Source organism: Amycolatopsis sp. M39 (assembly GCF_001651785.1).
Lineage (GTDB): Bacteria > Actinomycetota > Actinomycetes > Mycobacteriales > Pseudonocardiaceae > Amycolatopsis > Amycolatopsis rubida.
Genome location: NZ_LWSF01000007.1, coordinates 57672 through 100740, shown reverse-complemented (window position 1 = coordinate 100740; position 43069 = coordinate 57672). Strand labels below are relative to the sequence as shown.

Annotated in this window: 40 protein-coding genes, 2 tRNA genes and 2 pseudogenes (1 of these 44 running past the window's edge); 16 read left to right on the top strand and 28 right to left on the bottom strand. The window is 67.7% G+C overall.

Features of this window, described 5'->3' with window-relative positions; all coding sequences use genetic code 11:
• The first annotated feature begins 747 nt into the window (after positions 1 to 747).
• Positions 748 to 1671 carry a S1C family serine protease gene (locus A4R44_RS19815; RefSeq protein WP_067582982.1) on the top strand — a complete coding sequence of 308 codons (924 nt, stop codon included), beginning with the start codon at positions 748 to 750 and terminating at the stop codon, positions 1669 to 1671.
• Positions 1672 to 1789: 118 nt separating this feature from the next.
• Here the strand turns inward: A4R44_RS19815 and A4R44_RS19810 are convergent, their stop codons facing one another.
• Both A4R44_RS19810 and A4R44_RS19805 read right to left on the bottom strand, forming a co-directional pair.
• Positions 1790 to 2176 (bottom strand): DUF3224 domain-containing protein, encoded by a 387-nt coding sequence (locus A4R44_RS19810; RefSeq protein ID WP_067582637.1) that lies wholly within the window; start codon positions 2174 to 2176, stop codon positions 1790 to 1792.
• Positions 2177 to 2249: 73 nt separating this feature from the next.
• On the bottom strand, positions 2250 to 3788 hold the full coding sequence (locus A4R44_RS19805) for a helicase HerA-like domain-containing protein (protein WP_067582634.1): 1539 nt from the start codon (positions 3786 to 3788) through the stop codon (positions 2250 to 2252).
• 118 nt (positions 3789 to 3906) lie between these two features.
• On the opposite strand from A4R44_RS19805, the gene orn reads away from it, so the two are divergent.
• The 3 genes from orn (at position 3907) to A4R44_RS19790 (ending at position 5019) form a co-directional block, all read left to right on the top strand.
• On the top strand, positions 3907 to 4515 hold the full coding sequence (orn, locus tag A4R44_RS19800; protein WP_067582978.1) for an oligoribonuclease: 609 nt from the start codon (positions 3907 to 3909) through the stop codon (positions 4513 to 4515).
• A 75-nt stretch (positions 4516 to 4590) separates the two neighbouring features.
• Positions 4591 to 4663, top strand: a tRNA-His gene (locus A4R44_RS19795).
• 283 nt (positions 4664 to 4946) lie between these two features.
• Positions 4947 to 5019 (top strand) — tRNA-Lys (locus A4R44_RS19790).
• 194 nt (positions 5020 to 5213) lie between these two features.
• Here the strand turns inward: A4R44_RS19790 and A4R44_RS52450 are convergent.
• The 9 genes and pseudogenes from A4R44_RS52450 to A4R44_RS19750 all read right to left on the bottom strand — a co-directional run.
• Positions 5214 to 5759 (bottom strand): annotated as a pseudogene (locus A4R44_RS52450) (site-specific integrase); the annotation flags it as partial.
• Positions 5760 to 6725: 966 nt separating this feature from the next.
• On the bottom strand, positions 6726 to 6953 hold the full coding sequence (locus tag A4R44_RS19780) for a helix-turn-helix domain-containing protein (RefSeq protein ID WP_067582628.1): 228 nt from the start codon (positions 6951 to 6953) through the stop codon (positions 6726 to 6728).
• On the bottom strand, positions 6950 to 7183 hold the full coding sequence (locus tag A4R44_RS51755; RefSeq protein WP_255366141.1) for a DNA methyltransferase: 234 nt from the start codon (positions 7181 to 7183) through the stop codon (positions 6950 to 6952). The genes A4R44_RS19780 and A4R44_RS51755 overlap by 4 nt, the downstream gene beginning before the upstream one ends.
• Positions 7184 to 7251: 68 nt before the next feature.
• A complete protein-coding gene (locus tag A4R44_RS51750; RefSeq protein ID WP_255366140.1) occupies positions 7252 to 7893 on the bottom strand; it encodes a site-specific DNA-methyltransferase in 642 nt (213 codons plus the stop codon).
• Complete coding sequence (locus tag A4R44_RS19770; RefSeq protein WP_067582623.1) at positions 7890 to 8933, bottom strand: site-specific DNA-methyltransferase; 1044 nt, start codon at positions 8931 to 8933, stop codon at positions 7890 to 7892. The genes A4R44_RS51750 and A4R44_RS19770 overlap by 4 nt, the downstream gene beginning before the upstream one ends.
• A complete protein-coding gene (locus tag A4R44_RS19765; RefSeq protein ID WP_067582619.1) occupies positions 8930 to 9766 on the bottom strand; it encodes a hypothetical protein in 837 nt (278 codons plus the stop codon). Before A4R44_RS19765 ends, A4R44_RS19770 begins: the two co-directional genes overlap by 4 nt.
• 74 nt (positions 9767 to 9840) lie before the next feature.
• Positions 9841 to 11082 (bottom strand): site-specific DNA-methyltransferase, encoded by a 1242-nt coding sequence (locus tag A4R44_RS19760; protein ID WP_067582616.1) that lies wholly within the window; start codon positions 11080 to 11082, stop codon positions 9841 to 9843.
• A gap of 111 nt (positions 11083 to 11193) precedes the next feature.
• A complete protein-coding gene (locus A4R44_RS19755) occupies positions 11194 to 12117 on the bottom strand; it encodes a DNA methyltransferase (RefSeq protein WP_067582613.1) in 924 nt (307 codons plus the stop codon).
• Complete coding sequence (locus A4R44_RS19750; RefSeq protein ID WP_157904944.1) at positions 12110 to 13093, bottom strand: hypothetical protein; 984 nt, start codon at positions 13091 to 13093, stop codon at positions 12110 to 12112. The genes A4R44_RS19755 and A4R44_RS19750 overlap by 8 nt, the downstream gene beginning before the upstream one ends.
• A gap of 519 nt (positions 13094 to 13612) precedes the next feature.
• Between A4R44_RS19750 and A4R44_RS19745 the strand changes: the two genes are divergently transcribed.
• The 8 genes and pseudogenes from A4R44_RS19745 to A4R44_RS19710 all read left to right on the top strand — a co-directional run bounded on the left by A4R44_RS19745 (position 13613) and on the right by A4R44_RS19710 (position 25131).
• Entirely contained in the window at positions 13613 to 14635 is a 1023-nt protein-coding gene (locus tag A4R44_RS19745; protein WP_067582606.1) for a hypothetical protein, read from the top strand.
• 149 nt (positions 14636 to 14784) lie between these two features.
• Positions 14785 to 15135: a pilin gene (locus A4R44_RS49130; protein ID WP_369805913.1), complete on the top strand. Its 351-nt coding sequence runs from the start codon at positions 14785 to 14787 to the stop codon at positions 15133 to 15135.
• A 4-nt stretch (positions 15136 to 15139) separates the two neighbouring features.
• Positions 15140 to 17281 carry a hypothetical protein gene (locus tag A4R44_RS19735; RefSeq protein WP_067582603.1) on the top strand — a complete coding sequence of 714 codons (2142 nt, stop codon included), beginning with the start codon at positions 15140 to 15142 and terminating at the stop codon, positions 17279 to 17281.
• The gene (locus A4R44_RS19730) at positions 17278 to 18441 is read left to right on the top strand and encodes a PrgI family protein (RefSeq protein WP_067582599.1); all 1164 of its coding nucleotides are present in this window, start codon (positions 17278 to 17280) and stop codon (positions 18439 to 18441) included. Before A4R44_RS19735 ends, A4R44_RS19730 begins: the two co-directional genes overlap by 4 nt.
• Positions 18438 to 20348, top strand: coding sequence for a VirB4 family type IV secretion system protein (locus tag A4R44_RS19725; protein ID WP_067582595.1), 1911 nt, complete (start codon positions 18438 to 18440; stop codon positions 20346 to 20348). The genes A4R44_RS19730 and A4R44_RS19725 overlap by 4 nt, the downstream gene beginning before the upstream one ends.
• Before the next feature lie 235 nt (positions 20349 to 20583).
• Positions 20584 to 23069 (top strand): annotated as a pseudogene (locus tag A4R44_RS19720) (type IV secretory system conjugative DNA transfer family protein).
• 67 nt (positions 23070 to 23136) lie between these two features.
• Entirely contained in the window at positions 23137 to 24171 is a 1035-nt protein-coding gene (locus A4R44_RS19715; protein ID WP_067582592.1) for a replication-relaxation family protein, read from the top strand.
• A gap of 6 nt (positions 24172 to 24177) precedes the next feature.
• Entirely contained in the window at positions 24178 to 25131 is a 954-nt protein-coding gene (locus A4R44_RS19710) for a M23 family metallopeptidase (RefSeq protein ID WP_067582589.1), read from the top strand.
• 105 nt (positions 25132 to 25236) lie between these two features.
• Here A4R44_RS19710 and A4R44_RS19705 read toward each other — a convergent pair whose 3' ends face one another.
• From A4R44_RS19705 to A4R44_RS48105, 9 genes are all read right to left on the bottom strand, one after another.
• A complete protein-coding gene (locus A4R44_RS19705) occupies positions 25237 to 25512 on the bottom strand; it encodes a hypothetical protein (RefSeq protein ID WP_067582586.1) in 276 nt (91 codons plus the stop codon).
• Positions 25513 to 25993: 481 nt separating this feature from the next.
• Positions 25994 to 26578: a hypothetical protein gene (locus A4R44_RS48120; protein WP_157904943.1), complete on the bottom strand. Its 585-nt coding sequence runs from the start codon at positions 26576 to 26578 to the stop codon at positions 25994 to 25996.
• A gap of 80 nt (positions 26579 to 26658) precedes the next feature.
• A complete protein-coding gene (locus A4R44_RS19700; RefSeq protein WP_067582583.1) occupies positions 26659 to 27711 on the bottom strand; it encodes a DUF3560 domain-containing protein in 1053 nt (350 codons plus the stop codon).
• 71 nt (positions 27712 to 27782) lie between these two features.
• Positions 27783 to 28400: a hypothetical protein gene (locus A4R44_RS19695; RefSeq protein ID WP_067582579.1), complete on the bottom strand. Its 618-nt coding sequence runs from the start codon at positions 28398 to 28400 to the stop codon at positions 27783 to 27785.
• A 131-nt stretch (positions 28401 to 28531) separates the two neighbouring features.
• Positions 28532 to 29536: a DUF932 domain-containing protein gene (locus A4R44_RS19690; RefSeq protein WP_067582576.1), complete on the bottom strand. Its 1005-nt coding sequence runs from the start codon at positions 29534 to 29536 to the stop codon at positions 28532 to 28534.
• Between the two features lie 128 nt (positions 29537 to 29664).
• Positions 29665 to 30048 carry a hypothetical protein gene (locus A4R44_RS48115; protein WP_157904942.1) on the bottom strand — a complete coding sequence of 128 codons (384 nt, stop codon included), beginning with the start codon at positions 30046 to 30048 and terminating at the stop codon, positions 29665 to 29667.
• Positions 30026 to 30856, bottom strand: a complete 831-nt coding sequence (locus A4R44_RS19680; protein WP_067582570.1) for a hypothetical protein — start codon at positions 30854 to 30856, stop codon at positions 30026 to 30028. Before A4R44_RS19680 ends, A4R44_RS48115 begins: the two co-directional genes overlap by 23 nt.
• 35 nt (positions 30857 to 30891) lie before the next feature.
• On the bottom strand, positions 30892 to 31050 hold the full coding sequence (locus A4R44_RS48110; RefSeq protein ID WP_157904941.1) for a hypothetical protein: 159 nt from the start codon (positions 31048 to 31050) through the stop codon (positions 30892 to 30894).
• A gap of 1047 nt (positions 31051 to 32097) precedes the next feature.
• Positions 32098 to 32418 carry a hypothetical protein gene (locus A4R44_RS48105; RefSeq protein WP_157904940.1) on the bottom strand — a complete coding sequence of 107 codons (321 nt, stop codon included), beginning with the start codon at positions 32416 to 32418 and terminating at the stop codon, positions 32098 to 32100.
• Between the two features lie 239 nt (positions 32419 to 32657).
• Between A4R44_RS48105 and A4R44_RS19675 the strand changes: the two genes are divergently transcribed.
• Positions 32658 to 33068, top strand: coding sequence for a hypothetical protein (locus tag A4R44_RS19675; protein ID WP_067582567.1), 411 nt, complete (start codon positions 32658 to 32660; stop codon positions 33066 to 33068).
• Positions 33069 to 33104: 36 nt separating this feature from the next.
• Here the strand turns inward: A4R44_RS19675 and A4R44_RS19670 are convergent, their stop codons facing one another.
• The 7 genes from A4R44_RS19670 to A4R44_RS19655 form a co-directional block, all read right to left on the bottom strand.
• Positions 33105 to 36149: a BTAD domain-containing putative transcriptional regulator gene (locus A4R44_RS19670; protein ID WP_095213466.1), complete on the bottom strand. Its 3045-nt coding sequence runs from the start codon at positions 36147 to 36149 to the stop codon at positions 33105 to 33107.
• Between the two features lie 207 nt (positions 36150 to 36356).
• Positions 36357 to 36794 carry a hypothetical protein gene (locus A4R44_RS45920; RefSeq protein ID WP_198545363.1) on the bottom strand — a complete coding sequence of 146 codons (438 nt, stop codon included), beginning with the start codon at positions 36792 to 36794 and terminating at the stop codon, positions 36357 to 36359.
• 111 nt (positions 36795 to 36905) lie between these two features.
• Complete coding sequence (locus A4R44_RS19665; protein ID WP_067582561.1) at positions 36906 to 37853, bottom strand: hypothetical protein; 948 nt, start codon at positions 37851 to 37853, stop codon at positions 36906 to 36908.
• 48 nt (positions 37854 to 37901) lie between these two features.
• Complete coding sequence (locus A4R44_RS45915) at positions 37902 to 38414, bottom strand: hypothetical protein (RefSeq protein ID WP_095213465.1); 513 nt, start codon at positions 38412 to 38414, stop codon at positions 37902 to 37904.
• Positions 38414 to 38884 carry a TadE family protein gene (locus A4R44_RS45910; RefSeq protein ID WP_338080285.1) on the bottom strand — a complete coding sequence of 157 codons (471 nt, stop codon included), beginning with the start codon at positions 38882 to 38884 and terminating at the stop codon, positions 38414 to 38416. The genes A4R44_RS45915 and A4R44_RS45910 overlap by 1 nt, the downstream gene beginning before the upstream one ends.
• The gene (locus A4R44_RS19660) at positions 38881 to 39345 is read right to left on the bottom strand and encodes a TadE/TadG family type IV pilus assembly protein (protein ID WP_095213483.1); all 465 of its coding nucleotides are present in this window, start codon (positions 39343 to 39345) and stop codon (positions 38881 to 38883) included. Before A4R44_RS19660 ends, A4R44_RS45910 begins: the two co-directional genes overlap by 4 nt.
• 8 nt (positions 39346 to 39353) lie before the next feature.
• Positions 39354 to 39539 carry a hypothetical protein gene (locus A4R44_RS19655; RefSeq protein WP_067582555.1) on the bottom strand — a complete coding sequence of 62 codons (186 nt, stop codon included), beginning with the start codon at positions 39537 to 39539 and terminating at the stop codon, positions 39354 to 39356.
• A 200-nt stretch (positions 39540 to 39739) separates the two neighbouring features.
• Here A4R44_RS19655 and A4R44_RS19650 point away from each other — a divergent pair, with 200 nt between their 5' ends.
• Genes A4R44_RS19650 through A4R44_RS19640 form a run of 3 tightly spaced genes read left to right on the top strand, consistent with a single transcriptional unit; the run spans position 39740 to position 42862 of the window.
• A complete protein-coding gene (locus tag A4R44_RS19650) occupies positions 39740 to 40828 on the top strand; it encodes a tyrosine-type recombinase/integrase (protein ID WP_232791680.1) in 1089 nt (362 codons plus the stop codon).
• Between the two features lie 4 nt (positions 40829 to 40832).
• Positions 40833 to 41156 (top strand): helix-turn-helix transcriptional regulator, encoded by a 324-nt coding sequence (locus A4R44_RS19645; protein WP_067582552.1) that lies wholly within the window; start codon positions 40833 to 40835, stop codon positions 41154 to 41156.
• On the top strand, positions 41153 to 42862 hold the full coding sequence (locus A4R44_RS19640) for a hypothetical protein (protein ID WP_157904939.1): 1710 nt from the start codon (positions 41153 to 41155) through the stop codon (positions 42860 to 42862). The genes A4R44_RS19645 and A4R44_RS19640 overlap by 4 nt, the downstream gene beginning before the upstream one ends.
• 72 nt (positions 42863 to 42934) lie before the next feature.
• Here A4R44_RS19640 and A4R44_RS19635 read toward each other — a convergent pair whose 3' ends face one another.
• Positions 42935 to 43069 carry the 3' portion of a type II secretion system F family protein gene (locus tag A4R44_RS19635; protein WP_067582549.1) on the bottom strand. Its footprint extends 759 nt past the window's final position, so only the last 135 of its 894 coding nucleotides appear in the window; the start codon falls outside the window, past its right edge; it ends in the stop codon at positions 42935 to 42937.

Sequence of the window (43069 nt, the reverse complement as noted above, 5' to 3'; positions counted from 1 at the left end):
CACGGCACGGCACGGCACGGCACGGCACGGCACGGCACGGCACGGCACGGACGAGGATGCACTGCCTGAGAACGGCTGAGAATTCTCAGCTGATTCTTCTCAGGAAAGCCTGAGGGTTTTCCACAGGCTGCTCATAAGCACGGGCGCGAGTCTGGGTTCATGACCGAGAACGAGAGCCGGCCCGGCCCCGCTACAGCCGGTGGGCGCCAGCCGCACCAGAGCAGTGAGCAGTACGGCCCCGCTGGGGCCGGGTCGAGTCCGTTCGCCGCGGGGCAGGGGCATCCGCAGGGGGTCGGAGGCGGTCCTGTTGGGCAGGCCGGAGTGCGTGGCGGGCAGGAGACTGTCGCCAGCGCTCAGCAGGCAGGGCCGAGTAACGCGCAGCCGACCAGCGGTGCGCAGGCAACCGGACCGGGCGCGGCCCGAGTGCCCCAGACGGGTGCTGTCGCGCAGCCCGGGCCGAACACCGCGCCCCTGCCGAACCCGCACGCCGCGCAGGCCCAAACCGGCATTCCGCGCCGCCAACCGAACACTCCGCGCCACGAACCCGGCGCCCCGCATAACCCACCCGGCACCCCGCACCAGGAAACCGGCACGCCGCACTATCGACCCAGCACGCCGCAACACGAGACCGGTGCTCCGCAGCACCAGCCCAGCACCCCGCGCAACGAAACCTCCGCGCCGCAGCAGCCCGGCACCGCGCCCAACGAAGCCAACGCCCCACAGCAGCAGCCCAGCACCCCACAGCAGCTGCCCGGCACCGCGCACCATCAGCCCGGCAATCCGCACTACGGCCCAATGCCACAACCCGTGCAACCACCCGCGGCCCTGGCTGGTCCGCGGAAGCGGCCCGGTCGGCTGGCCGCACTCGTCGGGGCCACTGCACTGGCCGCCGCTCTCCTCGGCGGCGGTGCCGGTGCGGCGATCGTCGGGCTGACGAGCGGTTCCAGTGCGTCCTCGGGCACCGCGTCGTCGGCCGCCACGGGGCAGACCATCAGCAACACCACGGCCTCCGGGGACGTCAGCGGCGTCGCTGCGAAGGTGGTGCCCAGTGTCGTTCAGGTGAACGTCACGACCGGGCGGGGCACGGCGATCGGATCTGGCGTCATCCTCACCGCGGACGGCCGGATCCTCACCAACGCGCACGTCGTGCAGGGTGCGCAGACCGTCACCGTCACCACGTCGGACGGCAAGAAGTACCAGGCCGGGGTCGTCGGCTCGGACACCAAGAGCGACATCGCGGTGCTGCAGGCGCAGGGCGCGAGCGGGCTCACCGCGGCGACGCTCGGCGATTCGAGCAAGCTCGCCGTCGGGCAGCAGGTGATCGCGATCGGGTCGCCGGGCGGGCTGCAGAACACCGTCACCACCGGCATCGTCAGTGCGCTCAACCGGCCGCTGTCCGACGTCGGGGGCGGCGACGGCGATCAGCAGAACTCGCCCTTCGGGAGGCAAACCTCGAACGTCACGTCCGGGCCCAGCTACACCGCGATCCAGACCGACGCCTCGATCAACCAGGGCAACTCGGGCGGCGCGCTCGTCGACGGCCAGGGCCAGGTGATCGGCATCAACTCCGCGCTCTACAGCCCGGACTCCTCGGCGGGCAGCGTCGGAATCGGGTTCGCCATCCCGATCAACGACGCCAAGAAAATCGTCGACCAGATCGTCAACGGCTGACCGGAACTCCGGAGGCGGACCGTGGTCGGGGCGGCCCGCCTCCGCTCCTCACTCTCGGGACGGTGAGGAAACCTGGCCGCTCTCTCCGGGAATTCGGGGCCTGGAGAGAGCGGCTTCTTCACGCACCCGGCAGTTGGTAAACCAGCGTGAAGGTGTGCTTGCCCGCCTCATCCACGGCGATGTCGGCCGACCCGGAGATGCCCGCCAGCTCGTCCGTGCCCGAACCGGGCAGTAAGAGCAGCGACAGTCCCTCGTCTCCGGCCGTGTGCCGGAGAACGAAGCTGCCCTTCCGCCCGTCGACAGAGCCGTTGAAACGCTCGAAGGCGACATACGCGCGCGACGTCTCGTTCGACGCCGTCAGCATCTCGACCCGGCTGGTCCCCTCGACCGCACCGGTGAAGGTCTTCTCGATCAGCACTTGCGCGAACGTCGTGCCATCGGTCTCGTCCTGCGCCTGCGGCTCCCATTTGTCCAGCTCGAACGCGGCGACGGCGGTCCTCGTCATGCTGTTGCTCCTCTGCCGGAAACTCGATCCCGCACAGTCAACCGCCGATACCTGCCATCTCCTGTCAGGTATCTCAACGCCGCCGGTTGCCGAACAGCCCGCGCGAGAACTCCCGTCCGAGCGAACTCGCCGCCGAGCGCATGAACGACTTCACCGCCGGGTTGGTCAGCATCTGCGAGATCATCCCCGGCTCCTCCTTCTCCGGCTTGGGCGCGGCCGGTGCCTCGGGCTCTGCGGCCGGTGCCGAATCCGGGGCCGGCCCGGCTTTCGCCGCCAACTTCTCGTACGCCGACTCGCGGTCGATCGTCTCCCCGTACTTCGCGTTCAGCTCCGACGACGTGACCGCCGCACGGATCGCGTCCGCCCCGATCGACCCCATCTTCGACCGCGGCGCGCGCAGCCGTGTCCACGCGACCGGCGTCGGCGCGCCGCGTTCGGACAGCACGGTGACGATCGCCTCGCCGATCCCCAGCGACGTCAACGCCGTCTCGAGCTCGTAGTGCGGCGACTTCGGATACGTCTTTACCGTGCGCGCCAACGCTTTCTGGTCATCCGGCGTGAACGCGCGCAACGCGTGCTGCACCCGCGCGCCGAGCTGGGACAGCACGTTGTTCGGGATGTCGGTCGGCAGCTGCGTGCAGAAGAACACGCCGACGCCCTTCGAGCGGATGAGCTTCACCGTCTGCTCGATCCGCTCCAGGAACGCTTTCGACGCGTCGGAGAACAGCAGGTGCGCCTCGTCGAAGAAGAACACCAGCTTCGGCTGGTCGAGGTCGCCCTCCTCGGGCAGCTCCTCGAACAGCTCGGCCAGCAGCCACATCAGGAACGTCGAGAACAGCGCCGGCTTGGACTGCAGATTGTCCAGCTCCAGCAGAGTGATGACGCCCTTGCAGTCCTGCTGGCGCATCAGGTCGTGGACGTCCAGCTCGGGCTCGCCGAAGAACTCCTCGCCGCCCTGCGCCTCCAGATTGGACAGTGCGCGCAGGATGACGCCCGCCGTCGCCGCGGACACCCCGCCGATGCCCTTGAGGTCTTCCTTGCCCTCGTCGCTGGTCAGATGCGTGATCACCGACCGCAGGTCCTTGGTGTCCAGCAGGGCGAGACCGCGCTGGTCAGCCCAGTGGAAAATCAGGCCGAGCGTCGATTCCTGCGTCTCGTTGAGCCCCAGCACCTTCGACAGCAGCACCGGCCCGAAGCTGGTGATCGTCGCGCGCACCGGGATGCCGGTGCCGCTGGTGCCGAGCGGCAAGAACTGCACCGGACCCGCCTCGGGCACCCATTCGTCGCCCAGTTCCGCGGACCGTTTCGCGGTGCGATCGCTCGCCTCGCCGGGCGCGGACAGGCCGGACAGGTCGCCCTTGACGTCGGCCAGCACGACCGGAACCCCGGCCGCGGACAGCTGTTCGGAGATCAGCTGGAGCGTCTTGGTCTTGCCGGTGCCGGTCGCGCCCGCGACCAGGCCGTGCCGGTTCAGCGTCGCCAGCGGCAGCCGGACCGCGGCCGACGCTTCCGTCTTCCCGTCGATCACCACCGCGCCCAGCTCGACGGCCGCCCCGTCGCTCACGTATCCCTGCGCGATCTCCGCCGCTGGTCCCGACGCTTGCTCGGCCACTGGCCGCACCCCGTTCCGAGTCCGAAATCACACCTCGTTGCACTGGCTGACCGAGCGTAACGCGCCGGAAGCCCAGGTGACGCCGCTGATATCCCCGTGTCGGGTTAGGGTGGTGCGGGTGAACGACCATCTTGTCTGGATCGACTGCGAGATGACGGGGCTCGACCTCGGCAAGGACGCGTTGATCGAAATAGCCGCGCTGGTGACCGACGCCGACCTGAACGTGCTGGGCGAGGGCGTCGACATCGTCATCCACGCCGACGACGCCGAACTCGACGGCATGCCGCAGGTCGTCCACGACATGCACGCCAAGTCCGGCCTCACCGAAGAAGTCCGCGCCTCGACGACCACGCTCGCCGAGGCCGAGCAGCGCGTGCTGGAGTACATCCGCGAATGGGTGCCGGACCCGGCCAGCGCGCCGCTCGCCGGCAACTCGATCGCCACCGACCGCGGCTTCATCGCCCGCGACATGCCGGAGCTCGACAACCACCTGCACTACCGGATGGTCGACGTGTCGTCGGTGAAGGAACTCGTCCGCCGCTGGTACCCGCGGATCTACTACGCCAAGCCGGAGAAAGGCCTGGCCCACCGCGCGCTCGCGGACATCAGGGAGTCCGTCGGCGAACTCGAGTACTACCGCGCGATCGCCTTCGTCCCCCAGCCCGGCCCGACGAGCGACGAGGCCAAAGCCGCCGCCGCCGAAGTGCTGGAACGCCACCGAGGGTGACCCCCTGAAAAGCGCTCGCGGGCACCCGCTAGGATTGCTTCCAGCAAGGTGATCGCGAGATCTTTTTGCCAGATGGTGGCTATAGCTCAGCTGGTAGAGCACCTGGTTGTGGTCCAGGAGGTCGCGGGTTCGAGCCCCGTTAGCCACCCGCGCACCCCGGCTTCACCGAGATATTTTTCGGAGAGGCCGGGGTTTTGTCATTTCCGGGGTACTGTTGCCAGTGTCGGTGTCACGCAGGTCACTGGGCTCTCTCTCCTGGCCCACCCGCTGCCGCGTCGGTTGCCCCTGACCGGGTTCACGGTGGGTCACCGCCGCTGACCTGGGCTGTTGTCCCGGCGAGCCGGAAAGGGGACCCCCTTGAAACGGGGCCTGAACGCCCTGCTAATCTTTTCCACGTCGCCGAGGGAAACCACGGCGACGGGAAGCACCAAGCGCCATTAGCTCAATTGGCAGAGCAGCTGGCTCTTAACCAGCGGGTTCGGGGTTCGAGTCCCTGATGGCGCACCCTCACTCCCCAGGTTATCGGAAACGTTAACCTGGGGTTTTTGGTTTTCTGGAGGGATTTCTTCCGGTTCCGGACTGTCCATTGTGGTCGTTGGCGAGCCCGAGGCAAGCCCGAGACTTCGCGCCGACTTCCGGGGGATGATCGCCGCCGTCGCTTCCGCCGCCGCGAACGCCACTTGCGGCAGGACGGTCGTGTAGGTGTTGGACGTGATGGTGATCGAAGAATGCCGCAGCATCCGCTGCACCACCTTCATCTCCACCCCTGCAGCGAGCGCCAGTGTCGCCGCGCCGTGGCGCAGATCGTGCAACCGGATCGGCGGCAACCCCGCCAGACGGCACAGCTCGTAGAACACGTCGGTCACAGACGCGGGATGCAAAGGACTGCCGTCCCACTGGGTGAAGGCCAGATCGTGCTCTTTCCACTGAGATCCGAGGCGCTCCCGGTCCGCGTCCTGCACGGCCAGATGCTGCGCCAGCACCAGGGCGGTGTCCTGGTCGATCGCGACCGCGTTCACCGACTCGTCCGTCTTCGGCGGAGTCTCGCCGGTCTCCCAGCCCCACTGCACGATCTGGTTCGACACCCGCACCTCACCGGCCGCGAGACGGATCTCCGACCGCTGCAGTCCGCACGCCTCTCCCCGCCGCAACCCGATATGCGCGATCAGATGAAACAACGGATACAGCGGATGGTTGACCGCGACGTCGAGGAAACGGCCCGTCTGCTCCGGGGTCCACACCATCACCGGGCACGGGATCTTCCCCGTCCGCCGCCACTGCAGCACCCGCTCCGTCGTCCACACCAACGGCGTCCACCGTGCCTTCGCGGGAAGCTCCACCAACGACGCCACGTTCACCACCAGCAAGCCTTCCTTGGCCGGGCGGTTCAGGCACGTCTTCAACGTCCCGTTGATCCGGTGGATCGACGTGGGCCCGACCGGACGCTGCCACTTCACCGCCGCGACCTTCCTAGGGTCCCCGCTCTCTCGGTAGACCGCGATCAGCTCGTTGTGCTCCTCGATCGCGTCGTACATCGCGTCCAGATGCCGCACCCGCAGCTTCCGCCGCCGCACCTGCCCCAGATGCGGACCCAGATACAACCGCACATGCGACTCATACGACCGATACGTGTTGCGCGAAACCTTCCCATGCTTCACCGCCAGGAACCCCGCGAACTCCTCGGCCATCAACGGGTCGTCGGTCACATCCGCGCCCGCCCGGACAAGGCGTCGCATCTCGTCGATGTCCGGGAACTTCTCGCGATTGGCGAACGCCACGGCGATCACGTCGCCGATGTCGCGCCGCAACTCGACGTCGTCCTCGTCCGCGATCGCCAGCAACCCGCGCACCTGTTCCAGCTGGTTCTCCGCTGCGGTGGCCGAGTCGAATCCGCGGCGTCGTCGCGGACGTCGCTGCCCCGCCGCGTCCGGCGGAAGCTCGACGCGGAAACCCCATTGGCCGTGTTTGTAGTTCTTCAGCTTCGGACACGCGCTGCCCACCGGCTTCCGGTTCTCGTCCCGGCAATTGCACGTCCGGTACACCGACCCCTCGGTCACCGCACACCATCCCCTCGTCGCAAGGTCTCCTGTGGAACCAGCGGATCCGATCGCTGGGGAAGACATGCTCGCGCCGCGACCACCGCTCGGGGAAGCCCGAGACTCCAGCGGATCACCCGATCCGGCGAACCAGGCCGAATTCCAGCGAACCCGCTACCCCGTCCGCGTTTCCAGCCCGAGCACCCGCAACAGCCCCGCGGTCGGGACCCGATACCCGCCGCCCACGCGCACAACCGGGCACGGGAAACCGCCCTCGCGCGCCAGCGCGTACGCCGTCGTCCGGCCGATCCGCAACGCCCGCGCCGCCGTCATCAAATCCACCACCGCCGGCAACGACGCTACCTCCGCCACCGTCATCGGCGTCGGCTCCTGCGCGGTCACGACGCCGCCGCTTCCGCGAGCCGCCGCCGCGCCAGACCAGCGCACACCGGATCCAGATCCACGCCGACGAACGAACACCCGTGCTCCAAGGCCGCGACGCCCGTCGTTCCGGTGCCGCAGAACGGATCCAGCACCACTCCCCCGCGCGGACACCCCAGACGCACGCAACGCCGCGCGATCTCCAACGTGCCCGCCGCCGGATGCCCGATGCCCGAACGACCGGTCGGCACCCGCCACACATCCGACCTGACCTCGCCGGCATCAGACTCCGGCGCGAACCAATGCTCTGGTGACCGGGTCAGCAGNCCGTCTCGTAGCGCTGGGAGAGTCGGTCCCGCGTGCTCTCCGGCCGCGCGTTCGGCTTTTCCCACACCACCGCGTTCCGCAGCAGCCACCCCTGCTCCTGCAACGCCAACGCCACGCGCCACGGCACCCCCACCAGATCCTTGCGGCGAAACGCCGACTGCGGCGGCCGATGCACCCCGTACCGGCTCGCCATCCGCGCCGCCGCCGTCCGCGCCACGGAACCCCGCGCGACGTAGTTCCCCCACGAACCGCCGAAGCAATCCCCCAGATTCAGCCACGCCGTCCCGTCCGGCCGCAGCACCCTCGACACCCGGTCGAACACCTCGACCAGATTCGTCACATAGAGATCCACAGTGGGCTCCGCCCCGAACTGACCCGCGACACGGTAGTCCCGCAGGCCCCAATACGGCGGCGACGTCACCACGCAATCCACCGAACCGCGCGGCATCCCCGCCACCACCTCCGCCGCATCCCCCACACACACCTGCACCGAACCGCTCATCGCTCGCGCTGCCGCCAGCCCACGACTGCCCGCCTGCCCTGTGCGGCGAGAGGACTTGGCGTTCTCGGCCGGTGAGCCCTGAACAACGCCGTCCCCACGCTGACCGGCGACCGCGATGTCGTCGTCCGTCATCGCGTCCCTCCCTCGTCGTGGCCGGCGTCGGTGATGCGCCGGAGTGCGAGCTCGCGGTAGGCGGGGTTGGTGTCAATGCCGGTGAAACGCCGGCCGAGCGCGCGAGCGGCTACGCCGGTGGTGCCGCTTCCGCTGAACGGGTCGAGAACGTGACCGCCAGGCGGGCATCCGGCCGCGATGCAGCGCCGCGGGATCTCCACCGGAGACGGTGCGGGATGCCCGGCGCGGGTGCGGTCGGGCGGGATGGTCCACACATTGCCGGGGTTGCGAACGCGTTGCCCGTCGGCGGGAGTGCGGGGCCAGGTTCCGCGCGCGGTGTTCGGCTTGCCGCCGCCGGGGTAGGTGCGGCGGGACAGGGCGCGGTCGCCGGTGTAGGGCTGCCGGATCGCGTCGAGGTCGAAGTAGTAGTCCGGCTGCGTGACGAACAGGAAGAGCATCTCGTACCGGGTCGCGAGCCGATCGGAGATCGGGGTGGGCGTGGCGTGGGGTTTGTTCCAGACGATCGCCGACCGCAAGATCCACCCGTCGTCCTGCAGCGCTAACGCCAGCCGCCACGGCATGCCAAGCAGATTCTTGTGCGGCACGTCCGCTCGCGGCCGGTAATGCGGCTGCCCCGTCTGGCCGGGAGCGCTGCACCAGTAGCCGTCGGAATTGGTCGAGTAGCTGTCGCCCACGTTGATCCACACCGTGGCCCGCGGGGCGAGGACCCTGCGGGCGGCGGCGAACACCGCGCGCAGGGTTTCGATGTAGTCGTCCGCGGTCGGTTCGAGCCCGATCTGTAGGTGCCCGCTCCGGGCCCCGCAGTCTCGGCAGCGCCACCGCCCGGCACCCGCATCGCGGAGGCTGGCGGGCCGGTGGCGGCAGCCGGGCCGGCCGCCGGTCCAGGTGTCGGGTGCGTAGTCGCGCAGCCTCCAGTAGGGCGGGCTGGTGACCAGACAGTCCACCGAATCCTCGGGAAGGTTCCGGATCCCGGCTTCCGCGTCGGCAGTCACCAGCGTGATACCGCTCTCTCCCTGGACATTGGCTGCGATCGTGGTCATGCGGCCCTCTCGGCGTCCTCGACGGAGGTAGCGGGTTCGGCTGGAGCGCCGGAGCGGCACGACCACGGGGAACAGCCATCAGGGTCGTCCTCGACGACAGTGAGGTGCCCTCGTTCTCGCGGGATGAGGTCGACTTCGCCCAGCGGTTGCAGAGAGCGGTGTATGAAGAATTCGCCGCGCAAGGGATTTCCCCGGGCGGTCGCGTGTGGACTGCCGTGCCGGATCGCGGTATCGAAGTCGAGAAGGTCTTGCCAGGCGTCGGGATCGTTGTCGCGTAGCCACCGCAGCCGGGTGTTGCCGGAGAACGGGCATCCGACGCAGGCGCTTTTGACGGTGTCGCCGAAGCCACGCTCGGACAGATACCCTGCACAGTCGTCACGGCTCATCCCCAGATCCAGCAAGGGAAACACATTACGCAGGTAGCGCACGTCGGCGTCCTTGGCGCGGTGGACCTCATCAACGCTGATACCGATTGCCTGTTCGGCGAACACCCCGCGCGGCACGCGGGCCGGGTGTGGGTAGCCGAGCAGCTCACGAGCAGCGGCCTTCAATGGTTTGATTTTGTACTCCCCTGTGCATTGCCGTCGCGCCATGCCTTTGGTGCCGTCCGGGTTACGGACGTGCAGCGGCATCGTCGCGAACCGCGAGTTCGGGTCTAGAGCGTCGTGGCGAATGTTTCCGGCAGACACTGAACGCACCGGAATGCCCGCAGCGTCAGCAATCCGGGTCAGTTTCGCCAGTTGCGTGTACACCGCGCGCGGTTCCCAACCGGTGTCAGCGAACAGGGCGACGTCAAACCGAGGAATCACACCCTCGCAGGCCAACAGCAACACTGCCGTACTCTGCACTCCGGCACCTAGTGAGAGCAGCCGCAGAGCTGGCCGGGACGATAAAGTAGAAACCGCGTTCATGCCGCTGCGCTCCCGTCTGCCGGGCTGCTCGTCAGGCCGAGACGGCGCAAGCCGATATCGTGGAACTCCGGGTTGAGATCGATGCCTAGGTAGGAACGGCCGAGCTGGCGCGCGGCCAGACCGGTGGTCGCGGCACCGCTGAACGGGTCGAGCACCACACCGCCGACGGGGCATCCGGCGGCGATACATCGCAGCGGGATGTCGACCGGGAACGCGGCGAAGTGCGCCTCGCGCAAGGGACGGGTGGTGATCGACCAGACGTCCCCGGGATTCTTGCCTCGTGCATGCGCGGCGGTGTGCCGAGCCCCAGTCGGGCGCATCGCATCCCCGTGCGCTTTCCCGGCGAACGGATCGGCATTCCGATACTTGCCGTAGATGTTGTGTCCGCGGCGGCGCGCGGTCGCGCCGATCCCGCCGTGGCGGCCTTTGTTCGCGCCGCCGATCACGCTGCCCGCCCTGAGGGCTTCCGGGTGTGCGAGTGGTTCGCGGATCTGGTCGAGGTCGAAGAAATACTTCTGCTGTTTGGTCAGCAGGAACAGCATCTCGTACCGGTTGGAGACCCGGTCGCGCACGGATTCGGGCATGGCGTTGGGTTTGTGCCACACGATCGCATTGCGCAGAATCCAGCCGTCGGCCTGCAACGCGAACGCCACGCGCCACGGCATGCCGACCAGGTTCTTCCGCGGCAGCGACCGTGTGCGCGCCACCCCGGCCTGGCGCACCGATTCCCGCAGCGGTGCCGCTGCGCTGCGGCCGGACAGGGTGCTCGTCCGCATCGGATCACCGGTGCGGCCGGGCGGCTCGGCGGAGTACGAGTCGCCCAGATTCAGCCACACCGTGCCGGTGTCGGACAGGACGCGGTGCAGCTGCCTGAAGACCTGCCGCAGCCGGTCAACGTAGTCCTGCGGGGTCGCCTCCAGGCCGTGCTGGTCGTCCTCGCGGATAGCGCCGCAGCGGCGGCATCGCTGGGGCTCGCCGCAGCGATGTGCCGCCGATGCGGAATAGGCGAGACCGGGATGTTTGGACTGGGGAATGTTGCCGCCGCGTCCGGCCGCGGCCAGGTGCGTGCAGCCGGGATCTCCGCCGACCCAGGTCCCGGTCCCGTAGTCGCGCAGCCCCCAGTACGGCGGACTCGTGACCACACAGTCCACCGACTTCTCCCCCATGCCGGCGAGGGTCGCGGTGGCGTCGCCGGTGTAGAGCGTGACCGTCTCGTCGCGGTAGTAGGCGGTGTCCATGAGATTCGCTCCTTCGGCACAGTGGGTTGAGGTCGCGAGCCGCGGCAAGACGGCTCCTGTCGCTGCACACAAGCGGGCACTGACGGGGGTGCTGGGTGACGCGGGGAGCACTCAGGCGGCGATCGAATCGGGCCGTGCTCCGTGCCCGGGGCGGCGGCGTGGTTGCGGCGGTGCGGGCAGCGCGGGGAGGGACTGGTTCAGGGCCGGATCGGTGGCGTCGGGATCGGTCCGGAGCACCAGCGCGGTGTGGTGTGCCAGCAACGCGACCGGATGCCCGAGAACGCGTTCGGCGCGGGCGGCGGCGCGGCGCTGGGCCAGCGACGCGCGGGTGTACGTGCGGCCTCGTCGCACCGTCGCGGTCAGGGCCACGCACCGCGCGACCGGTGCCAGCCCGGCCGCGGTGGCGACCGCCGCGATCCGGCCGGGAACGTCGAGCAAGTCATGCCGCACGGGGTGGCGCCGTGGGGCACTGGTGACGACCACGTGCCCGCCCGGACGCAGCAGCGGCCGGTACTGCGCAAGCAGTCCATGCAACCGCTCCAGCGCCCCGTCGAAGTCGCCGGCCGGACTGGTCCGCAGGGTCGTCAGGAGGAGATCGATCCGCCCGGTCAGCCCGGCCGTGGCCGCGGCGACAGCGGTGCCGGGGCGTCGGTCGAGGATGAGGACCATGCCGTCGACGAACACCCCGCGCGCCTTCGTGGCGGTCACGTTGGCGCGCGCCAAGCGCCACCAGGGACGCTGCCCGGTCAGGCCGATCGCGTGCCGCCCGGCCCGCAGCGCTTCGACGACCGTGGTGCCCGCTCCACAGTCGGGATCGAGCACGACATCACCCGGCCGGGTCAGCGCCGCGACGGCGTAGCGGGCGATCGCCGGAGCCATCAGGGCAGGGTCGGCGGCGGTGGCGTCGTGGTAGCCGCCCTCGGCCAGCTGGGCCGCCAGGCTGTCGGTCCCGGTCGGCCACACCGACGCCACGACCGGGCCTTCGGACCGCTCCCCCGCCAGGCGGGGGAGCTGCGTGCCGATGCGCTTAGACATCCGAGGTCTCCTTCCCGTCGAGGGCACCGTCATCCGCCGCGTCCGGTGCCATCCGCCCGAGCAGAACGAGGTCGTGGTGCACCGTGCGCAGCGGCGGCACTGCGGCGTCGACCGCGCGCGGCGAGAAGTCCGGCGCAGGTACCGCGGTGCCCGTCCGGCCGGCGGTTGTGAGGCAGTCCGGTGTGTCCGGCACGGGCGCGGCGAGCACGGCGATGTGATCGAGACACCGCAACCCCTGACTACCCAGGGTGTTCAGCGCAGTCGCGTGCGGGTCACGCAGGCAACCGTCACGGATATCGCTGTGCGTGACTGCCGCGAGGAGACCGCGCGGGGTGAGCAGGGCACCCCAGTCGGTGCGCGCGAGCCAGTCGGTGGCGTGCGGATCGAGCGCGGTGATGATCAGGTCGAACCCACCGCGCGGTCGGTCTCCGTCGCGATGCCGAGGACGCGCGGAGTCGGGGTGCGGATCGAGTGCCGGGTGCAGCCTGAACCGACCGAGTCGGGGTCGCGACCCAGACTCGGCTCCGGCACGGCGGGACGAGTCGGTGTGCTCGGCCGGGTAGTCGGGGGCGGGTGCCGCGGTCGCGGTGTCGGCGCCGCGGCCGAGTCGGGTGACGGTCCAGACCGCCTCGGCGAGACCTGCGTAGCCCTCGGCGCCGCGGGTGCCGCTGGCCGCGTGCCGAAGAGCGTGCGGGGATGGTGGCGGGGCGAGGAGAAGGACGCGGTCGCCGGGGCGGGTGTAGGTCGTCATGAGGGTGACGATCGTGCGTCCGAGCCAGCCGGGAAGCCGCGCGGTGCCGGGCAGCATCTCCGCGTCGGCGAACGACCAGAACGTCGCCGGACGTGGACGCCGGGCAGTCGCGGTAGCAGGTGTGGTCCGTGGCGTGCGGTGCCGGCCGCGGCGGAGGCTCGCCGTGTCGCGATGCGGCAAGCGGCGGTGACGGCGTCCGGACTCGGGATGCGGTGTTGAAGTCATCGGCGGCCTTCCTCGCAATGTGATCGGCGTGGTCTGCCAAGTCACCCCAAGAGGCGGGTTTTGAGGCCGTTTTTCGACACCGCGCGCCCAAGTTTTCACAAACTCAGAATCCCTGCACCGCATGTATCGAGAAGTGATTCCGAATACGTAGACACTTTCCCGGAGTCCGGAAATATTCGAGCAAAACGCCATGCTTGCCACCTTCCGTCGAATCACCTCGACGCGGGTCAAGAAGAATTTTCGCCCGATGAAAAGCGGGCCCGGCTGAGTAGCCGCGGACCGACTCGGCCAACCCGCAACTTGCTGCTAAGGATCACTTAAAATGCCAGGTCAATGGCTACTAAGGCGCTCGTGGGCACCGCCGGGGTGTGGTGCCCCGAATCGGGCTCCTGAATCCTTCGAGGCTTCAACTTTAGTAGTCGAATTCGCTTACTAAGAAGATCATCCTTGTTCTTTTCTTGTCGACGCCCTGGCGTCCTGGCGGGGTTGATTCACCCAACTCTGGTCAGGAGCGCATCGATGACGAACGACGAGATTGTGCCTGCGCCTATTCGGCCCGATCGTGAGGGGCACGACTGGTTGCCGTTGGACACCGCGCGCGACGCCTTCGGGTGGCTGGTCACCGGCCCGAGGCCGATGGCCGTGCACGGGGCCCGGTTCGCCGGGTTGCCGCGGCGTCCGGTGCCGCTGGACGAGTTGCGGGACCGGGTGATGAGCAAGCAGTGCCCGCCCCGCACGCGCGACGACGTGTGGGCGCACCTGGTGCTGCGTTCCCGCGTGCACGGGGGTGCCTGGACGGTGGCGTGTGTCGGGATGGCGCTGCCGTCGCTGGCGTCGAGTGCGCGGTGGCTGGCGGCGCGGTATCGCGGCGATCGCGCGGACGCGCACGCGGCTGTTCTCGCCGGGTTTGTCCACGCGCTGTCGACGGTCGATCTGGCTGACCCGGCCATCGCGGTGCGGCTGCATTTCGCCGCGCGCCGCGCCGGGCAGGAGGCATTGGAGGAGTCGCTCGACGCTCCGATGCCGGCGGGCTCGGGCTATCGCTCGGCGGTGCCGCGCCCGCCGTACGGGCACCCCGACTTGGTGCTCGCGCGGGCGGTCGGCGAGCAGATTCTCACCCCCGCCGAAGCGGAACTGATCTCGGCGACCCGGCTTGGCGAGACCTCGATGACCGACTGGGCGCAACGCCACGGCACCGCGCTGAAGACCGCGTTCAAGGCCCGTGATCGGGCCGAAGACCGACTCGTCGCGTGGCTGCGCGATCAGCTCGCCGACACCGACTCCGAAGACCCCGTCGCCGACGCAGCTGTTGCCGCTCTGGTCGACGGCGCGCCGGACGTGCCCGCCGAGGAACAGCCGCACTCATCACGTGCCGTGAGCGGTCGTCTGCGCAACGGCCGACCAGCTGCTTCCAGGAAATCGTCACGGGCGGTGTCGAAAAACGACCCGAAATCCGGCCTCTTGGGGCGCGGGGAGATCCCACCCGGCTCTCCGCGTACCGCCGAGCAGGAGCCGACTTCGGAGGTGCGCCGATGCGCGTGACACCCCATCCCCAGACACAGCACACCACCGCGCCGCGCGCGTCGGCGTCGAGCGCATCCGATCAGCACCGACCCCGCACGAGCGTCGTCAGTCCCGCGCGGCCGACGGCAGACACGGTTGGCGCGCGTCCACGTCATCGGATCTCTCAGGTGCGCCCGGTGCGCCGCGCGGTGACGCGCTCGCTGGTCTTCGCGGTACTCGGCGTGGTCCTGTTCAGCTCGCTCGCCGCGGATGCGGCGGAGGCCTCGACACAGGTTCTCGCGATCGCGAGCAGCGTCGGGGAGGTCTTCGACAACATCCGCAATTGGCTGCTCGGCATTCTCGCCGGGCTGGCGACGGTGTTCCTCACCGTCGGCGGCGTCCGGTACCTGATGGCCGGGAATGACCCCGGGGAAGTGGAGAAGGCCAAGCAGTCGTTCAAGAGCGCCGGGTGGGGCTACGGGCTGGCTGCGCTGGCGCCGCTCGTGGTGGAAATCCTGCGCGGGATTGTCGGGGCCTGAGGCCATGACCGCGACCCGACACCCCCGCGTGCCCGAGCCCGATCGCGGCGAGCCCGGCACCGGCGCGCGCCCGGCGGACCCGGTGCGCCGGGAGCGGGTCCTGCTCGCCCCGCAGCGCGCCGGCCGGGGTTCCCGGCGGCGGCTGGTCTGGCTGCTGGCTCTGGGCCTGACTGTGGTTCTCGGCGGTGCGCTGGCTGTCAGTGCGTGGGCCTCGACCGGCGCGCCACAGAAGCCCGGTGTGCGGCAAGCGGCGCTGGCGCAGCCCGCGCCGCAGCAACCGCCGCCGTTGCCGGTGCCGCCCGATCCGCGTAACTCGTGTGCCCCGAACTCGCCGGACCCGGCGTGTCACTTTCCGACCGGTTCGCCGCGCCCGTCGGTCCCGGCGACGCCGTTGCCTCCGGTCACCGAGCTGCCGCCGCCGACGAGTTGCTTCCCCGGCCAGATCGGCTGCACACCCGGCGGCCCGGCCACCGCGCCGAGCACGGCTGCGAACCCGCCGTGCACGGGCGAGGACTGCATCCCGCAACCCACCCCGCCGCCGGGCACGAGCCCGCAGCCGGGCGGTCCCAGTACGGGAAACGGCGATCCGGACTGCGGGCTGACCAACATCACCGGCTGCATCGCCAAGGCGATCAACGGCGTGTTCAAGGATCTGGTCACCGCCGCGCTGTCGCCGATCCTGGACTTGCTCGGCCACACCGTGCTGACCACGCCGACGCTGGATCAGCTGCCGGGCGTCGGCGAGCTGTGGGACAACTCGTGGCAGATCGTGCTGGTCTGCTACGGGATGCTGATCCTGATCGCCGGGATCGTGGTGATGTCCCACGAGACGGTGCAGAGCCGGTACTCGATCAAAGAGATCGGCCCGCGGATCCCGATCGGGTTCCTCGCCTCCGCGCTGTCATTGTTCTTCGCCGAGAAGCTCATCCGGCTGGCCAACGCGCTGTCCGCCGCAGTCCTCGGCGACGGGGTCAACCCGCCCTCGCTCGGATCCACGCTCAAAGACACGGTCGATGGCGCGGTCTCCGGCGGGTTCTTCATGATCCTGCTGGCGCTGGTGCTCGTGGTCGTCGGGATCGCCCTGCTGGCCGTCTACGCCGTCCGCGTGGTCATCACGCTGATCCTGATCGTCACCGGTCCGCTGCTGTTGATGTGCCACTGCCTGCCGCACACCGACGGCATCGCCCGGTGGTGGTGGAAAGCTCTCGGAGCGACGCTGGCGATCCAGGTCGCGCAGTCCCTCGTGCTGATCACCGCCGTGCGGACCTTCCTGGCCGGCGGAGTGCGTCTGTTCGGCTCGACGCTGTCCGCGCTCGGCATGGTGATCGCCGCGATCGCCTTGTTCTACATCCTGTTCAAAATCCCGTTCTGGTTCCTCTCGGCCGCCAGGATCGGCAACGGCCGCTCTCTCCTCGGAAGCCTCCTCAAGACCTACATCGCAGCGAAAACATTCGGGATGGTCGCCGGGAAGTCCGGTCGCTTCGGCAAAGCCCGCACGGCCGCAGGTGGCGGCAAGGGGAACAGGGGCGGCGGTGGCCGGGGCGGTGCTGCTGCCGATCCTCCGCCGCCCTCTCAGCCGCGGAGCCTGCGGACACCGGAGGCGGTCAACAAGCGGATGCAGGCGGCCTACGACGCAGAGCGCGCCCGTGCTGCCCAGCAGCCGCGCCCGCCCTCGCAGCGACCGGAGTTTCTGCAGCCCGGTCCGCAGGGGACCACCCACGACCCGGCCGTCACCCCGGCCAGCCAAGGACCCGCCATGCCCGAATTCAGTTCCGCACCCACACCCGCGACTGCGGTCCCGCCGCCCGCCGGTCGGCGCCGCAAGCAGGCCCCGGCGGCACCCCGGTTCCAAGCTCCCCGTGCGCCGCACCGAGCCGGCGGCGCCGCGCCCCCGGCTCGACCGGTCGCGGTTCCTCCGCACTTGCGGTTCCAGCCGCCGACGCCGGACCCGCCCCACGTCTCCCGGCCGGCCACGCCCGCGACGGCACCGCCCGCCGCACCGGTGTTCCGGACCGCGCGCCCGCAGCCGCGCCTCGGCGACGCCCGACCGCGCACGCCGTCCGCGCCGCCGGTGACGTTCCGGGCGCCGACCACGCCGCCGAAGTCCGCGCCGAAAGCCCCGCCCCGTGGAGGTGAGAAGTCATGACCCAGCCCGTGCGCATACCCTCCGACGTCGATCGCGAGGACCGCGTCCTGGCCAACCTCACCGCCCGGCAGCTGGCGATCCTCGCCGTGACCGGGATCGTGCTCTACGGAGCCTGGACGCTGACCCGCGGTGTGGTGCCGCTGCCGGTCTTCCTGATCGTCGCAATCCCGATCGGGGTCACTGCGGCGGTTCTGGCGCTGGGTCAGCGCGACGGCATGAGCCTGGACCGGCTCGTGCTCGCGGCCCTTCGCCAGCGGCTGCAACCGCGCCGCCGCGTGGCTGCTCCCGAAGGGGTGCGGCCCGCACCCGAGTGGCTGACCAGCAGCATCACCGCGACCGATGCCACCGGTGCTGCAAGCACGTCGGAGGTGTCTCCGGCGGCGCTGCGGCTGCCTGCGGAAGGAGTCACCGAGGCCGGTGTCGTCGACCTCGGCCCCGACGGGGTCGCGATGGCCGCGGTGGCCAGCACCGTCAACTTCGCGCTCCGCACGCCCGGCGAGCAGGAAGCGCTGGTCGCCAGCTTCGGCCGGTATCTGCACTCGATCTCCGCGCCGGTGCAAGTGCTCATCCGGGCCGAACGGCTGGACCTGAGCCGCCAGATCAGCGACCTGCGCGACGCCGCCCCCGGCTTGCCGCATCCGATGCTCGAAGCCGCCGCGCGGGAACACGCGACTTACCTCGACCAGTTGCGCCGCTCCGCCGATCTGCTGCGCCGCCAGGTGCTGCTGGTGCTGCGAGAGCCGATCCGCGCCACGGGGCCGACCGACGGGCTCGGCGGCCCGTCCCCGCTCGCCGCGCTGCGGGCACGACGCGCCCGCAGCCGGGACGGCGAGATCACCGAGACCGCACGGCGCTCGGCGGAAACCCGGCTCGTGCGGAGGCTGGGCGAAGCCACCGAACTGCTCTCCCCAGCCGGGATCACGACCACGCCCCTGGACGCCGGGCAGGCCACCGCCGTGCTGGCCACCGCATGCAACCCGGACAGCCTGATCCCGCCCTTGGCGGGTCTGGCCGGCGCGGACGAGGTGATCACCACCGCCGCCCCGGACCGGGACGACGAGCAATCCATCCATCACCGAAGCACGGCCGGCCGGGGCGGGCGCGACAGCGCGCCGCAGGAGTCGACGGCCCTGGACGAATGGGAGGGCGGGGACCTATGAGCAGGAAGTTCGGCCGTGCTCGAGGCCGCAGGACGCCGCACACGAACGCACCGTCGGGAAGGGCCAGCGCGTTCACGCCGGATTCGCTGTCGGTCGCGCCCCGGCACCTGGAGATCGGCGGCGAATGGGTCTCCTCCTTCGCGATCACCGGATATCCGCGCGAGGTGCACGCGGGGTGGCTGCAGCCGCTGCTGTCCTACCCCGGCCGCGTCGACATGTCGCTGCACATCGAGCCGATCGACCCGGTCACCGCCGCCCACCGGCTCAAGCGCCAACTGTCCAAATTGGAATCCGGGCGGCGACACACCTCGGACAAGGGACGGTTGCTGGACCCGATGGTCGAGGCCGCCACCGAAGACGCCTACGACCTGTCCGCCCGCGTCGCACGCGGCGAAGGCAAGCTGTACCGGCTCGGGCTGTATCTGACCGTGCACGCCACCAGCGAAACCGATCTCGCCGAGCAGGTCGCCGCAGTGCGGGCGCTCGCCGCGTCGCTGCTGATGAACGCGCAGCCGACCACCTACCGGTCACTGCAAGGCTGGGTGTCCACCCTGCTGCTGGCCCTCGACCTCATCGGCATGCGCCGCACCTTCGACACCAGCGCGCTGGCCGCCGCGTTTCCCTTCACCAGCCCCGATCTTCCGCCCGCCGACCCGACCAGCGTCGCCGCACCGGCCGGAGTCCTGTACGGGTTCAACGTCGGCAGCCAGGGCTTGGTGCACTGGGACCGTTTCTCCGCGGACAACTACAACGCGGTGGTGCTCGGGCGCTCCGGCGCGGGCAAGTCCTACCTGGTGAAGCTGGAAACCCTGCGCAGCCTCTACCGCGGGGTCGAGGTCGCGATCATCGACCCGGAGGACGAGTACCGACGACTCGGCGAGGCCATCGGCGGCACCTACATCCACCTCGGCGACACCGACGTCCGCATCAACCCGTTCGACCTGCCGATCGCCATCCGGCCGGACGGGCGCCGCACCGCCCCCAAGGACGCCCTGACCCGCCGAGCGCTGTTCGGCCACACCGTCATCGGAGTGCTGCTCGGCACCGAACTGTCCGCACAGCAACGAGCCGTGCTCGACCGGGCGATCATGGCCACCTACCAGCAAGCCGGGATCACCAGCGACCCGCGGACCTGGGGCAGGCAGGCGCCGCTGCTGGCCGATCTCGCCGCGGCCCTCGCCGGCACCCCGGACCCGGTCGCGGCCGACCTGGGTGCCCGGCTGCACCCGTTCGTCGAGGGCGCGTTCTCCACGATGTTCTCCGGGCCGACCACTACCCGTGCCGAGGGCCACCTGACCGTGTTCAGCCTGCGCGACCTGCCCGACGAACTCCGGCCGATCGGCACCCTGTTGACACTGGACACGGTGTGGCGGCGGGTGTCCAACCCGGCCATCCGGCGGCCGAGGCTGATCACGGTCGACGAAGCGTGGCTGCTCATGCAGGACCCTGCCGGGGCGCGTTTTCTGCACCGGATGGCCAAAGCAGCCCGGAAACACTGGGCGGGCTTGACGATCGCGACCCAAGACGTCGGCGACGTCCTCGGGACAGACCTGGGCAAGGCGATCATCGCGAACGCGGCGACGCAGATCCTGCTACGTCAAGCCCCGCAAGCGATCGACGAGATCGTGGCGACCTTCAACCTGTCCGAAGGCGAGAAACAGTTCCTGATTTCCGCGGACAAGGGACAAGGCCTGCTCTCGACCGGGACGCAGAGAGTCGCGTTCCAGTCGCTGGCTTCGCCGCAGGAAAACGCGCTCATCACAACAGATCCGGCCGAGTTGGCGCAGTACGCGGAACACGAATCCAACACGGACGACGGTGCGTTTGTGGACCTCGGCTTTCACGACACTGAGCTGGCTCTCGCCGCAGACGCAGGCGGCCACGTCGACCTCGACAACGCCGCATAATCCGCCTCGCCGCTGCGGATCGCTCAAGCGCACAGGCGGGCGGCGGCTGTCGCAGTGGCAGGCCGAGATCGGCACCGAACGGGCCCACAAGCGGCACCGCCGCCTACGAATCGTGCCCAACGGCCCGTCCGCTCCTGCCCCGATGCCGCGAGACCAACCGAGCGCGGACAACGCCGCGCGATACGCGGCCTGAACCCGCGCCTCTGCGACTTTTCCTTGCAAGAAAGGATTTCTGATGTCATCCACTCAGTCCGTGGTCGCTTCGGCGGGGATGCTTGCGTCACCGTTGCAGGACTACCTGCGCGATCCCGGTGCCGCAGTGTATGCGGTCGTCGCGGCACTGCGGGAATTCGCGCTGTCCTGGGGGCTGCTCGTCGGGCTGGCCGTTGCGCTTGCGGTGGCTGGCGTGGTGGTCGGGCGACGGTGGTGGGCGCGCCGGTGCCATGACCGGATGGCCGCCGACGCCCGGGTGGTCACGGTGCTGGCTCCGCCGACGGTCGATCCGGACGGCGCGGCGGCCTTGTACTCCAATCTGGTCGGGCTGTTGCGGTCTNGCACGGCCAGCCGCACATCGTGTGGGAGTACGTGTTTTCCCATGCCGGGGTCGCCCTGCGGCTGTGGCTGCCGGGCGTGGTGCCGCCGGGCATGGCCGAGCGCGCCGTCGAGGCTGCCTGGCCCGGCGCGCACACCCGGACCGCCCCGGCCAAGCCGCCGATCCCCTTGGCCAATCCGCCGGGCAAAGCGGTCGAGGCCGTGGGCGGCGAACTGCGCCTGGCCCGCAGCGAGGCATTGCCCATCCGGTCGGACTTCCCCGCTGATCCGGTCCGGGCCTTGCTGGGCGCTCCGACCGGCATGGCCACTCATGAACGGGCCGTGGTGCAGATCCTCGCGCGCCCGGTCACCGGCGCTCGTGTCCGCACAGCCCGGCGAGCCGCCCGCCGGGTCCGCACGGGCAGCTCGGTCCGGCTGGCCGGGCGCCTCCTGGACCTGATCACCCCGCACACCGGATCGCGCAAGCCCGCCACGACCGCGAAGCGGCCGGTCGTCGATCACCAGACCTCGCTGGAAACCTCGGCGCAGGACCGGGTCATCGTGGCCAAGCAGCGCAGCTCCCAGTACGAGACCCGCATCCGGTACGCCGTGGCCACCCTGGTCGACGAGCACGCGACCGGCGCGGAGCGGGTTCCGGTGCGGGAGCACCTGCGCGGACGCGGGCATGCCATCGCCAGCGCGTTCGCGGCTTACAGCGAACACAACTACTACCGTCGCGTCCGGCTCGCCAACCCCGTCCAGGCGGTGGCCGAACGGCGCCTCACCTCCGGTGATCTGCTCTCGGTCTCGGAGCTGGCCGCGCTCGCGCACGTCCCGACCGACGAGGCCGTGCCCGGGTTGCAGCGCGCCGGAGCGAAGGCGGTCCCGCCGCCACCGGGAATCGCCACCGAGGGCCCGGGAGTGAAACCGATCGGGATCACCGACTCCGGCCACTCCCGTCCGGTGGGGCTGCGCGTCGCCGACGCGCGCCATCATCTGCACATCCTGGGTGCAACCGGGTCAGGCAAGTCCGAGCTGATGGCGCGGATGATCCTCGACGACGCCGACGCCGGCCGCGGACTGGTCGTGATCGATCCCAAGGGAGACCTGGTGGCCGACACCCTGATGCGGCTGCCCTCGCGGCTCGGGGAGAAGGTCGTGCTCTTCGACGCCGACAGCCGCTCCCGCCCGCCCGTGCTCAACCCGCTCGAAGGCGACGACACCGCCCGTACGGTGGACAACCTGGTGTCGATCTTCTCCCACGTCTACGCCTCCAGCTGGGGGCCGCGGACCGAGGACATCTTGCGTTCGGGGCTGCTGACCCTGCGCGAGCTGCCCGGCACGCCCACGCTGACCGATCTGCCGAAACTGCTGACGGTGCCCGCTTTCCGGCAGCGTGCGCTCGAACAGATCTCCGACGATGTCCTGACCGGCTTCTGGCACTGGTACGACGATCTGTCCGACGCCAGCCGGGCGCAGGTCGTCGCGCCGCTGATGAACAAGCTCCGCGGCCTGCTGCTGCGCCCGTTCGTGCGGGCATCCCTCGCCGGCGGCGAATCCACCGTGGACATGGACGCGGTGCTCGACGGCGGCATCTGCCTGGTGCGCCTGGGCAAAGACGCGCTCGGGATGGACACCGCACGGCTGATCGGCTCGATCGTGGTGGCCCGCACATGGCAGGCCGCCACCCGGCGCGCCCGGATGCCGCAGCGCGACCGGCACGATGCCTCGCTCTACATCGACGAGTGCCACAACTTTTTGAATTTGGCGTACCCGATGGAGGACATGCTCGCCGAAGCCCGGGGCTACCGGATGTCGATGACGCTCGCGCACCAGTACCTGCGGCAACTGCCGCGCGAACTGGAGGAAGGCATCAGCGCCAACGCCCGCTCGAAGATCATTTTCTCGGCGTCGCCCGAAGACGCCCGTCACTTGGCCCGGCACACCGCGCCCCGGCTCTCCGAACACGACCTCGCCAATCTCGGCCGGTTCCACATCGCCGCGCGGCTGGTGCAAGACAGCGAGGAAGCTCCCCCGTTCACCGCGGTCACCCAGAAGCTCCCGCCCGCGATTCCCGGCCGGGCCAAGAAGATCCGCCGGCTCGCGCTCGTGAACACCGAGCCTCGAAACACGCCCGAGCCGGCCGAGCACGTCCAGCCGGTGGCATTCGATCCTCGCCGCGCGGCCTGACCCCTCAGCTTTTTCCGTTTGCCCGCAGGGCGTTCCCGCGACCTGCACGTCCGGAGGTGCACTCACGATGGTCAGCAATCCCACCCCGCAACGACAATTGCGGGCACATCGGCCGGAACGGCCCGTCGCGCGGGTGCTCAACACGGCCGAGCACCACGCATGGCTGGCCCGGCACCTCACTGACCGCGACCGATGGCTGTGCCGGATGCTGTTCGAGCACCACGTGCTCACCAGCACCCAGATCATCGATATCGCCTTCGCCGGGCGCCGCGGGGCGAACCTGCGCCTGCGCAACCTCTACCAGTGGGGCGTGCTGCACCGGTTCCAGCCGCACCGCGACCGCGGCTCGCACCCGATGCACTACGTCCTCGACACCGCCGGAGCCGTCGCGATCGCCCGCGAGGACGGCATCGACCCCAAGGAACTGGGCTACAGCCGTGAACGCGAGATCGGCCGCGCGTTCTCGCTGCAACTGGCACACACCGTGGGCTGCAACGGGCTGTTCACCACCCTGATCCGCCGAGCACGCCAGCCCGGCGCCGCGGGTGCGCTCGCGGCCTGGTGGTCGGCCGCCCGGTGCGGCCGGCACTGGGGCGACATCGTCACCCCGGACGGCTACGGCCGCTGGCGCGAGGCCGGCAGGGACGTCGAGTGGTTCATCGAGTTCGACTTCGGCACCGAGCAACTGTCCCGGCTGGCGGGCAAACTCGCCCGCTACGAACGGCTGGCCGAGGTCACGGGCATCACCACACCCGTGCTGGTGTGGCTGCCCAGCGCCAGGCGCGAAGTCAATGCACGCAGCGCGATGGCCGAGGCGCTGCGGGGTCTCGACCGGCCTGCACGCGTACCCGTGGCGACCAGCAGCGGCGAGGCCGCGGCTGACCCGCTCGACATGGCCGCGCCGCGCTGGCGACGGCTCGACGAGTCCGGCACCGCCGGTCGAGTGGCGCTGGCGGGCCTGCCCGCCCTCTGGCCGGGCCTGCGCGCCCCGGCTCCCGGCGGTGGGCAGCGTCCGGCGGCCGCGACGCCCGCCGCCACGCGTGCGGAGGTGGCACCGCCCTCACCGATGCCCCCGCCCAACCCCGCGCCTCCGTGGAGGTGATGCGTCATGGGCAAGGTGGCCGCCGCCGGCGCCGGGCTCGTCGTCGTGATCATGCTCTTCATCGGCGGTGGCGCCATCGCTGTGGTTCAAGCCGTGTTCGGCAGTTCAAGCAGCGCTGGCGGGGGCATGAACTGTGCCCCCGCCGGAGCGAGCGCCACCTCCGCCGCGGGGTACGGACCGCAGGAGATGGGCAACGCGGCGACGATCGTCGCTGTCGGCAAACGGATGAACGTGCCCGAGCAGGGCTGGGTCGTCGCGGTCGCCGCGGCGCTCACCGAGTCGCGGCTGCAGAACCTGAACTACGGCGATCGCGACAGCGTCGGACTGTTCCAGCAGCGCCCCTCGCAAGGCTGGGGAACGGTCGCGCAGATCATGGACCCCGCCTACAGCAGCGAGCAGTTCTACCGGCATCTGCTGGCGCTGCCGAACTGGCAGAACATGCCGGTCACCGTTGCCGCCCAGACCGTGCAGCGATCGGGCTTTCCCGACCGCTACGCGAAATTCGAGCCAACAGCGCGCCAGATCGTCGGGGCAATCCAAGGTGCCACCTGCACGACCAATGCGACGACCGGCGGCTGGACGACCCCCACGAGCGGCACCTGCACCTCCAGATTCGGGTACCGCGGCAACGAATTCCACAAAGGACTCGACATCGCCGCTCCCATCGGCACGCCGATCCTGGCAGCCAACTCCGGCACGGTGATCAGCTCAGGACCGGCGTCCGGCTACGGGCTGTGGGTCCGCATCCAGCACGCGGACGGAATCGTGACGATCTACGGCCACAACGACCACAACCTAGTCCGCGAAGGACAACTCGTTCAGGCCGGCCAGCCCATCGCCGCGGTCGGAAACCGCGGAGCCGCCACCGGAGCACACCTGCACCTGCAGATCGAGGCCAACGGGCAGCCCGTCGACCCCGTCGAGTTCTACCGGCAACGAGGAGGCCAGCTCTGCCGATAGGTGCGCACCGTCGCGCCGCCCGGGAAGAGCCTGCGTGACATTCCCGGAGCGTTTCCGGCGCATGGCCCTGGTTCTCCAGATGATCGTCCAGACGCGTGAGCCCGGCTACTCGTCTGCCGGGGTGCCTTTGAGGTGGTTGTAGAGGTTCGCGCGGCTGAGGCCGACCTCCTTGGAGATTCTGGTCTTCGGCACACCGGCCTTGTCCGCTTCACGGATATCGGCGAGCCGCTCTGTTCGTTCGGCCTTCCGCTGCTGGAGCAGGATTTCCCGCATCTCCTGCAGGGAGCTTTCCACCTCGCGGATGCTCTCCAGGGCGGTTTCGATCGCTTCGATGCGCTGTCGGCGGGCGCGCAGCTGCGCGATGTGCTCGTCCTTGTCCATCTGCGACTCTCTCTCGCGTGGCCAGGGTTGGCCGATCCTCTAGGCTGGCCATTTGCTTGCTGCCGTGTCTCCCTAGACACCTTAGCTAGACAGCGCACGGTCACCAGAGGCGCGTCGACCAGCAGATCCTGGCCACGACATCCGCTGCTGACCCGGTCCAACGGCGGCGAGTCATCGGAGCCGGTGGGTGGTGGTGACCTCGTCGGCACAGATAGCGGTGGCAATCCCCGGCACGCAGCAGTTCGCTGGCCCCGGCAGACTTCGCCGAGGTGACCCACTCCCGGGACCGCTTGGGCACGGCGGCCGACCTCGACGATCACAGGCACCTCGCGCTGAGCGGCGGCCAGGCGTTGACTTGCGTACCGACGGTACGGCGAGTACACCGCCAGAGTTGGCGATCTCCCGCAATTGCGGGCCGCTGTGATGAACGGCCCGCCGCACGCACCGACCACTGCGAGCCAGGCCAGGACTTCCACAGTCTTCATGCCTTGCTGCTTGTCGCACTATCTCCATCTATGACCAGTTCGTCACGGGCAAGCCGGAGGAAATCGCTGCGGAACCGGCTTATTCTCTCCATCGCTTCCTTGGGCGTAAGACTTCCGGCCGACTCTCCAGTCCTGGGGCCGTTGACGTCGACGCCATGCATCATCGCAGGAAGCAGCCACATGTCAGACATTCCTTCCGAGAAGAATCGGTGCATGCCCGCGGAACAAATCAATTGAACCTCGGCCGCTTTTTCCCGAATGTCATAGAAATTTCCCAAATACTCCGGAGTGGCATTTTTAGTCGGTTCCTTGCCGCTCGCGTCGCGAAGGCGGTCAAGCAGCGAATGAGCCCGGTTCAAGGCTTGAAGCAGTTGGCCAAAGATCAATACTTTCGTATCGCGGTCGAGCTTGGCAGACTCACGCTTGTTCTCCCGCTCCCACCGCACGTCTTCGCGTTCCAGTTCCCGGTGCCAGCGCCGATCTTCGCGCCAGGCGTTGACGAGTTGGCCCGCGATCACCCCAACGAGCCCGAGCACGCCAACAACGATCGGCACCCATACCGAGACTTGTCCGCTTTGCATGTCTCGCAACGTATCGCGCTGCCCAGGTGGTCGCGTTTCACCCCATCACCCCAGGTACCTCCGATTCCGGAATGTGCGCATCAGTTGATCCGGTCGGTGCCTGGCGCCTCGTACGCCTCGACGACCTCCGGCGGCATCTGCTCGGTAGTGCGGTGGCCGCGCAGCTTGTGCCAGGCAACGGTCCAGGTGGCCTCTTTCTCTCCGGGCCGTGGCGGCGGGAAGACCGGGTTCGGCACGGTCACCGACTTCTTGTTGACCCGCCGTACCCGCATCCACATGCTGTTGTAGAGCACCCAGTCGCCCTTGCTCACGGTGTCCGGCCCCAGCGTGGACGCCTTGCCCTCAGCCTGGAGCTGGGCGTAGACGCCCTTCCAGTAGTCGACCTGCTCGGTGAGGGTGGTGATTTCACGCCGCAGGTAGACCGCGCGCTCCTCGCCGGGGTGCCGGATTCCCCAGAGGTGCCGCGGCTGGCCGTGCTCGTCGGCCTCGGTCACCCAGCCCGGTTCGCCGTCGAGTTCGCGCTGAAGACGCCGACGGTCGGCTTCCTGCTTCTCGATCCGGTTGGCCACAGTAACCGGGTTGTGGCGGGCGCCCATGTGGTGCGACGCGGTCTCGGCGCGTCGCGCCAGCTCGTCGGCGTACTCGCCCTGCTTGATGGATTTGCCGAGCTGGTTCCAGGCGCGCTCGCGACGGTTGCGGTCGGCCTTGTAGCTGTAGTGGTCGACCAGCAGCGGCTGGCCCATCGGGATGTTGTGGAAAACGTAGTCGGCTTTCGCCCGCGTGGCGTCGGCCGTGGCCTGGTGCTTCCCCGAGCGCTCGGTGAGCCGGTCGGCCCGGTCGTCCATCCGGTCGGCGAGATCGGTTTCCTGCTGTTCGACGCTGGGCATCGTGTCGTCGATGTCGCGCTCGACGGTGTAGCCCGCCTCGGTGAGCACGCTCTCGATCTCGGCGACGGCGTACGGCTTGGACTGGCGATGCCGAGAGGATCGCAGCAGCCACGCCGTGGCGTAGCGGGACCAGGTCCACGACGGATGAGCCCTCAGCGCCACGTGTGCAGGACTGTTGCGAGTGGTTCCCTCGACGGTGGTGCCGGATTCGTAGTCGTGGTGGATTGTCAGAGTTCCCAAGGCCATGGCGATACTCCTCCTTCGCTTCAGTCCGCAGGTAGTGCGGGCCGCGTTGTTCGGCCCGAAATCCGGGCGGGTCAGTGGTCCTGGTCCCAATCCGGCGTTCGCGGGAATGTCGCCAGGAACGCAGCGACGCGAGCGGCCTCGCCCGGAGCGACCGAGAAGGCGAAGGCCACGTGTCCGCTTTTGCGGGGCACCGTGGCGGTGCCGGCCAGAGGGCCCTGGTAGCGCACGATGGCTTCCTGCGGGTCGTGGCCGAGCGGGCTGGGTCCGGGCGTGTGGACGGTCGCGCCCAGCGGGTCGGCGATGGCGTGCGCGAGGCGGTCGCGCACGGCGGCCTGGTCATCGAGTCGTTGTTTCAGTTCACGGGTTTCCGCGAGGGTGGCCCGGTAGCCGGGCAGCAGCAGCCGGGCAGTCTCGGCGGCGACGGTTTCCGGTGTCTTGGCCGGGGACACCGTGATCTCGTGTGATGGCACCGGGTTTCCGTGGCGGTGCCGGATAGTCGCCAGTCGGGCCGGGAGGCTGGCGGACAGCCTGAGCCGTGGTGTCTTCTCCCAGTCGGAGTACCACACGTGAAGCTCTTCACCGTCTGGGCCGATGAGGTACCGGTCGCGGTGCCCGTGGTGGCCCGGTTCGACGGTCCATGTCCCGTCGAGCGCTTCCGCCATCGCTACCGCGAATGCCTGCATGTCCATGGGTTGGTTTCCTTCCTGTGTCGCGGTTTGTGTGCGCCGGAATTGGTTCGGGCGTCGGTTGTGGCCATTTCGCGGCCACGGCACCCGCGCGGCGCATGGCCGCGCGGGCACCGAAGCGGCGACGGTCCTTGTCAGACCGAGGCCAGCACTTTGCCGAGCGTCGTCACGGTGTCCTGGTCGAGCGCGTCGGCTTTTCCGTCCACTGCGCGGGACATGTTGCGTTCGGCGCGGGAGGCGTTGCGCACGATCGCTTCGTGGTGGGTGTAGGTGTTGATGGCCTGCACCACTCCCCACGCGGTGCCGCGCCACGGGCTGACCCGGTTGTCGCTGTCCCATAAGCGAGTCAGGGCGGTCCGTTCGTTCGTCGCGGTGGTGCGGGCGCGTCCCTTCTCTTCGGGCATCGGGGTGTGTGCGTCCAGGAAGGCGCGCCATGCCTGGTCGGTCACGGTCGTTTCGCACAGGGCCTTGACCTCGGCGGCGAATTCCTCGGCCACGGTGTGGACCATCGCGAGCGCGTCGCGGGCCTCCACGATGCGGAACTTGCCGTTCTTGGAGTGCTTGACCTTGAACTGTTGGCCGTACTCGCGCAGGCCGGCAGCCATGGTGTTGTCGCACACGACGTTGGTCACGGTGCGCTTGTAGGTGGTGGCAAGGCTGCCGTCGTGGCTGGTGCAGGCGACCAGGTTCGGCCGGAACTCCACGCCTTCCGGGGTGGTGATGTTCTCGGGCACTTCCACGCTCACCCAGGCCTGTCGGCGGTCGCGCAGCAGGCCCGCGGAACCGATCGACAGACCGTCATCCAGGATCGTGCCGACCTTGTCCAGCAGCCATTCCTGGTACTGGTGCACGGTGTAGCCGTCGGCGAAGATCCCGAGGACGTCACCGGTATCCGATGCGGTGATGGCTTGCTTGTTGGGCACGCGGCGAAGGCCGAACTTGCCCGCCACAAGCACCGGTTCCGGTTCGGCAGCCCAGTGGAACAAGCGCCGCTGCACATCGGCGACAGGGATGGCACCGGGGTAGTGGTTCGGCTCGCCGCCTTGCGCCGATGCCCGGTAGTGCCACGCGTGGCCGCGCTTGTCGGTGAACCCGATCAGAACATTGTTGTTGAGCCATTCGCTGGTTTCTTTGGACATGACAAACCCACTTTCGTTATCGGAGGTGCTACGGAAACCGTTGTGCGGTCACGGCGTCCGCGCGCGAACGCGCGCGGCACCGAAACGCCACAACAAGGTGCGACTAGTAGCCGGAGTGAGAGTCGCAGCTATTCTTCCGTCCGGCGCAGCGCGGCACGTCGCGAAAGCCACCGTTCAGCATCGCTGAAATCGCGGTGCCATTGCTCGGTTTCGTCGGGCTCGACCGAGCAGAACGCCAACCCGTGCCACAATCCGCGCCACCGGGGGATCACGCGCACGTGTCCATGCTCGGTCGCGTAGGCGAATACGGTTTCGTCGCCGGGCCGCTCATTCCTTTGCGGGCCCGATTCGGCGAGATAGCGCACGGCCAGGCTCACTAGTAGTTCATGGTGGGTGCCCATGGTGGATAGTGCTTGGTACGTGCGCTGGACTCCGTACTGGTCGGCGCAGTCGCGAAAGATCGCGTATTGTCGGTCCTGCTCGCTTCCGCTAACCGGATTGTTGGTATCCACGGTGTATCTCCTCTGCTTTATGCCTCTTACGGGCCGCGTTCGTTACGCCACGTTTTTGCCGTACGGGTAGACAACCGGGGTAACAGTGTTCGCAGCCGCGCAATGTTTCGCGCACGTCCGACATGGTTACAGTGTGATTGCCGTGCCGGTATCCGTCGACCATGACCGAAACGCATTCACAGTCGTCTTCTGCGTAGTATTCGGCACAGTCGTAATGCAGCGGCTCATCACAAGCGCTTTCGAGCCACTTGTCGCACTCGGCGCATTGCCGGTACCCCAGCTCGGACATGATGTGGTCGATATCCCAGCTGTGGCAGTCGGTGCACAAGGTTTGCCCGTCATCGCTCAGCGCCGAAACGACGTCCGCCGCGACTTCCGGGGGCACGTCGTAGCAGTCGACCAGCACGCGCGCGGCGTTCTCGGATTCCCGCTCTGACAAGTCTTCGTCGTCGAGCAGCGGGTATCCGGCGAGAGCGGCACCGATACGGTCGGCGGCCTCACGTGCGGCGGAATCGCCGTAGTCGTAGGCAAGAAGGCCGTTCCACTCGGCCGCTTTGCCGGGTGCCGCTTCCTCCATGAGCCGCACCGCCGCGTGCCCGTTGGACACGTCCGCCAGGTGGGCGCACTGGTGCCCGGTGAGGTAATCGCCGGGAATTGGCAGCGGATCACCGCCCGATCCGAGCACGAACCCGAAGCCGGACCAGTCATTATCTCGGGCGCAGTCTTCACCGTCCCATGTCCCGTAACGAAAGTTCTGCCTGTAGAACAGGTGTGCATCTTCGGAAAACGAAATTTCAGGGTTGTTCATTATTGACACTCCCAGCGGGTGCGGATTAGTGCGAGTCACAGACCGCAAGCGGCAATGAAACGGTCTCGGTCGAATCGGGTGTTTACCGATTTGAAGTACGTGCACAAGGCGTCGGCGAGCGCTTTTCGTTCGTCGTCGGTCGCAACTTCCCGACGCACGGAATCGGCAATTTCTTTGAAGTCTTTACGCGTCATGACAGGTCCTCCAATGGTGTTGTAGTTGCATGTTGTTTGGCGGTTCAGGCCAGTTGCGAACTGGTACGGGCCGAAATTTGGACACGTCGGGTGCGATTGATGCAAAGGGGATCATCTTCTATGTCCGTGCGATGCGTAACCGCAAGCGATAGCGCCCGGTCGACCGGTAGCGCATTCCCTGAACCTCCCTAAAGGGAAGCCGTTATGTCTAGTGCACAACGCAGGGAACCATGCCCGTAAGACATAGCGTGCTACGAACGGCAAAAAGCGCGACGCGCTTGAGAGAGTGACGTTCAATGTCGGCAACCGCTTTACACAATCCGGACGCCCACACGTTGTGACGTTTTTCGGTGCTAGACCACCATGTAGTTATCTTGGGGACACACCTCTGGCAGGCATGCCTTTTATGCGCGCTACTCCGCTCTATAGCAAGGGATTCACATAACGGGGCTGCAAGCGCAGTTACTACGCATCCCAGACTAGAAATGCGCATTTGGCTACGCGTCGTTCCCCACTACTGCCCTGCACGGTTTCGCTGCTGTCCGCGCGACCCAAGCCGCTGCCCGCGCTATGCGGGTCTTATAGTTCGTAACGACCAAACCTTTAAGGAAAAGAAAGGAAGGAGATCGCTCGCGGGACGCCGTGTCCCGGTCCTCACGCCCTTCTCTGTCTCACCCCTTCCGGCCTGTCTCGGTTACATGTCTAGGTTGACACACTGCCTAGACACTTTCAACCCTCAGTCGGGTTCCGTTATCTCGCCGTTACCTTCGGCGTCGACCCCCTGCGCAGGGCCGGTCGGGCCCTTGAGCTGGGAAGACGCAGAGGAAGAGAACGACCCGCACAGCGGCAGCCAGCGCCCGCGCCCGCGACCCGCACAGCTTGGATTCAGTGCGAATTTCTCTTTGGATATCTTGCAGTTTTCGAATCACGTCACTTGCGGCCACGCCGTTTATGTGGTTGTCAACATCTATGAGTCAGGTTTCTGCATCGTTAGACTTTCTCTTGCGCGCAAGGAAAATGCGGAAAGAGCCATGCGACCACTTAGGATCAAAAAAGAAGAATGGAGGGAAAGCTGTGACGAAGGAGAATGAAGAAGAAGCCGGCCACAGCAGAACGAAACTTGCGGACGGAAGGCAGCGCGAGCATCAGGCGGCCAACACACCACCCAAGCCGACTGTTCACGTGCCTGCCGGCACCGAAGTCGGAGGATGCCGAGGAAGCGGGTTGCCCGGCGTTGGCCTGCAACAAGGCCGTGGCGCACCCCTTCTTCTCTAGCGGGACTCCGGAAAGGAAGGCGGAGGGGAAGGTCGAGAAGAAGGTGGACGGGCGCGGCCATCCGTCCGACACCCCACGGTCCGCGTTGTTCACTCACAAGAGTTACGCGGTATTACCTAGTGGGAGCGCGTAGAAACCCGCTGCACGGTCTGCCGAGATCGGCGTACCGTAGACAACCCTGACGATGTCGATCATGGGAGGCGGATACGGCGTCGATGACAAGTTTACGCTGATTCGTCGACGTTCAAAACCGTGATCCTGTATGCAGTCACGAGAAACGGCAGTCGTGCGCCTTCGAGGAGGGCGTGTGCCCAGGCGATAGGGAGTGCGATATGGAGATGGGAGATGAAAAATCTCTGCAGCGACTGTGGGATCTCCGCAATCTCTTGAACGGAGAGTGGATTCCCGACGTTTTGGTAGCTCTGTCCTCTGGGCCCCTGCGCCGCGGCGAGCTGCTGGAGAAGATCAGATCGACGCGCGTACGCAATGGCTGGTCGGACAGCGACACGAGGAATCTTGCGGACACCGTCATGCAGCGGACGCTGCTGCGGTTGGAGATGTCTGAGATGGTCGACCACACTCGCGATGAGCGTGTGTTTCCGCCGGTGTCCTTGTACCAGCTCAGTACGGCCGCTGAAGAACTTTTCGCGACTCTGGAAGGGCCGGCGATCTGGGCGGAAGAACATGGCGATCTGATCAAACGTGTGCAGCAACGCCGCCGTGGTGCCGAGGACGCCGATTAGCCCTGCCTGGACGCGGGAGGGTGCTGGGGCCGTCGCTCAGCTCGCTTCGCGGCCTCGTAGCTGGCTGTTGCGAGGCTGGCGCAGGAAATCGGCCAGCCCGACGGTGTCTCGGGCAGGTCGCTGGTCCAGCGTTGCTAGCGAGTTGGTCAGGAGACTCAGCGTGCGCGGGATGCTGTCGTACTGGCCGAGCCGGGCTTGGATCCGCATGAGATCTCGGTAGATGGCCTCGTTGTACGGATCAAGGCTGCGGGCTTGTTCGAGCAATGCGAGTGTTTGCTCGGGGTCGCCGTCGCCGATTGTGCGGATCAAGGAGCTGAATGCGTCGAGGACGTCCCGACGTAGTGCTTCGCGTGGTCCGTCGATCCAGTCTGCGGAGATGTTGTCAGCGAGGTCGCCTCGGTACAGTTCGGCCACGCGTCGCAGGGCGGCTTCCGCGTCGAGCGCGGTGGCTGCGTGGCGACTTATGGTGAGCGCGTCGAGCACCTGCCAAAGGTCCACCGTGACCACGGAGTGGTCGAGCGCGTAGTGCCCGTCGTCGTTGACGGTGATGTTGGCGATCTCGTTCCCCGTCGCGGTACGCAGTCCGCGGCGTAGCTGGGAAAGGGTTGCGTGGAAAGAGTTGTAGGGGCGGTGCCCTGGTGCGTTCGGCCAGAGCGCCGCGGTGAGCACTTCGCGACGGCTGCCCTCGGGGTGCAGCGCGAGGTAGACGAGGATCTCGCGCTGGCGCGGCGCAAGAGACTCGATGAGATCTGTGGGATGGGGTTCAGCGCGCATCAAGTGCAGTCGGCCGAGCACCTGCAGATGCAGCGGCGTGTCCTCGCGGACGGTGAGCTGAGCGGAGGCGGGGACGGGTGTTTGGGGCATCGGTTGATCGGTCACTGGCTCGTCGCTGATCCGGGAGGTTGCGGACTTGCCGTCCGTCGACGCTTCGGCTGATGGCGCTGCGCCCTGGGCGTGCGGCGTCGGTCGAGGATCGCCGTTGGGCGGAAGGCCAGCGGTTTCCCGCTTGGTGGTGGAGTCCGGGAAAGGAATGTCGATCACGACACGCGCCGGTGGAGACGCTGACTGTGCTGATGTTACGGGGGCGGGTTCGTGCGATCCGGCGGTGATGAACTCGAAGTTCGTGCGGTGTATCCGGCAGTCCGCACTGGCGTCGTCGGTGGCAGCAATTGCCTCACGACGCGGGGGGTCGGCTTCGTCCCTGGGCACGGAGGTGCTTTCGGTCGTGGTCTGCCCGGATCGCTCCGAGTCAGCCGGTTCTGCGGCGTGGAGGAGGGCGAGCAGCTCTGTGGTGTCGGTTCCGGGCAGGGTGAACAAGCGGGCACCAGCCAGAGCGCCGGCTAGAGTCGGGCTGGTCGCTCCGATCGTGCCGTCGTTGCGGACCCGGGCGGTACCGCCGGGACGCCATTGGCCGAGAAGCACGCCGGCCAGGCCGAGGCCAGCGCCGTTGTCGAGGATGGCTTGCATTCGTCGCTCGGTATCTGCCGTAGGTGATGCGATCAGCACCGCATTCGCGCTGTCGTCGGCGTGATGCTCAAGCTCCTGGTCGGCTTCGTCATCGTCATCGTCGTCGCGGATGCGTGTGAGGAGTTCTGCTTCCAGGACTGACAGCGCGGCCGGCAGGTCGTCGACGATGCGGAGCCGTGCAGGTGCTCGCCGCGGAAGGTCGGTACCGAACAGAGCTTCGGCGTCAGTGGCAGGAATGACCACGAGTGCACCCTGGCCATCGTTCTCCGCCTGCGCGAGCAGGGCGACAATCAGGGCACGCGCAGCGGCGTGGGCACCGGGGCCGATGAGTCCGAGGCCGCAACTGCGGGCGAGGTCAAGCGCGACAGCCTGTCCCTCGCGGACGCCGAGGACGGTCGCCTCCTGCGTGGGCAGCGTCGCGCGCGCGGTGGCCTGCGCACGGTCACGCGTCTCGAGGTCAGCCAGCCTGATGGAGCCGGAGGACTGCTGCAAGACGGGCGGCGCGGCCTCGCCGTCATGAGGGAGCGTCGCGGAGTCGTGTGCGATCCGCAGAGCACGTACGACCGGGGCCCCACCCGGATCATCAGGTTCCGCTGCACCGGGCTGGTAACTGCTTCGGCGGTGCAGCCGCACACTTATCATCGCGACGGTGATCAGCGCGGCGAGGCCCAGGCCGACGAAAGCACCGGTGGACAACGAGATCCCAGTGCCGGGACTCGCTGTGGCAGCGGGAGGAGCGGCTTTGGCTGGCAGTGAGGGAGCGGACGGCTGCGGGCTTGAAGGGGCTTGTGTGTCGGGGCCAGACGCCTGTGGCGGATCGTGCGGGGCGCGGTGCTCTACGACAGGTGGTGGTTCGGTAGAGACGGGCGCGAGCGCGGGCAATCGTAGTTGCCAACCTGGTTGGACGAGACTCGGTGTGGTGAACACCGTCCCGTCGGCCTGCGTGGCACCCCGGTTCAGCTTCCAGATCTCCGGCCAGCGATTGCCGTCGCCGAGGCAGCGTTGCGCGACCCGCCACAAACTGTCGTGCACACCGTGCTCGGGTGACCGCACAGTTTCCATGTCCTGCGGGGTCGCCGTGGCGGCGCGAGTGTGCGCCGCGGCGGTGACGATCGCAGATCTATTCGCGGTCCCGGTCAGTGCCGACTGCGTCTCAGGCTGGCGGAGCGTCGTCGCGATGGTGGTGTGTCGGCCTGCGGAAGACTCGGTCGCTGCAGCGTGCGTCGTTGTGGTTGTTGCGGTTGTCCGGCTGCTCAGGATGGAGAACACGATCGCCCCGACCAGTACGCCCGCGGCTGCGCGTAGCGGGCCGAGGTGGGCATTTCGCGCTGAGCGATGCCAAGGCGCGGAGCGAGCCGTGTCCGGGATCGCGGCCAGCACGTCGAATGTGAAGCGGGCCCACAAGGGCCACAACGCACAGGCCAGGGCGTTGAGTAGGAACTGCGGTGACATCGGTGCGAGCAGGGTGCTCTGGATTTCGTCCCAGGTAGGAACGTGGTCGGGCAACGGCCAGCCGATGAAGTGAACCAATGCCGTGGGCAGGCCGACTGTCAGAGCAAGCAGGACGACAACTGCGAGCAGAGCGCGAAGAGCGCGGGCGAGCACCCGGGCCATGGCGGCGAGGACCGACCAGGAACGAGGGCCAGTGCTCAATGAGCGGACCGGTTTCCGCTGCGCTGAGTCTGATGTCGCGGTCATGACGTGCTCGTTTTCTTGGCGATGTGGGGTTTGGTGGTCGATGTGGTACCCATCGGCGTCGGGAGCGTTGCGAGCCGAAGCCATGGATTTCGGTGCACAACTGTGCCGCGACGGGTCGCAAGGTCAGGTCACCGTCGCGGGGGCAGATGCACGCGCCTCCGTCGTAGTGGCGTTAGGCACTACGACCTCTGGTGCCGCTGATTCCTGACTGGTCGCTGGCGTCTTCGTCGAACTTGACCGGTGGTTGTTGTCTGCCTTCGCAGTCGCCGCGTTAGCGTTCGATCGCTTGCGTTTGGCGCGGACGGGTTTCCGTGCATCGAGCCAGCGAACCAGGTCAGCGGTTGGTACATCGGTGAACTGCGCAAGCTCGTCGATGCTGATAACATCGTTGGCAGCGGCCAGAGTTTCGCCGAGTTCCATTTCGATCGCTGTCAGTTGGTCGGCAACCTCGGATCGCCTCTGCGCCAGATCGCCGACCTGCTTTGCTGCAGCTGCTCGCCTTGCACTGCGGGCAGAGTCGGCTTCCTCAACGCGGCGCTCGATCTCCTCACCGGTGGCCATTTTTCTCCTTTCTCCGTTGACGCGCGGCAATTTCGGATTTCAGCAGTCGGACGTTGCGACGGGATTTCGCCGCTGTCGGTCTAGGGCCGGGTCACCGCAAGCCCCGCCGCGTCAGGCTCGCCTCGGCAGCGCGCTCATAGGCACAGCCGCCGGAGTGCTCGCAGCGGCACGGCAACCGGGCTGCGGCCAAGACTCGACCGGCTGCTCCCACGGAAACCCTCCGGCGTCAACGACATCGCGGGCAGCGGTGATGCAGGCGAACATGTTCTGCGTAAGCGCTTCCGCGGCCTGCAACAACCGCCGAGCTTCACAGTGCTCGGGTAAGGCGGTAAGGGCTTCCTCGGTGCCTGCGGCCAGCTCTGCGCGCCGAAGCTTCGCTTCCCATGCCCGGGTCAGCACGAGGCAGCCGTGCATGCGCAGCACGACCTCGTTAAGGACGTCCTCGATCTCGGTGACCGCCGCGCGTGCCGCGGCACCCAGCTCGCCGACTGCGGACTCGGGGTCGGCGGTGAGTTCGTCGGCCAGGCTACGGGCTGCGCGGGTGCGGTCCAGGAACTGGAGCGTCTGCCACACGATGCGATGCATCTCGCGCGGGACGGCGGGGTCGATCCAGGCACGGACCGGGCTGCGGTGCAGCTCGTCCACGCCCGCGATCAGGACACGCACTGCGGTATCGGTTGCGCCAAGGCCAGTGAAGTCGCGGCTGCGGAAGAAGAATTCGCCCCGTCGGCGTTCCAGTCGGCACGGGGAGGCAGCGTCGTGGTCGTGCTCGGTGAGCATCCCGGCGGCACGCTCCCAGCCGATGATCACGCCCATTCCGGCCGCGAGGACTCCGGCGCAGACCAAGGCAGTGCCCAGGTCCGAGGTCACCGCGACGGCTGTCAGGGTAATACCACCCAGCACGCCGATCACGGCCCGCGGATGCAGCGCCGCGCGGACGCGTTCGGCGCGCCACCGCGACGGCGGGAGGTGCGGGTTCAACAGCACGGAGTCCGGTCCGTCGACGAACGTCACTGCGCGCACTGGTTTCGCCGCAGCGGACTGGTTGTGGTGTGTCATTGGGGCTTCCTTTCGACGGTGGCCGAAAATAAGCTGTAACAGGGTAATTCAGGGCGCGAATCCATTACCGCCCGTATTTCCGTTCGACCCAGAAATCCCTTCAGTGTTCACGAGCCCACGGTCTTCGCCGGATATTCCTCGTTGAGGCTGGGCCTTCCCTGTGCCGGTAACGGTGATCGAACCGATGCCGACGAACCCGAGCAGTTGGGTCGACTGGCTGACAGTGACGGTTACAGTGACGGTGTTGTCTGCGACAGACACGGTGCCACTGTCGCCGGCGGCAGCAAGGTACTGGCGCGCAAGAATGGTTGCTTGCCTGGGCACCAAGCGCAGGGCCCCGACGGAACGGTAGGTGGACAGATCGATGGCTTGCGCTCCGGCACGGGCAGCCTCTTGTGCCTCACCGATCGCGCGAATTTTCCCTGCCAGGGCAAGGCCGCCGTCTAATACCAGACCGCTGAATGCGATTATTGCGGTGACCAGCACGACGACGAACGCGGTGACTCGTCCGTCTTCGTCCGCGCGCAGGCGTCGCAGTCGGACGGGCAATGTGCCAAACATCAGGCACCCCCAACGTTGGCTGTGGTGCCACGATATGTGTCTACAGGGGACGAGAACGATGCGGAGAGCTGGGTGCTTCCCGGCATGCCGAGGAGTGCGAGGTCCGACAGTCCCACCGTGCAGGTGACTTCCACACTGACGATGCCCCCTGGCCGGAATCCCGCAGTATGGACGGTAACGGCCAGACTCAGGCACGTGATGCCTGCGTTGGCCAGTGCTGCGGATGCAGTGGCGTGAGCGTCGTTCCGCGCGTTGGCCATGCTGCGAGCGAGAGACGCGGCACGTGCTGCTTGGTGAGCTGCATCTTCAAGCCGCAGGTTGGCATCTGCCAATCGTCCGCAGAAGATGATGAACAGGAGCATCATGATCAGAACCGGAGTGAGCAGGACCAGCTCCGCAGTGGCTGATCCTCGCTCATCGTCACGGAGCGACCGCAAACGCTGTCCATAATAGACTGTCCGGACGTTCACGGCCGGACTCCGGCGCGAAAGCGTTCGACCGGCCCCGCTGCGTCACCGCTGGCTGTCAAAGTTAGGAAAGGAACGACTTGGATCACGGTGCCTTCCACGTGCACTGCTGCTTGGTCCGAGCTCCGGCTCACGATGGCGCGCGGATCGCGCAGCGGGCCACTGCCCAACTGCTGGAGAATCTGGTCGGCCTCGCGCTGTCCGCGCGCGGTAGTACCTCCGAGCACGCGCGTGGTCGACAAGGCTTGAGATGCGGCAGCCTGAGCAATATGGGAAGCGTGCATCCACAACGCAAACTGGGCGATCGACATGATCAGAAGCAGCAACAGAGGTGTCGTGAGCACGAGTTCTGCCGTGGCCGCGCCACGCTCGTCCGCCAAGAGTCGACGCAACCCTGCACGCGTCAGCAGCCGCGGTGTTGGAGATGTTGCTGCGTTTGGCGAGCTGTAACGATCGATGGACATCGCGGGCATCACATGTGGATGCTGTTTGCCTTATCAGTGACCACTTTCACCAGCAAAGCGATCACCACCAAAGCCAGGGCGACGAGTGCGGCAGTGACGAGTACGGTTTCAGTGGTGTATCCACCTTCGTCCTCACGCAAGCGCCGCACGTGCTCCTTGACGAAGGTCCACAAGAGAATCATTGGCGTCAACATGGTCTTCCTCCTATAAGTGTCGATTACCGATTCCTGGCTGTCTGAACTGTTCTCAGTTCGTTGATCTTGTTGGCGCCCTGGTCGTGCGTTCTGCCTGCTAGAGTTCGGTTCACTCGTTGGCGTGAAGATTCCGACGAGGTGTCGAGATTCTCGAAATGATGCCGATGTTTTCGGCGAATCTTGGCGTCGGATGAACCGGAGTGGCCGTGGTGTTGACGGCGGTGCGTTCGCTGGGCAGTGCTCGGCGTCCGCGGACGCAGCAGGAGCTGGAGGATTTCGAGCAGGAGCTGGTTGACCAGTTCGCGCTGGCTCTGGCCGGTGCCGGGGTCAGCGACGACTTTGTCGCTTCGGACAGGTCGGTGGTGTTCCAGTTCCTTCAGTTCCTGGGCCGTCCCGTGTGGACTGCGCAAACGGACGATGCCGACCGTTTCCTGGTAGCGCAACGGAAGCGTGGTCTGGCGAGATCCACGGTGTATCAGAAGGCGGTCAGGCTGGCGACCTTCTTCGACTTTCTGATCGCCCGCTACCAGGGCGATATCCATGCGGTGACCGGTCATGTGATCACCCAGCCGATTGACGAGTTCAACCGACCGCCGAGTATCGACCACGGTGTTCTGCGGATCCCGCCGGCCGAAGACGAGGTCGACGCCTTGTTCACCGCGTGGCGGGATGCCTTGCCGGAGACGCGGAAATTCTTGCCTGCGGCAAGGGACTACTTCGCGGCGTCGCTGTGGCGTCGGGTCGGCTTGCGGATCAGCGAGTCGGCGATGTTGGACATCCGCGACTGGCGGCCGGATCTGGGTGAGCATGGCAAGCTGCACGTGCGTTTCGGCAAAGGCAGCAGGGGGCACGGTCCGAAGACGCGGCTGGTGCCCGCGATCAACTCCGTCGATGCGTTGGTCGAGTGGTGGTTGACCGACGTGCGGCACCAGTTCGGCGACGATTGGGCGGATCCGGATGCGCCGCTGTTGCCCAGCGAGCGTCGGGACCGTGACACCGGCCAGTGTCTGCGCGCAGGCGCGAACGCATTGCGCTCCGGGTTCGGCGACGCCGTCCAGCTGTGGCTGCCTGCCTGGAACGGGCGGCTGACTCCGCACGTACTGCGACATTTCTGCGCATCGTCGCTGTATGCCCGCGGCATGGATCTCAAGGCCATTCAGGAACTGCTCGGGCACGAATGGCTGTCCACCACGACCCGGTATATCCACGTCCACGACGAGCATGTCGAACGCGCGTGGACTGCGGCCAACGACCGCGTCGCGACCCGCTTGTTCGACAGGAAGGAGTGAGCTGATGCGCTGGAACCTGCGGATGAAAGCCGCCGAGGCAGGCATCTGGAAATCCACCGAGATGCGCCGACGGCTCGCCGAGGCCGGCCTGGAGATCAGTGCCGGGAAGATGTCGGCGCTATGGACCGGGACGCCGACCACCATCCGGTTGGACGACCTCGATGTCCTCTGCGCGGTGCTGGAATGCCAACCCACCGACCTGCTCATCTGCGAGCCCGAGAAAGTTGCCGCCGCCAAACCGCGGAACGCCGCCGAGAACACCGGAATCGGGCAGACCCCGGTGATCCGGCCCCGGTTCGGCCGGCACCGCAGCGTTCCACCAGCATGACCCGCGTCCGCCTCTGCGAGCGCTGCGGAGCGAACCCTATCGCCTACTACGGGCGCCGCTGCTGCTACGCGTGTGTGCCCCGACAGCGCAAGAAGCCGTTGCTGTGCAAGCGATGCGGATCGGACACCGACTATTTCACCGCAGGCCTGTGTCGCGGATGCCACCGCCAGGCACCTCTGATCACCGAGTGCCGGGACTGCCTGGCCTGGGGCATCACCCGATGGCACGGCGGCGTGTGCCAGGCCTGCCGCGGCTGGAACAGACGCTTTCCCACACCGATGCAGTGCCCGTCGTGCCAGCGCGTCGTCCCCCTCAATGACCGTGGCTACTGCCGCTTGTGCTGTCGCCAAGCTCATTTCGTCCGCTCGCCCCACGAGGCGATCGACGTCATCGACGCCAACCGACACGGCCAGCAGCTGTTCATCGCCGACCTGTTCCGGCAAAAACGCCCCGAACCACCGCGGAGACCCGGACGGAGCGGATGGCCCAGCCAGTACCCGGTCGCGCACCGCCAGCTCGCGCTGGTCGACCTCGACCGTGACTACACCACCGTGCGGCCTGCCGAACTCATGCTGCCTCGCCCCGACTTGGCCGCGGCGATCGAGGACGTCCTCACCGACCACGCGCGCCGGCACGGATGGGGCAAAGGCCTGGAAAGCCTTACCCGCACAGCGATCCGCATGCTGCTGGCGACCCAGGACACCCCCGGCGCACCCATCACGGCCAGCACCGCGGCTGCGGTCACCACCGGCCGAAAACTGGACAACCTCAAATCGGTACTCGAGATCCTCACCACGGCCGGGATGCTCGACGACGACCGCCAACCCACCCTCGACGCCTACGTCGAACGACTGATCGCCGGCCTGCCCGAACCCATGACCACCGAACTCCGGGAATGGTTTGGGGCGATGCGCGACGGCAGCACGGCCCCACCACGGTCGCGGCCCCGCAATCACGCCACCATCCGAGCCCGGATCGCCCACGCCGCACCAGCCGCGCACACATGGGCCGCCACAAACGGCTACTCCTCGCTGAGGGAAGTCAGCCGGGACGACGTCATCGCGATCATGCCCGCCGGGGGATACCGCTACCGACAGACCCTGACCGCTCTGCGCGCCTTGTTTCGGTTCCTCAAAGCACGCCGCAAGGTGTTCACCAACCCGACGCTCCGGCTGCGCGGCCCCCAAGCCGTCAACCAGCCGCTGCCGATCGACCTGGACCCAGTCCGCGATGCGATGCACAGCACCAAACCCGCCCGAGCCGCCCTGGCCGCGCTCGTCGCGTTCCACGCCTTGCGCCCCAAGGACGTGTGCGCACTGCAGCTGACCGACCTGCGCGACGGACGCCTCCACCTCGACGAGCGAACAATCCTGCTCGCCGACCCCGTACGCGCCACAATCGCCGCCTGGCTTGAAGAACGCGGCCGACGCTGGCCCCACACGATCAACCCATACCTGTTCATCAACCAGCACACCGCCGTCCGCACCAGCCAGGTCGACCCGAACTGGATCAGCACCACCATCGGATTCTCCGCACAAGCCATCCGCGAAGACCGCATCCTTCACGAAGCGATCACCACCGGAGACGTCCGGAGACTCTGCGATCTGTTCGGGCTCACCGTCGGCGGCGCCGAGCGATACACCCACACCGGCCCACCCGACACGATGGGTAAAGGCTTCGGTTCGCCAAACCCAGCACCCAACTAGACTCATTCCCCAGAACACCTCCCTTCGGTTCGTCGGAGAAATCGCTTCAGTAATCGCGAACTCGTAAACTTCTCAAACCCCGCCCAATACGGCAGCCACAGCCGGGTAGCCGATGAAGAAGAGGAAGCCGATGAAGAGCACGATCACGGGCAGACTCATCCGTTCCGTGGCGGATTGAGCAGCACCCTCGGCTTCGGCGAGTTCCCG

Excerpts from the sequence above, each read along its gene's own strand:
- A4R44_RS19645 (WP_067582552.1), top strand. The coding sequence starts at position 40,833 with ATGCGCTGGAACCTGCGGATGAAAGCCGCCGAGGCAGGCATCTGGAAA.
- A4R44_RS45920 (WP_198545363.1), bottom strand. The coding sequence starts at position 36,794 with ATGGCCACCGGTGAGGAGATCGAGCGCCGCGTTGAGGAAGCCGACTCT.
- A4R44_RS19690 (WP_067582576.1), bottom strand. The coding sequence starts at position 29,536 with ATGTCCAAAGAAACCAGCGAATGGCTCAACAACAATGTTCTGATCGGG.
- A4R44_RS19745 (WP_067582606.1), top strand. The coding sequence starts at position 13,613 with ATGACGAACGACGAGATTGTGCCTGCGCCTATTCGGCCCGATCGTGAG.
- A4R44_RS19730 (WP_067582599.1), top strand. The coding sequence starts at position 17,278 with ATGACCCAGCCCGTGCGCATACCCTCCGACGTCGATCGCGAGGACCGC.
- A4R44_RS19710 (WP_067582589.1), top strand. The coding sequence starts at position 24,178 with ATGGGCAAGGTGGCCGCCGCCGGCGCCGGGCTCGTCGTCGTGATCATG.
- A4R44_RS19655 (WP_067582555.1), bottom strand. The coding sequence starts at position 39,539 with ATGTTGACGCCAATGATTCTCTTGTGGACCTTCGTCAAGGAGCACGTG.
- A4R44_RS19760 (WP_067582616.1), bottom strand. The coding sequence starts at position 11,082 with ATGGACACCGCCTACTACCGCGACGAGACGGTCACGCTCTACACCGGC.
- A4R44_RS19810 (WP_067582637.1), bottom strand. The coding sequence starts at position 2,176 with ATGACGAGGACCGCCGTCGCCGCGTTCGAGCTGGACAAATGGGAGCCG.
- A4R44_RS48120 (WP_157904943.1), bottom strand. The coding sequence starts at position 26,578 with ATGCAAAGCGGACAAGTCTCGGTATGGGTGCCGATCGTTGTTGGCGTG.
- A4R44_RS19725 (WP_067582595.1), top strand. The coding sequence starts at position 18,438 with ATGAGCAGGAAGTTCGGCCGTGCTCGAGGCCGCAGGACGCCGCACACG.
- A4R44_RS19755 (WP_067582613.1), bottom strand. The coding sequence starts at position 12,117 with ATGTCTAAGCGCATCGGCACGCAGCTCCCCCGCCTGGCGGGGGAGCGG.
- A4R44_RS19770 (WP_067582623.1), bottom strand. The coding sequence starts at position 8,933 with ATGACCACGATCGCAGCCAATGTCCAGGGAGAGAGCGGTATCACGCTG.
- A4R44_RS19695 (WP_067582579.1), bottom strand. The coding sequence starts at position 28,400 with ATGGACATGCAGGCATTCGCGGTAGCGATGGCGGAAGCGCTCGACGGG.
- A4R44_RS19750 (WP_157904944.1), bottom strand. The coding sequence starts at position 13,093 with ATGACTTCAACACCGCATCCCGAGTCCGGACGCCGTCACCGCCGCTTG.
- A4R44_RS19680 (WP_067582570.1), bottom strand. The coding sequence starts at position 30,856 with ATGAACAACCCTGAAATTTCGTTTTCCGAAGATGCACACCTGTTCTAC.
- A4R44_RS19735 (WP_067582603.1), top strand. The coding sequence starts at position 15,140 with ATGACCGCGACCCGACACCCCCGCGTGCCCGAGCCCGATCGCGGCGAG.
- A4R44_RS19665 (WP_067582561.1), bottom strand. The coding sequence starts at position 37,853 with ATGACACACCACAACCAGTCCGCTGCGGCGAAACCAGTGCGCGCAGTG.
- A4R44_RS19675 (WP_067582567.1), top strand. The coding sequence starts at position 32,658 with ATGGAGATGGGAGATGAAAAATCTCTGCAGCGACTGTGGGATCTCCGC.
- A4R44_RS48110 (WP_157904941.1), bottom strand. The coding sequence starts at position 31,050 with ATGACGCGTAAAGACTTCAAAGAAATTGCCGATTCCGTGCGTCGGGAA.
- A4R44_RS19705 (WP_067582586.1), bottom strand. The coding sequence starts at position 25,512 with ATGGACAAGGACGAGCACATCGCGCAGCTGCGCGCCCGCCGACAGCGC.
- A4R44_RS19670 (WP_095213466.1), bottom strand. The coding sequence starts at position 36,149 with ATGGCCCGGGTGCTCGCCCGCGCTCTTCGCGCTCTGCTCGCAGTTGTC.
- A4R44_RS19640 (WP_157904939.1), top strand. The coding sequence starts at position 41,153 with ATGACCCGCGTCCGCCTCTGCGAGCGCTGCGGAGCGAACCCTATCGCC.
- A4R44_RS19660 (WP_095213483.1), bottom strand. The coding sequence starts at position 39,345 with ATGTCCATCGATCGTTACAGCTCGCCAAACGCAGCAACATCTCCAACA.
- A4R44_RS19700 (WP_067582583.1), bottom strand. The coding sequence starts at position 27,711 with ATGGCCTTGGGAACTCTGACAATCCACCACGACTACGAATCCGGCACC.
- A4R44_RS45915 (WP_095213465.1), bottom strand. The coding sequence starts at position 38,414 with ATGTTTGGCACATTGCCCGTCCGACTGCGACGCCTGCGCGCGGACGAA.
- A4R44_RS19715 (WP_067582592.1), top strand. The coding sequence starts at position 23,137 with ATGGTCAGCAATCCCACCCCGCAACGACAATTGCGGGCACATCGGCCG.